Below are 46,181 nucleotides of genomic sequence, written 5' to 3'. Positions count from 1 at the left end.
GTGTCAGTCACCTTTTATGTCGACTGGCACGACCCCTTCGCGAGCAAGCCCGCTCCCACAGGTTTTGTGGCTCAAACGGCGGCAGGGCGCAGGGAGTAGGTTTTCAACTGATCGGCGAAGTCGCGCAGGGATTGAATCCCGCTGGCTTCGGCTTCGTGTACCCAGTCCTTGATGGCCGCCAGCATGTCGTGGCCATTTGAGCTGGTCTTGACCCAGATCTGCTGCAGGGCCAGGCGTTTCTCGTAAATTACCTTCAACGCCTGACTGTGCTCGAGCATGTTCTGGATGCGTACATGGTGTTTGTCATCCAGCAGGCTGGTCTCTCGCGAAAGCAGGCGTTTGGCCCGGTGGAACTGGTGACGTACCGAGTGATCGACCTTTTCCAGCTCTTGCTTGACCAGCGGGCCGATCACCAATTTGCGGTACTGGGCCATGATCTGGAAGCGGTTGTTGAGGATCGCCATGGCGGTGTCCATGTCCAGGTTGCCCTTGCCTTCGACGCGATGGGCAATCGGCGCAACCCGTTGAACCTTGGCCAGGCGCAGGAAGCTGAAGACTTTGATCCACGCCCAGCCCAGGTCGAATTCCCACTTCTTCACCGACAGTTTTGCCGAATTAGGGTAGGTGTGATGGTTGTTATGCAGTTCTTCGCCGCCAATCAGGATGCCCCACGGCACCAGGTTGGTCGCCGCATCGCGGCATTCGAAGTTGCGGTAGCCGATGGCATGGCCCAGGCCATTGACCACGCCGGCGGCCCACACCGGGATCCACATCATCTGGATGGCCCAGATGGTGATGCCGATGGTGCCGAACAGCAGCAGGTCGATAACGGCCATGATCGCCACACCCAGCAGCGGGAAGCGGCTGTAGAGGTTGCGCTCGATCCAGTCTTCGGGGCAGTTCTTGCCGTAGATGCGCAGCGTCTCGGGATTTTCCGCTTCGGCGCGGTACAGCTCGGCGCCTTTGCGCAGCACCGTGGACAGCCCTTTGATGACCGGGCTGTGCGGATCATCGACGGTTTCGCATTTGGCGTGATGCTTGCGGTGGATGGCCGTCCACTCGCGGGTGTTCTGCGCCGTGGTCAGCCACAGCCAGAAACGGAAGAAATGCTTGAGGCCCCCATTCAGCTCCAGGGAGCGGTGGGCCGAGTAACGATGCAGATAGACCGTAACGGCGATGATCGTGACGTGGGTCATCAGCAGGGTGACTGCTACCAGTGACCAGGCTGACAAGCCAAGTAAACCTTCGTACCACATAGGCTGTAGGGCCCTCGATAAAGAAAAAACAGCCGTTGCATTATCACTAAGCCCACACAGAAAACCAGTCGCCCTTTCAGATAAGAGTGGCTGGATGTGTCTTTAAACTATAATTCCAACCTTTTCGTATGGACATGGATTGCCGGATGCCTGCCACCTATCGTGATGCCTTGCGTGCAGCGCTGCTCTATCTGTTGCTTTCTGTGGTTTGGCTGCAGATCAGTGGCTATTTATTAAACAGTTTCTTCGATAGCTCCGCCGAGCGACTGCGATGGCAACTGATCAACGGTTACGTTTGGGTGCTGTTCAGCGCCGGATTGATCTTCATTGCCCGGGCGCGGCTGCTGCGGTGTCTGGGTATCGGCGCCAAACTGCGTGAGCGCGATGCCGACCGCATGCGCTTGCGACAGGCGACGGCAGTGTTCGACTGCACCCGCGAAGGGGTGCTGGTCACCAATCGGGAAGGCGCAATCGTTCATGTGAACCGGGCCTTTATGGAGATCACCGGTTATGACGGTGAGGAGGTGCTGGGGGAGCGGCCCAATATGTTCAAGTCGGGGCGCCATCCCGCGCAATTCTATCAAGCGATGTTCGCCACGCTTGCAAGCGCCGGGGAGTGGAGCGGGGAAATCTGGAACCGGCGCAAAAGCGGCGAAATTTATCCGCAATGGCAGACAATCCGCCTGATTCATGACGACGACGGCCAGCCGAGCCAGTATGTGGCGGTGTTTTCCGATATCAGTGCAATCAAGAACTCCGAACACGAGTTGATGCACCTGGCGCACCACGACCCGCTGACCGACCTGCCGAACCGTCTGCTGTTCAGCGACCGCGCCGAACAGGCCCTGGCCTCGGCGCAGGTGCACAAGCGTGGTTGCGCGCTGCTGATGATCGATCTCGATCACTTCAAGATGATCAACGATAGCCTCGGGCATACCGTTGGCGATCAGTTGCTCAAGGCTGTAGCCGGGCGCCTGAAAGGTATGTTCGATCCCGGCATTACCCTGGCTCGGCTGGGTGGCGACGAGTTTGCCGTGCTGGCCGAATGCTGTCCGCAGTTGGTCCAGGCGGCTGCGCTGGCGCAACGGATCATCAACGGACTGAAAGAGCCGTTTGCTATCGATGGACATCAGCTGTTCATCAACACCAGCATTGGCATCAGCCTGTTCCCCAGCGATGCCTTGAGCGTTGAACAATTGTTGCGCAACGCCGATTCGGCATTATTCAAGGCCAAAAGCACCGGTCGCAATGACTACGCGCTCTACACCGAAGAATTGACCGCCCATGCCCAACAACGCGTCGAGATCGCCTTCGAATTGCGCCGCGCCCTGGACCAGCAAGAGCTGCAGGTTTATTACCAGCCGGTTCACGACCTCAAGACCAGCCGCCTGGTGGGTGTCGAGGCGCTGGTGCGTTGGCAGCACCCGCAGCGGGGGCTGGTGTCACCGGCGGAATTCATTCCTGTCGCCGAACGAACCGGTCTGATCGCCGAAATCGATGCATGGGTCATGGCGCAGGCGTGCCGGCAGATGTGTCAGTGGCAGCAGGATGGCGTGGTGCTGTCGTTTGTGGCGGTCAACATTTCTTCGCGCCTGTTTGCCCATCGCGAGTTATATCAGCAGGTGGCGCAGGTGCTGCACGAAACCGGGCTGGAACCGGCCTGTCTGGAACTGGAAGTGACCGAAAGCGCGGTGATGGATGATCCGGAGGTCGCGCTGGAGCAGATGCATCGCCTGCGCGAGTTGGGGGTGCGCCTGGCCATCGACGACTTCGGCACGGGTTACTCATCGCTGTTGCGGCTCAAGCGCCTGCCGGTGCAAAAACTGAAGATCGACCAAGGCTTCGTCGCCGGATTGCCGTGGGACGAGGATGATGCGGCGATCTCGCGGGTGATCATCGCTCTGGCCCAAAGCATGGGCATGCAGGTTCATGCCGAAGGGATCGAGCAGGTCGAACAGGCGGCTTTCCTCCTCGAGCAGGGCTGTGATCTGGGCCAGGGCTACTGGTTCGGGCGGCCGGTGCCGGCAGGGCAGTTGAACTGGGCTCATGCGCCGGTGATCGCGTAGGAGCGAGCTTGCTCGCGATGAACTTCAACGATGACAAGGGCTGCCTGAATGAACGCGGTGCCTCCTGCCACCATCGCGAGCAAGCTCGCTCCTACAGGGGGTTTGCGTACGTTTGAAAGGTGCAATCCCTCGCAAAGCCTTGTCTTGTCAGATAATGTTTTCTGGTTATATAAACATTCTTAAATAGTCTTTTTAAGAATATCAAGACCTCACTAGTATTGCTCCCAAGCCGCAAGCAGTGCCGACACTGCGAGGCAATCTCTCAGTTGAAGGAGCAGCAATATGAGCGCATCCCTGCGTAGTGTCGACGGTCAAGACGAAGCCACCATTCTGCGTGAAATCCAGAGCGCCCTGCGCGATCTGCGTTTTGGTGCCGTGGAAATCACTGTGCACAACGCGCAGGTGGTGCAGATCGAACGCAAAGAAAAATTCCGCTTGCAGCAGCCGGGCAACAAGCCGGGCTGAGGCGAATCAGGCACCGCGATTTCCGATATCCCATAAGAAAAAGCCAACAAACCAAGAATTCCAGGAGCTTTCACCATGTCGTCGATTCGTCATTTCGCTTTGGCCGCCCTGGCCAGCGCCCTTTTTGCCGGTTCCGCAGTTGCCAAGGACTACGAACTGCTCAACGTGTCGTACGACCCGACCCGCGAGCTGTATCAGGACTACAACGCCGAATTCGTGAAGTTCTGGCAAAAGGAACATGCCGGCGACACCGTGAAAATCCAGCAATCCCATGGTGGCTCGGGCAAGCAAGGCCGAGCGGTGATCGATGGCCTGCGTGCCGACGTCGTGACCCTGGCCCTGGCCGGTGACATCGACGAAATCGCCAAGCTCGGCAAGACCCTGCCGGCTGACTGGCAAAAGCGCCTGCCGGACGCAAGCACGCCATATACCTCGACCATCGTGTTCCTGGTGCGCAAGGGCAACCCTAAAGGCATCAAGGATTGGGGTGACCTGATCAAGAATGACGTTTCGGTGATCACGCCGAACCCGAAAACCTCCGGCGGTGCGCGCTGGAACTTCCTCGCGGCCTGGGCCTATGGCCTCAAAGCCAATGGCGGCGACGAAGCCAAGGCCAAGGAATACGTGCAAACCCTGTTCAAGCACGTGCCCGTGCTGGACACCGGCGCCCGCGGCTCGACCATTACCTTCGTCAACAACGGCCAGGGCGACGTGTTGCTGGCCTGGGAAAACGAAGCCTTCCTGGCCCTGAAAGAAGAGGGCGGCGCCGACAAGTTCGACATCGTCGTGCCTTCGCTGTCGATCCTTGCCGAGCCACCAGTGGCGGTGGTCGACAAGAATGCCGAGAAAAAGGGCAACGAGCAGATCGCCGAAGCCTACCTCAAGCACCTGTACAGCCCGGCCGGCCAGGAAATCGCGGCGAAGAATTTCTATCGCCCGCGTGACAAGGACGTGGCCGCCAAGTACGCCCAGCAGTTCCCGAAGCTGGAGCTGGTGAGCATCGACAAGGACTTCGGTGGCTGGAAAGCCGCACAACCGAAATTCTTCAATGACGGCGGGGTGTTCGACCAGATCTACCAGGCGCAATAACCTCGCTTAAGCTACATAACATGTGGGAGCGGGCTTGCTCGCGAAGGCGGTGTGTCAGACGACATCATTGTTGACTGATGCTCCCTCTTCGCGAGCAAGCCCGCTCCCACAAGGATGGGTTTAGTTGATCGCTTTTTAACCAAGGACTTTTATGTCGCGTCGTATCTCCCCCGTCATACCCGGCTTCGGGCTGACGCTGGGCTACACCTTGGTGTACCTCAGCCTGATTGTGCTCATACCACTGGCGGCGATGTTCGTGCATGCCGCTCAACTCACCTGGGATCAGTTCTGGGCAATCATCTCGGCGCCACGGGTGCTGGCGGCGCTGAAGCTCAGCTTCGGCACCGCCCTGTGTGCCGCAATCATCAACGGCATCATCGGCACGCTGCTGGCCTGGGTATTAGTGCGCTATACCTTCCCTGGACGAAAAGTGATCGATGCAATGATCGACCTGCCGTTCGCATTGCCCACGGCAGTGGCCGGTATTGCGCTGACGGCGTTGTACACCCCTACCGGTCTGGTCGGTCAGTTTGCAGCGGATTTGGGTTTCAAGATCGCCTACACCCCCCTGGGCATCACCCTTGCCCTCACTTTTGTGACACTTCCATTCGTAGTACGTACCGTACAGCCAGTATTGGCGGACATACCTCGTGAAGTCGAAGAAGCGGCGGCGTGCCTGGGTGCAAAACCATTGCAGGTTTTCCGCCATATCCTGCTGCCGGCACTGCTTCCGGCATGGCTGACCGGTTTCGCGCTGGCCTTTGCCCGCGGGGTCGGCGAGTATGGTTCGGTGATTTTCATCGCCGGCAACATGCCGATGAAAACCGAGATTCTGCCGCTGCTGATCATGGTCAAACTCGACCAATACGATTACACCGGCGCTACCTCCATTGGTGTACTGATGCTGGTGGTTTCCTTCGTCCTGTTGCTGCTGATCAACTTGTTGCAGCGACGCATCGAAACCCCATAAGGAGGCGCACCCATGTCCCAATCGTCTATTGCTGCCGCTTCCTCGAACGCTGCCCGTCGTGGCAGTGCGACTTCGCGGCGAATCCTGATCGGCCTTGGCTGGCTGATTTTTGCCCTGTTCCTGTTGCTGCCGCTGTTCATCGTGGTGTCCCAGGGCCTGAAGCTCGGTCTTGGTGCGTTCTTCACCGCGATCTTTGAGCCGGACGCGTTGTCGGCACTGAAACTCACGGTCATCGCCGTACTGATTTCGGTGCCGCTGAACCTGGTGTTCGGCGTCAGCGCCGCCTGGTGCGTGAGCAAGTACTCGTTCCGCGGCAAGAGCATGCTGGTGACGCTGATCGACCTGCCGTTTTCGGTGTCGCCGGTGATCGCCGGTCTGGTCTATGTGTTGATGTTCGGCGCCCAGGGCCTGTTTGGCCCATGGCTGCAGGACCACGACATCCAGATCGTCTTCGCCCTGCCGGGCATCGTGTTGGCGACGATTTTCGTCACCGTGCCGTTCGTGGCCCGTGAACTGATCCCGCTGATGCAGGAACAGGGCACTCAGGAAGAGGAGGCCGCGCGTCTGCTCGGCGCCAACGGCTGGCAGATGTTCTGGCACGTCACCGTACCCAACATCAAATGGGGCCTGATTTATGGCGTGGTGTTGTGCACCGCCCGGGCCATGGGTGAGTTCGGTGCAGTGTCGGTGGTTTCCGGGCACATTCGCGGGGTGACCAACACCCTGCCGTTGCACGTCGAGATCCTCTACAACGAATACAACCACGTGGCCGCGTTCGCCGTGGCGAGCCTGTTGCTGATCCTGGCGCTCTTCATCCTGCTGCTCAAGCAGTGGAGCGAAAACCGTATTAACCGCCTGCGCGCCAGCGCCGCGGAGGAATAATTCATGTCGATCGAAGTGCGTAACGTCAGCAAGAATTTCAACGCGTTCAAGGCGCTGGACAACATCAGCCTGGACATCCAGAGCGGCGAACTCGTCGCGTTGCTCGGCCCGTCGGGCTGCGGCAAGACCACGCTGCTGCGGATCATTGCCGGCCTGGAAACCCCGGACAAGGGCAACATCGTGTTCCACGGTGAAGACGTTTCCGGCCACGACGTGCGTGATCGCAACGTCGGTTTCGTGTTCCAGCACTACGCCCTGTTCCGCCACATGACGGTGTTCGACAACGTCGCGTTCGGCCTGCGCATGAAGCCGAAAAACCAGCGCCCGAGCGAAAGCCAGATCGCAACCAAGGTTCACGAGCTGCTGAACATGGTGCAACTGGACTGGTTGTCGGATCGCTACCCGGAGCAACTCTCCGGCGGCCAGCGTCAGCGCATTGCCTTGGCCCGGGCGCTGGCGGTGGAGCCGAAAGTGCTGCTGCTCGACGAACCTTTCGGCGCTCTCGACGCCAAGGTTCGCAAGGAGCTGCGCCGCTGGTTGGCGCGTCTGCACGAAGACATCAACCTGACCTCGGTGTTCGTGACCCACGACCAGGAAGAAGCGATGGAAGTCGCCGACCGTATCGTGGTGATGAACAAGGGTGTGATCGAGCAGATCGGCTCACCGGGTGACGTCTACGAAAACCCGGCCAGCGATTTCGTCTATCACTTCCTTGGTGATTCGAACCGCCTGCACCTGGGTGAAGACAACCACGTGCTGTTCCGCCCGCACGAAGTGTCGCTGTCGCGCCATGAACTGGAAGATCACCACGCGGCCGAAGTGCGCGATATTCGTCCGCTGGGCGCGACAACGCGGGTGACGCTGAAGGTCGAAGGGCAGAGCGATCTGATCGAGGCCGAAGTGGTCAAGGATCACGACAGCCTGATCGGGTTGGCGAAGGGTGAGACGCTGTTCTTCAAGCCGAAGGTCTGGCAGAAAGTCGCCAACATCTAAGGCAAAAGCTTCGCGAGCAAGCTCGCTCCCACACTGATTTGCGTCGTTCACAAATCCAGTGTGGGAGCGGGCTTGCCCGCGAATGCGATCTAGACAGCTGCACGCTTCGGATTGAGGCGCACCCCACCCACCCGCGCCTCGATCTGCTCTTTGAGCTCATGCCGCATCCCCAGCATGAACGCCAGCTCCGCCACCACGAACAACGGCCCGACAATCAACCCGGTCACGTCATCGACAAAAGCCGGTTTGCGCCCTTCGTAGTGATGGCCGACAAACTGGATCGCCCAACCGATCACGAACATCGCCACGCCGCTGCCCAGCCAGACCAGCGTGTTTTGCTCTGCCAGCGCATGACCGGCCCACACGCACAGCCCGAGCAACAGGGTCATCAACACGCCCAGGCGCAATTCCAGGCGCAGGTAAAACCACGCCGATGCCAGCGACACAAGCACCGCCGGTGACAGCCACACGCCACCCAGCGACCACTGCGGCCGGGACAGCAATACCGCGACGGCGACCACGATCAGCGGAATACCGATAAAGTGCGATGCAATATTGCGCGGATCACGGTGGTAGGCGGCGTATTGACTGAGGTGGTCGACGAGGCTTCTCATTGTTGTTCTCCTGTGGGGGTGATTGATCATGCCCCGGGGCCACTTCCCGCTCTGTCAGCCAGGCGACAATCTCTAGGAGTTTTCATGGATATGCAGGTCTGGCGCCCACGCCTGATGAGCGGTCAGTGGTTCAGCCATTTGCCTGTTTCCCTACAGGATAGCCTGCTGTCGGTGGCCAGGCTGCGGCGCCTGTCGCCGGGCCAGCGGCTGTTCAAGCGCGGCGATCCGCCCTGCGGCCTGTACGCGGTGCTTGAAGGCGCAGTACGCGTCGGTGCTGTGAGCGAGCAGGGCAAGGAAGCCTTGCTGAGCCTGGTGGAACCGCCACACTGGTTCGGCGAGATCTGCCTGTTCGATGGCCAGCCACGCACCCACGATGCCTACGCCGTGGGCCAGTGCACACTGCTGCACATTCCCCAGAACACCTTGCTGGTGTTGCTCGACGAGCATCCGCAGCACTGGCGGCAACTGGCGTTGTTGATGAGCCAGAAGCTGCGCATGACCTTCATCAACCTCGAACAATTGAGCCTGTTGCCGGCCCCGGCACGGCTGGCACACCGCTTGCTGATGATCGCCGAAGGCTATGGCGAGACCACCCCGCCGCGGCGCGTCCTGCAACTGCCCCAGGAACAGCTTGCCGCCATGTTGTCGCTGTCGCGCCAGACCACCAACCAGATCCTCAAAGAGTTGCAGGGGCAGGGGATCATCGGGCTGAGTTACGGCGAAATCGAAATCCTCGATGCCGAGCGGTTGCGGACACTGGCCACGATCTGACGGCGAACACCGAACCATTGTGGGAGCGGGCTTGCTCGCGAAGGCGTCAGCTCAGGTATATCAATTTCAACTGATACACCGCTTTCGCGAGCAAGCCCGCTCCCACAGTGGATCTGTGTAAATCACAAGATTGTGGTCACCGATAAAAAAACAGCGGGAGCGGGCTTGCCCGCGATGGGGCCAGACCAGCCAACTCACCTTCCGAATCAATCAGCGCAACCCATCCCGAAACTGCCCCGGCGTCATCCCGGTCCAGCGCTTGAACGCGCGACTGAAGCTGCTGGTATCGGCAAACCCGAGCAGATAGCTGATTTCGCTCAGCGACACCTGCGGGTCCCGCAGGTGCAGCAGCGCGAGGTTTTCGCGGCTTTCGTTGAGCAGCGTATCGAACCGGCAGCCCTCATCCGCCAGGTGCCGCTGCAGGCTGCGCAGGCTCAGGTGCAGGGCCTTGGCGATGTGTTCGGCGCTGGGTTCGCCTTCAGGCAGTTGTTCTTCAATGGCGTCGCGGACCTTGCGCTCCCACGTCAGCGGCTTGAGTTGCGCCAGGGTGCGCTTGAGCACGGTTTCGTTGTGTTCGGCCAGTTCCGGGTTGGCATCGTCCAGGTGGCTGTCGAAGTCGACGAGGGCGAATTCCAGCCGGTCTTCGTCGGCACCGAAGTGCACCGGCGAGCGAAAGACTTTATGCCATTGGTGCGCGTCTGCCGGCTCCGGGCGGCGCAGGTAAGTCTCCAGCGGTGCGTATTCACGGCCCAGGCGATTGCGGCAGGTGCGCACGTAAATCGCCATGAACGCATCGATGGCTTCGAAGGCCGGGGCGGGATTGCCAGCGGGGATTTTCAGACGGAAACGGTAGCGATCCTCGGCGCGAGTCAGTTCCAGCTCCAGGGCATCGCTGACCACCTGGTGATAGCGCACGATACGCTCGAACACTTCCCGCAGGCTGCCGCTGGCCACCAGCGCATAACCCAGCGCATGGAAGGTGGTCGGGCTGACGAAACGCGAAACCCGCAAACCGATCGCCGGGTCGCCGCTGGCCTGCACCGCCAGATTCCACAGGTGTGTGGTGCCCGACAGGGGATAACGCGCGTTCGGGTCGTCCATCAGTTGCGGGTCGAGCCCCGATTGCTGGCACAGGGCGGTGCTGTCAATGCCCAGGGCATCGAGCTGCTTGCGCAGGGCGCGGGTCCAGCTGGCGAGGGAGGTCGGTTCAGTCATGCTGATTGGCGCTTCCAGTCAACAGGTTGGCGTTCACGGCTACCGCATTGCGAGGTTCCGCAAGGCAGGATGCAACCATCAATAACCAGAGGATGGAAGCATGGACCGTACTTCTGCAAGCCCCCAACGACTGAATGCAGCCCAACGTTCAGCCCATATCCGTGAAGTGGTGCTGGCCAGAGGTGTCGAATTGCGTGAGAAATACCCGGTTCTCAAGCATCAGGACGCTCTCGGCGCAGGCATTCTGACCTTCGCCATCGCCGGTATGGTCGGTTCGGCGGCGCTCTACATGAGCGGGCACATGGCCTGGTGGGCGTGCCTGTTGCTCAATGCTTTTTTCGCCTCGCTGACCCATGAGCTGGAACACGACCTGATCCACAGCATGTACTTCCGCAAGCAGAAAGTGCCGCACAACCTGATGATGGGATTGGTGTGGCTGGCGCGGCCGAGCACCATCAATCCCTGGATTCGCCGCCATCTGCACCTCAATCACCACAAGGTGTCGGGCTCTGAGACCGACACGGAAGAGCGCGCCATCACCAATGGCGAACCCTGGGGTTTTGCGCGGCTGTTGATGATCGGCGACAACATCATGTCCTCGGTCATCCGCATGTTGCGGGCCAAGACCTGGGCAATGAAGTTCAGCATCATTAAGCGCACGCTGAAGGTCTATGCACCGCTGGCGCTGATGCATTGGGGCGCGTGGTACGTCTTTCTCGGCTTCCACGCAGCGAACGGCGTTGCGTACCTGATGGGCGCACCGATCGAGTGGTCGGCGACGACGTTGTCGGTGATGCAGGTGATCGACATCGCGGCCGTCGTGATCATCGGCCCGAACGTGTTGCGCACCTTCTGCCTGCACTTCATCAGCTCGAACATGCATTACTACGGTGACGTGGAGCCGGGCAACGTGATGCAGCAATGCCAGGTACTCAATGCCCCTTGGCTGTGGCCGCTGCAGGCGTTCTGCTTCAACTTCGGCAGCAGCCACGGGATCCATCACTTTGTGGTGAAGGAACCTTTCTACATCCGCCAGTTGACCGTGCCGGTGGGGCACAAGGTGATGCGCGAGATGGGTGTGCGGTTCAATGACTTCGGTACGTTTGCGCGGGCTAACCGGTTTGAGCGCAGGGAAAAGGGGCGTACGGCTCAGGCTTAAGGGTTGTCTGTAAGGGCCTCTTCGCGGGCAAGCCCGCTCCCACAAGGGATCTCGGGTGTTCACAAGTAATGTGTTCACTGAAGATCAAATGTGGGAGCGGGCTTGCTCGCGATAGCGGTGCATCAGGCAACATCAATCCGGCTGAAACGGCGACTCACTCAATATCACCCCAGTCTCATCCACATACCGCTGCCAATGCTCGATCAAGGCACTGAGCCGCTGCGGCTGGGTCGACGCCAGGTCATGAATCTCCCCAGGATCACTGCCCAGGTCATACAGCTGCCAGGTCGCCGGCCCCACCGGTCCCGGGATGTACACCGCCTTCCATTGCCCCTGGCGAATCGCCCGTCGACCGAACAATTCCCATCCGGTCACGGTGTGGTCGTCATGCACGTGCGCCGTCTCGCCCGACAGGAACCCCAGCCACGACTTCCCGCGAACGTCTGCCACGGGTTTGCCGTGCCATTGCTTGCCCGGATGGCGCACACCGGCCAAGTCCAGAATGGTCGGCGTGATGTCCATCACTGTGCCAAACCCGTGGCTGATCTGGCCCTTGAGCGGCAGCTGCGGGTAATGCACCAGCGCTGGCACGCGAATCCCGCCTTCGGTGGTGAAGGCCTTGAACAGTCGCGACGGCGCGGTCGCCACTTGCGCCCAGTTCGGCCCGTACCAGACGTAGGAGTTGGCGCGGCCGATGTTGTCCAGGCTGTTGTCGTAATGCTGGTTGAGATAAGTCAGCAACTGCGGGCCGAATTTCGGAAAGGCCTCCAGCAACGCCCCTTCGGCGCCGTTATCGGACATGAACAGGATGAAGGTGTTGTCCAGTTGTCCCTGCTGGCGCAAGTAATCGACGACACGCCCGATGTTCCAGTCCATGCGTTCGACCATTGCCGCATAAACTTCCATGGCTCGCGCAGAAATCTGCCGCTGTTCATCACTCAACGCATCCCACTGTGCGCTCAGCTGGATCAGGGGATGCGGCTCGACATCGGCCTCGATCAATCCCAGCTTCTTGAGTTTTTCCAGGCGTTCCAGCCGCAGCACTTCAGGGCCGGCGTCATAGCGCCCGCGGTATTTTTCCACCACCTCGGCCGGCGCCTGCAACGGCCAGTGCGGTGCGGAAAAGGGCAGGTAGGCGAAGAACGGCCGGGTCTGGTCGCGCTCCTTGAGGTATTGCAGCAGCTTGTCGCCGAAGGCGTCGGAGGAATAAAAATCCTTCGGCAGTTCGTCGATGAACCGGTCGTCTTCGATATACAGCGCTGGTGTGGACTTCAGCAGCCGTGGCGTCGTTTCATCGTAGGTCGGCTCGAAGCCGTAATGGTTGGCCGCACCGGGCAACAGCGAAAACGAACGCTCGAAACCCCGGGCGTGGGGTGCCCGTTCTGCGGTCAGGCCCAGGTGCCATTTGCCGCTCATCAACGTCTGGTAACCCGCCTCGCGCAGCAGCTCGGGCAGGGCGACCACGCGGTCGTTCAAGTGCCCTTCGTAGCCTGGTTTACCGATCAGGTCCGGGGTCAAGGCTTCGGCCATGGTGCCGATGCCGGCGATGTGGTGATCGGTGCCGGTGAGCAGCATCGAACGGGTCGGCGAGCAGGTCGGCGCGGTGTGGAAATCGGTCAGGCGCAAGCCATTGTTGGCCAGGGCATCGAGGTTTGGTGTATTGATTTCGCCGCCAAAGGCGCCGAGGTCGGAAAAGCCCAGGTCATCGGCCAGGATCACTAAAAAATTGGGACGTTGCGGCATCAAAAATTTCCTTTTTCAGTAGGCAATGAAGGACAGCGGCAGATCGCGGACCTGCACCGGCACGGGAGGCTGGTAGTGACCGTCGCTGGTGAGTTCGTGAAGCAGTTCTTCGCGCAATTGGTGGAAGTCGAAACTGCTGCGCTGGCGTGGATGGGGCAGGGCAATGTCGACCACTTGCTTGATCCGCCCCGGACGCGGCTCCATCACCACCACGCGGTCGGCGAGGAAGATCGCTTCCTCGACATCGTGGGTGACCAGCACCGTGGTGATTTTTGCCCGCGCGCGGATCGCCAGCAGTTCGTCCTGCATCTGCTGGCGGGTCAGCGCATCGAGGGCGCCGAAGGGCTCGTCCAGCAGCAGAATCCGCGGGCTGGCCACCAGGCCTCGGGCGATGGCCACGCGCTGCGCCATGCCGCCGGAGAGCTGGTGCGGATAGGCACGGGCGAAGTCGCCCAGGCCCACCAGTTCGATGAAGTCATGGATACGCTGGTGCTTTTGCGCGGCGCTCAATGGCTCGTTGACCAGGCCCAGGCCGATGTTGTCGGCCACGCTCAGCCACGGGAACAAACGGTGTTCCTGAAAGACGATGCCGCGCTCGCCACCGATGCCGGTGACGGCTTTGCCGTCGACGCTTATCTGCCCGCGAAATTGCCTGTCGAGGCCCACCAGCAGCCGCAGTAAAGTGGATTTTCCGCAACCGCTGGAGCCGACGATGGCGACGAACTCGCCCTCGGCGATGTCCAGGTTGAATTCGCGAATGGCCTCCAGTTCGAAGCCATCGACGTCGAAGGTCTTACCCACGTGATTGAAGCTGACAATCGGTGCGTTCATGCGTGTCTCCAGCGAGTGGCGCGGATTTCCAGGCGTTGGCCAATGAGGTTGAGCAAGGCGCCGGTCAGGCCCACCAGCAACATGCCGGCCATGATCAGGTCCATGCGCAGCAGTTGCTGGGCGCCGATCATCTGGCTGCCGATGCCGCCGTTGGACGGCATGAAATATTCGGCGCCGATGGTGCCGAGCCAGGCGTAGATCAGGCTCAGGCGAAGCCCTGCGAATATTCCCGGCGCCGCCCCCGGCAACACCAACCGACGCAGGCGCTGGGGCAGGTTCAGGCGCAGCACTTGGGCCGCCTCATTGAGTTGTGGCGAGAGATTGGCGACGCTGCGTTGGGTGGCGATGAACAGCGGAAAAAACGCGGCGAGGGCGACGAACACCCACTTGGCCAATTCCCCCAGGCCGAACCACGCGGTGAGCAGCGGCACCCAGGCGAAAATGGCGATCTGGCGGAGGGCGGCAAGGGTCGGGCCGAGCACGCGTTCACCGGTGCGCGACAGTCCCAGCAGCAGGCCCAGAGCAAAGCCGAGCCCGCCACCGAGCAGCAGCCCACCAAGGGTTCGGCCCAGACTCAGGGCCATGCCGCTAATCAGCGTGCCGTCGAGCAGGCCATGCCAGGTGGTGTGCAGGACGGCCAGCGGGCTGACCAGAATGTTCGGGTCAATCCACTGTTGATCCGTGCTCAGTTGCCACAACGCCAGCAGCGCCAGTGGCAGCAGCCACGGTTGCAGGCGTTGCCAGCCTTGATAACGCGGCCCGCGACGGATTTCGGCGGTGGCGGGGTGCGGCCAGTGCACCAGCGTCCTGTCCAACAGACCGATGCCACGATCCATCGCCACACCGATCAAGCCGATCACCACAATGCACACGAAGACGATGTCGAGCATGAACAACTGGCGTGCCCAGACCATCAGGTAGCCGATGCCTTCGCTGGACGCGAGCAGTTCAACAGCGAGCAGCGAGGTCCATCCGGCGGCCAGCGCAAGGCGCACACCGGCCATGAAGGCCGGCAGCGCGGCGGGCAGCACCAGGCGGCGGATCAACAGGTGCCCGGGCAGGCGCAACACGGCGGCGGCTTCGCGCAGCCTGGGTTGCGCGTCGCGCACGCCGACCAGTGTGTGCAGGGTCACCGGCACCACGATCGCCTTGATCAGCACCACCAGCTTCAGCCCTTCACCGATGCCGAAAAACACCATGAACAAGGGAATCCAGGCCAGGGTCGGGACTTGCGCCAACCCGGCGAAGGTGGGAAATACCAGGCGCTCCAGTCGACGACTGAAACCCAGCGCAGCACCCAAAACTGCACCAGCGCTGATCCCGGCCAGCAGCCCCCAGAACAAGCGTTGCAGGCTGATCCACAAATGGCTCCACAGCTCGCCTTGGGACAATTCAACGGCGCTGCTCCAGACCAGGGTCGGTGCCGGCAGGATCTGCTCGCTCATCCAGTGGTTGCGGCTGGCGAGCCACCAGAGGGTGAAAAGAGCGGTGGGTAACAACCACGGCAACAAGTGTTGGCCCAGGCTCGGCCATGTTCGCTTGTGTTCAAGCGATGGCGCGGCCAGTGGCAGGCTGAGCAGGGAAACACGGGCCATGAGAGACCTCCGTTGTCTTCCTGTGGGAGCGGGCTTGCTCGCGAAAGCAGTGTGTCAGGCAACAATGGGGTGACTGACACGCCCTCTTCGTCGGAACGCCGCCCGGAGCAAGCCCGCTCCCACAGGGTTTGATGTGTATTCGAAATTGATCTATAAAAATTATAAATAATTCTATTTAGAGATAAGCAAGGCCATTTAAGGCTTGGGAGCGCGCACGCATCCAATGCATTCGAAGAATATTTTCAATGCTGCCAAGGCATACCCGGCGGAGAGGTCCGCCGCTGTTGATATAGATCCATATGATCTAAAAATGTGAATTTATAGTATTTAAATGTTGGTTCTGATTCGGCCTACTTTCGGCTCATCAACGCCCGTTGCCCCAAGGAGCCGTACCCATGAACCTTCCCTTCAAACGTGTCATCAGCCTGTTCGCCGCACCGGCCCTGGCGGGTCTGCTGGCCTTCACGGCCAACGCCGGTGAGCTCAAGGAAATCCGCATCGCCGTGCCGGACCTGAGTGCCGGTACGCAGCACAGCGGTGGCGGTGTAGTGGATGTGTTGCGCGATCAACAGATCTTTGAAAAGGCCTTTGCCGATCAAGGCATCAAGATTCAGTGGAGCTTCTTCAAGGGCGCAGGCCCGGTGATCAACGAGGCGTTCGCCAACGGTCAGGTGGACCTGGCCTACCTTGGTGACCTGGCAGCCATCATCGGCAAGTCCAATGGTCTGGATACGCGATTGCTCAGCGCCTCGGCGCGCGGGGTCAAGCACTACCTCGGCGTGGTACCGGGTTCGGGGATCAAGACCCTGCAAGACCTCAAAGGCAAACGCGTGGCGATCTTCCGTGGCACGGCCAGCCAGTTGTCCTTCGATGCGGCGCTGGCCAGTCAGGGGTTGAGCGAGAAGGATGTGAAAGTCATCAACCTCGACTTCAACGCGGCGGTGGCGGCGCTGGCGGCGAAACAGATCGATGCCTCGTGGGGTGGTTCCGGGCTTACCGCATTACAGGCCAAGGGACTGGCCGAGCTGCCTTTGACCACCAAGGACCTGGGCGGCGCCGGCAGTGTGCAGGCCGTGTTGGTGGGGACCGGGAAGTTCGTCGACGAGCACCCCGAGGCGGTCGCCACACTGCTCAAGGCTCAACAGCAAGCGGTGGCGTGGTTAACCCAAGATAGCAACAAGGACGCTTACGTTCAGTTGGTGTCGGGGTTGGCGAGTTACCCGCCGGTGATTCTCAGCCAGGATCTGAAGGATCAGAAATTGAGCGAGGTATTCCCGTCGACACTCGATCCGGTGTTCCTTGGCAAATTGCAGGATGCGGTGGACCTGGCATCGCAGCAGAAGCTGATTCGCAAGTCGTTCAAGGTAAGCGATTGGGTGGCGCCGGAGTTGGCTGCGGCAAAACTTTGAATTTTCAGTGAGCTCACTGGCGCCATCGCGAGCAAGCTCGCTCCCACACTGGATTTTTGTCGTACACAAATTTTGTGCCCGATAGAGATCCCCTGTGGGAGCGAGCTTGCTCGCGATAGGGCCATCAAACCGCAACGCTGATCTGCTGCCTGTCCACCGCCACCAACGTCTCGATCATCGCCCGCGCCGCCGGCGACAACCGGAACCCGGTGCGACTGACAATCCCGCACCGCGCATTCATGCTCTCGATGTTCTGCGGCAAATTACGCCAGTGCAGCAGCACCAGCGAACCCTGGGCAATGTCCTCGATGAACGCCTCTTGCGTGCCCACGCCGATGGCGTTGGATTGCAGCACCACCTTCACCAGCGCCGGAAAATGTTCGGTCTCGAGGGTCGGCGAAAAATCCACCCGCCCACTGAGGTTCGCCAACAGTTTGCGAATGCCTGGCGGGATCTTCGTGGTCGCCAGCGGGTAATCGAACATGTCGTTGGTCGACAGGCTCTCCTTGGCCAGCAGCGGATGCCCCGGACGGCAGAAAAACACACCGCGTTTGGGCGTCAGCGCCTGGGTCTGGAAGTTCGGGTCGGACTCGAAATGGCGGATGTCGGCGATGAAGAATTCGATCTCCTCACGGCTCAGGGCGCGGCTGAGTTTTTCCCAGTTATCCACTTCGAAGCAGGTGCGCACTTTCGGGTGTGCATTGATGAATTGCGCCACCGCATCCGGCACCAGTTTTACCGCCGGCGCCGGGCCGCAACCGAAGCGCAGTTCACCGGCATCGAGCTTGGTCATCTGCGTCACTTGCGAGCTGAGCAGCGCCGCACCCTGCACCAGGCTGCGGGCATGTTGCAGCACCACCAGGCCTTCGGGGGTGGGGCGCAAATCCTTGTTGCCACGGTCCACCAGGACGCAGCCGAACTCGTGCTCCAACCCCTGAATGCTGCGGCTGAAGGCCGGTTGGGTAATGCCCATGGCCTCGGCCGCGCGCACGAAACTGCGGTGTTCGTCGAGGGCGATGAAGTAACGCAACTGGCGAAGATCCATATGCTTTTCCGGCATCCTAAAAATAGCTCGAAGGCATTTGCGACGAGGGTTGACTGAGGTTTTAAATGCAACCTCTTATTCCGTCAACGAAGCATGTTGATATCTATTAGATCTAAATAGAATATAGATAGAGCAGTGTTTCGCGGCCGGTTCAACCGCAAGCAGTCTGATGAGGGTCTACCCATGAGCAATGCCGCTTTCGCAGTACAACCCGCTGTTCACGCGCTTGAAATCCACCCGGTGGCCGGTCGCATCGGTGCCGAAATCCGTGGCGTACAGCTTTCCGGCGAGCTGGATGCCGCCACCGTTGAAGCCATTCAACAGGCGCTGCTGCAATACAAGGTGATCTTCTTCCGCGAGCAGACCCAACTCGACGATCAGCGCCAGGAGGCGTTTGCCCACCTGCTCGGCGAGCCGGTGGCGCACCCGACCGTGCCGGTACGTGAAGGCACGCGTTTTCTGCTGGAACTGGACGGTGCCGAGGGCCAGCGTGCGAGCTCCTGGCACACCGACGTGACCTTCGTCGAGGCCTACCCCAAAGCCTCGATCCTGCGCTCGGTGGTGGCCCCGGCTTTCGGTGGCGACACCCTGTGGGCCAACACCGCCACCGCCTACAACGGGTTGTCGCAGGAGCTGCGTGAGCTGGCCGACAAACTGGTCGCCGTGCACAGCAACGAATACGACTACGCCGGCACCCGGCCGGACGTTTCGGCGGAGAAGCTGGAGCGTTATCGCAAGGTCTTCACCTCGACGGTTTACGAGACCGAACACCCGGTGGTGCGCGTGCACCCGATCAGCGGCGAGAAGAGCCTGTTGCTGGGGCATTTCGTCAAACGCATCAAGGGCTATTCCCAGGCCGATTCGGCGCACCTGTTCGGGTTGCTGCAAAGCCATGTGATCCGCCAGGAAAACATCGTGCGCTGGCGCTGGAAGGCCGGTGACGTGGCGATCTGGGACAACCGCTCCACCCAGCATTATGCGGTGGATGACTACGGGACCCAGGACCGGATCGTGCGCCGTGTGACGCTCAAGGGCGAAGTGCCGGTGGGTGTGAACGGGCAGGTCAGCCAGACGGTGAAAGGGCCGGATATCGACGGCGTCTGAGCCGACGCCTTCGCGGGCAAGCCCGCTCCCACAGGGGATCTCCAGTGTTCACACGGTCAGTGTGGGAGCGGGCTTGCCCGCGAAGGCGGCCTGGCAAGCAACAAAGAACTTTTTTTGATCGGGAACCCCGCCTTATGAGTCCGTTGCACTTTGCTCAAACCTCCTCACCCCAACGGCTCAAACGCCTGCCCCTGGCCCTGCTACTGGCAGGCAGTGCCAGCTGGACCCAAGGCTATGCGGCCGAAAGCGCCACCCCTGAAACCATCCCGGCAAAAACCGCCACGGCCGACAATGCCCAACTGGCAACCGTGACGGTCACGACTCGCCGCCGCGAAGAAAGCTCGCAAGACGTACCCACCCCGATGAGCGTAGTCAGCGGCCAGACCCTGGAAGCCCAGCGGGTCTATCGCATCCAGGATTTGCAGCAACTGGTGCCCAGCGTCAACGTCGCCTACATGCATGCGCGCCAGTCCAGCGTGTCGATTCGTGGCTTGGGCAACAATCCGGCCAGCGATGGCCTGGAAGGCAGTGTCGGCCTGTACCTCGATAACGTATACCTCGGCCGGCCAGGCATGGCTGTATTCGACCTGATGGACATCGAGCAGCTCGAAGTGCTGCGCGGTCCGCAAGGCACCTTGTTCGGCAAGAACACCACCGCCGGCGTGATCAACATCAGCACCCGCGCGCCGACCTTCACCCCGGAACGCAGCATCGAGTCTTCGGTGGGCGAGGATGGCTACTTCCAGACCAAGGGCACGATTTCCGGCCCGCTGAATGACCAGCTCGCCGGGCGCTTTTCTGCGTATCGCACCCGCAGCGACGGCGATATCAAGAACGAATTCGACGGCCACGATTTGAACGGCGGCTCGCGCGATGGCTTCCGTGGCCAGTTGCTGTTCAAGCCGAACGAATCGTTCAACCTGCGCTGGATCGGCGACTACAACGAAGAAGATTCCAGCGCCGGCACCCGCGTGTTGTTCAACACCGGGCCGACCATCAATGGCACCAACCTATACCAGACCCGGGCCAATGCCGCGGGCGCGACACTGGTCGACGGCACCCACCGCAAGGTCAACCTGAACAACGACCAGCATGTCACCGTGCATCAGGGCGGCACATCGGTGGAGGCCAACTGGACGCTGCCGAGCGACTTCACCCTGACGTCCATCAGCGCCTATCGGTGGTGGAATTTCACCCCGCGCAATGATGACGGCCTGAACGCAACCGTCTTCTACAACGCCGGGGTTTCGGTGGAGGACAAGCAGTACTCCCAGGAGTTTCGCCTGGCGTCGCCTACCGGCGGGTTCTTCGATTACGTGCTCGGCGCCTATTACTTCGGCTCCGACCTGGACAACAAATCCTTCACCTTTTACGGGCCGCAAGCAGATATCTGGAGTGGCACGCCCACCGGTGCGCTGAACAACATCGACAGTGTCGGCAACGGTCATATCGAAACCAACAGCTTCGCGCTGTTCGCACAGGGCACCTGGCACCTGACCGAACGCCTGGATTTCACTGCCGGCCTGCGCGGCACCTATGAAGAGAAGAACGCCTGGGTGACCCGCAATGCACCCGCCGGTGGTGCCGCAGTCACCGGCGCGGCGGCCGCGGCACGACGTGCTCGTGCGGGCGCCTACGATTCCGGCGATCTGAACCAGTACAGCGCCAGTCCTTCGGGCCTGTTGAACCTCAGCTACCACCTCACCGACGACCTGCTCACCTACGCCACGTTGTCCCACGGCGAAAAATCCGGTGGGGTCAACCTGGCCGTCGGTATGGCACCGGTGGCCGGTGCCGACTCGCTGCTGATCGGCACCGAGCGCGCCAACAACGCCGAACTCGGCTTCAAGAGCACCCTGTGGGACCGTCGCCTGCAACTCAACGCCAACCTGTTCTGGACCCAGGTCAACGGCTACCAGACCAACGCCTACGACGACGTCAATCGCGTGCAGTACCTGACCAACGCCGGTTCCGTGCGCTCCCGTGGCGTGGAGTTCGAAAGCACCCTGATCCCGCTACGCGGCCTGACGCTGAACATCAACGGTTCGTACAACGACGTCAGCTACCTCTCCTACAAGGATGCACCGTGCCCGCCGGAAGTCAGCCTGGCGCCGGGTGCTCCGGCGTCTTGCGACCTCAGTGGCCATCAAGTGGTCGGCGCCTCGAAATGGATCGGCAACGCCAACGGCGAATACAAGTGGAACCTGAGTAATGGCTTCGAGGAGTACGTCACCGCCAGCTATGCGTTCCGCTCCAAAGCGGTGGGCACGGTGGAAGACTCCGACTTCGGGCAGATCCCGAGTTATGCGGTGGTCAACCTGTCAACCGGACTGCGCGGTGACTTCAACCAGGGGCAGTGGGACGTTTCGTTGTGGCTGAAAAACGCCTTCGACAAAACCTACTACACGACGCTGTGGACGGCCGCCAATGGTGGTTATGAAGGCCTGCTCGGTACGCCCCGCACGTTGGGTGTGACCGGCCGATACGACTTCTGACGGCGAAAACGCATGCTTCGAATGAATACTTTCAATGCCCGAAAAGCATCGGATTTTATCCACTACGCCGGAGCCCTTGAACGACGGGCTCTGGCGGTGGGTTGAGGGTTTTATTTATTCGTTTTGAGTCTAAATATAAGTTTAAACATTACTTTAAGAGCTAAGCGTTCAAGCCAATGATTGCTCTACCGGGGCGTCGTCGGGGGATGTTCAGCACGACGTTCCGGTTATCCGCAAAGAGACCGCAGGGAGTTAAACAATGGGCAATGTCCAGATCGCCACCGGTGCACATGAGGTGCTTTGGCGCCAGGCACCCGGTGGCGAATTGGTCGACCTCGGCCGACCGCACCGGGTGCCCTTGGGGCAGTTGCGTTTGCAGCGAGCCCCCAAAGGCGTCCTTCGCCGGCGTGAAGCAATTGTGTTGGGCGTGCTGGCGTTGCTGGTGCATGGCGCGGTGATCTATTGGGTCAATCAGCAACCGACCCCGGTACTGCCGATCGTGCCGCCAGAAGTCCCGCCCATGACTATCGAGTTCTCCCGTCCGGCGCCCGCGGTGGTCGAGCCGCCGCCACCGCAACCTGTGCAACCCGTGATTGAGCCGCCACCGCCTGTGGAGGATGAACTGGCGGTGAAGCCGCCTCCACCGAAGCCGGTTCCCAAGCCCAAACCGGTCGCCAAACCGCTACCGAAACCGGCGCCAAAAGCCGTTGAGCAGCCACCGGCGCCAGCGAAGCCGGCAGCACCTGTCGCGGCCCCGGCGCCACCTGCACCACCGGCTCCTGCGCCCGTAACACCGGCCTCCGCCACCGCCGGCTACTTGAAAAACCCGGCGCCGGAATACCCGTCGCTGGCCCAGCGTCGCGGCTGGGAAGGCACGGTGTTGTTGCGCGTGCATGTGTTGGCCAGCGGCAAGCCCGGCGAGATTCAGATCCAGAAAAGCAGCGGTCGCGATGCACTGGACGACGCCGCGCTGAATGCGGTGAAACGCTGGAGTTTCGTGCCGGCCAAGCAAGGTGATGTCGCCCGGGATGGCTGGGTCAACGTGCCCATCGATTTCAAGATTCATTAAACAGAAACCAATTTCGCGCGAAACGTTTACACGAGGAATACATCATGACGTTACTGGCCTCTCCACTTGAATCCATCGAAAGCGCGGTGATCTGGCTGCTGGTGGTTTTTTCCGTCGCGACCTGGGGCCTGGCATTGCTCAAGGGCGTGCAGTTCGGTCGGCTGAAGGCACAGGATCGAAAGTTTCATCAGCAGTTCTGGGCCGCTTCGAGTCTCGACTCGGCGGCCGAACTGAGCGAAACCCGGCCCGGCGCGGCCGCCCGGGTGGCGCAGGCCGGTTATGCGGCCATCCAGGTGGGCGAGACGCCACAGGCGGCGGACTTGAGCCAGGCGATCAACCATCAGGATCGTCTGGAGCGAGCCTTGCGCCAGCAGATCGTGCGCGAGCGCCGGTCGCTGGAAACCGGGTTGGCCGTGCTCGCCAGTATTGGCAGTACCTCGCCGTTCATTGGCTTGTTCGGCACGGTGTGGGGAATCATGGAAGCGTTGAAAGGCATCAGCGCGGCAGGCTCGGCAAGCCTTGAAACGGTCGCCGGACCGATTGGCGCGGCACTGGTCGCCACGGGTGTGGGGATCGCCGTCGCGGTGCCGGCGGTGCTGGTTTACAACTACTTTTTGCGGCGCTTGAAACTGACGGCGGCGGACCTGGATGACTTCGCCCACGACTTCTACAGCCTGGCGCAGAAGAGTTCGTTCCGCGTGCTGATCCACCCGACGGCGCACAAGGTGGCAGCCCAGGGCAACGCGCAGAAAGTGAAGGAGGCGTCCTGATATGGCCTTCTCCACGCAAGACACTGACGAGGTGCTCAGCGAGATCAACGTGACACCGCTGGTGGATGTGATGCTGGTGTTGCTGGTGGTGTTCATCGTCACCGCACCGCTGCTGACCAACGCCATTCCGATCAACCTGCCCAAGACCGAGGCGGTGGCGCCGGTGGAGCAGAAGGATCCGTTGGTGGTGAGCATCGACGGTGCCGGCAAACTGTTCATCAACAAGGACGAGATACAGCCGGACTTGCTGGAGTTCAACCTCAAGTCGGCGAAGGCCAAAGACCCCGAGGTGCGCGTGCAGTTGCAGGCGGACGATGGTGTGAATTACGGCGAGGTGGCGCGGGCCATGGCATCGATTGAACGGGCAGGGATTACCAAGCTGTCGGTGATTACTGCGCGTTAACAGGTTTTCGTTTTCCGGGGCCGTCTCCTTGGCAGGGTGCGGCCCTTTTTTTGGACTGGATTTGATCCCTGTGGGAGCGGGCTTGCTCGCGAATGCGGAGTGTCAGTCTACAAGGATGTTGGATTTGATGGCCCCTTCGCGAGCAAGCCCGCTCCCACAGGTTATGTGTTTTATATTCTATATGGGTCTTAATAAATAGCTTCTTATTCCTTAACGAATATAACTCTCCTCCCTATACTCGACCGGGAACAGACACGCAGCAGGAGAGCTCCCCCATGCGCAACGAATCAATTCGCTACCTGATTGTGCCGGGCTGGCAAGGATCGCCAGAAGATCATTGGCAAAGCCACTGGCAGAACAGCCTGCCGAACAGCGCACGGGTGGAGCAGGCCGACTGGCTGACGCCGCGCCGTGAAGACTGGGTCGCGGCGCTGGCTGAGGCGATTGCCGCCGACAGCACGCCGGTCATCCTGATCGCCCACAGCCTGGGTTGCATCACCGTCGCCCATTGGGCGGCCACCGCGCCTGTGCAGTTCCTGCGTCAGGTGCGCGGTGCCCTGCTGGTCGCACCGGCGGATGTCGAGCGCCCGGCCTGTGCACCGGCCTTGCGCAACTTCGCGCCGATCCCGACGGATCTGCTGCCGTTCCCCAGCCAGGTTGTCAGCTCCGACAACGACAGCGCCGTCAGTGCGCCGCGAGCCCTGGAGCTGGCGCGCAACTGGGGGGCCGAGGCGGGGATTCTGGCGGGGGCGGGGCATATCAACGTGAAGTCCGGTCATCAGCGTTGGGAGCAGGGTTTTGCCTATCTCTATCGCCTGCAAAACCGCATGGAACACCACGCCCTGCGCCGCGCTTGAACACTTTCTTTATTTAACGCCCCCGTCTCCCGGCGGTTTTGGGCGGGAGTCTGCCATGAGCTTTGAAACCTTCGGTCAGCCGCTGCTGACCTTTCCCGACGCCGAAAAAAGTCCCCTGAGCATCCGCGCCAAGGCGCTGGTATTTGTCGATCCGCGTTCGCGGCAATTACGTGAAGACCTTGAGCAACTGGCCACGCGTTCAGTCTCGGTGCTGATCCGTGGCGAAACCGGCACCGGCAAGGAGTTGCTGGCCCGTCATATCCACCGCGCCAGTGATCGCGGCGGGTTGTTCGTGTCGGTCAACTGCGGCGCCATCAGCCCGACCTACGCTGACGCCGAGCTGTTCGGTTATGCGGCGGGCAGCTACAGCGGTTCGGCGAGCAGTCGTGCCGGCTGGTTCGGTTCGGCCAACGGCGGCACGCTGTACCTGGACGAAATCGGTGACCTGCCGCTGCCGATCCAGATCAAGCTGCTCGCCGCCCTGGAGAACCACGAGGTCACCCGCGTCGGCGCTCAGCAGCCGAGCCCGGTGGATGTGCGGCTGGTGGCGGCCACCAGCATCGACCTGGCCCAGGCGGTGGCCGCCGGAAAATTCCATGAACGGCTCTATCACTACCTCAGCGAAGGCCCGCTAGAACTGCCGGCGCTGCGCGAGCGTACGGGGGACATTCTGCCGCTGGCCGAATACTTCCTCGGCATCTACAGCCAGCGTCTCGACCTGCCGGTGCCGCTGATCAGCGAAGCCGCGCAGCTTGTGCTGGAACGCCACAGTTGGCCGGGCAATACCCGTGAGCTGGAAAACGTCATTCACTTTGCGCTGCTGGTGAGTACGGGCGACGAGATTTTGCCGGAGCATTTGAATTTGCCTGATCCGCTGGCGCAGATCGACAGTCAGATTAAGCAGATTTTCGACAATGGATCAGCCGCCGAAAAAGACGCCTTGAAACAACTGCTCGCAAACGCCGGATTTCTGTAGGAGCGAGCTTGCTCGCGAGAAACCCACAGACGCCGTTGGGTATCAGGTTTGGCGCGTTTTCGTTCACGACCATCGTCGGAACGCCGCCCGGAGCAAGCTCGCTCCTACAGTTGTATGAACAAAATGGAATATGAAGCTGAATAAACGTTATTGTTCGGGAATAAAAAATCCCGGTATTGTCCGCTTCACGCCAGCGATAGCACTTCACTGGCACTCTCATCTTCAAGCCGTCGCCACAAGCGACTGTGATTTTCGATAAGGACACTGCATGAAAAAGGTTCTGTTGTTCACCGCACTGGCGGCTGCCCTGACCGCGGGCCTGGCCCAGGCTGGCGAGAAACTGGTGGTTGCCGCGACCCCGGTTCCACACGCCGAGATTCTCGAGCTGATCAAGCCAACCCTCGCCAAAGAAGGCGTGGACCTGGAAATCAAAGTCTTCACCGACTACGTTCAGCCGAACGTGCAGGTCGACCAGAAGCGTCTGGACGCCAACTACTTCCAGACCCTGCCGTACCTCAAGAGCTTCAACGAAGGCAAAGGCACTCACCTGGAAACCGTGATCGGTGTTCACGTCGAACCGTTTGGCGGCTACTCGAAGAAAGTCAAAACCCTGGCTGAGCTCAAAGACGGCGCGACCATTGCCATTCCGAACGAAGGCAGCAACAGCGGCCGTGCCCTGATCCTGCTGCAGAAGGCTGGCCTGATCGAGTTGAAAGACCCGAAAAACGCCTTGGCCACCCCGAAAGACATCGCCAAGAACCCGCACAACTTCAAGTTCAAGGAGCTTGAGTCGGCCATGCTGCCGCGTGTGCTGGATCAGGTCGACCTGGACATGATCAACACCAACTACGCGCTGGAAGCGGGTCTGAACCCGGCTAAAGACGCGCTGGTGATCGAAGGTGCCGACTCGCCTTACGTGAACTTCCTGGTGGCCCGTCCAGACAACAAGGACAGCGTTGCCATCCAGAAACTGGCCAAGGCCCTGACCAGCCCGGAAGTGAAAGCCTTCATCGAGAAGAAGTACAGCGGCGCGGTGTTGCCAGCGTTCTGATTCGCGAAGCAAACCCCTTCAAGGTTTCAAACGCCGACGGCTGATTTAGCGTCGGCGTTTTTTTACGACTGAAGATCAAAAGATCGCAGCCTAAACGGCAGCTCCTACATTGGAATGCGTTTCCCTGTAGGAGCTGCCGAAGGCTGCGATCTTTTTTGGATCAGGCCGGCCTGGCCTTCAACGCCCTGCGCAACGCCATCAATAATTTCAGAATGTCCTGTGGATCCAGCCGTTGCGGCGTTTTTACGTCTGCCATGTTCTCGTCCTTGTGAGGTGTTGGCTGGGAGTCTGGCCAAAAGTGGTTCGTCCTTGGAGCTGTGTTTCGAAAAAAAGATCCTTCCTACGGTACAAGGGAAAATAGACGTCTTCCCTTATCCCGGCAAATCACGCGCCGTTCAATCCGGCCAATACCATGCCGGCTCATCCAGCATGCGCTGGCCCACGATCCCGGTCTGGCCAAGATTTTTCTCCAGCACGATGCAGTTGCAGTCCGGGTCCTCCTGCAACGCCGAAATCAAGCGCCGGGCATGAGACACCACCCACACCTGGCACTGCGCCGAGGCACGGATGATCAAGCGTGCCAGCGCCGGCAACAGGTCCGGATGCAGGCTGGTTTCCGGTTCGTTCAGCACCATCAGTGTCGGCGGCCGTGGCGTCAGCAGCGCCGCGACCAGCAGCAGGTAACGCAAGGTACCGTCCGACAGTTCGGCGGCTGACAGCGGCCGCAACAAACCTTCCTGAAAGAACTCGATGGCGAAGCGTCCACCGGGCAGGGGTTCGATGTTCAGTCGTGCGCCGGGGAAGGCGTCGCTGATCGCCGCCCGCAAGGCGTCGGGATCGCCGATTTCGATGATCGTCTGCAAGGCCGCCGCCAGGTCGCGCCCGTCGTGATGCAGCACCGGTGTGCGAGTGCCCAGTTGCGGCTGACGCGCCGGGGCGTCGGCATCGCTGCGAAAATGATCGTAAAAGCGCCAGCGGCGGATGAACTCGCGCATCTCCAGCACTTCCGGTGAACCGCGCAGGCTGCCGACCTGATCGAACAGGCTGTCGAACGTCGGCGTGTACTGCGCCAGCACATCCCACGTGCGCTCGGTGCGGGCGCGGATCATCGGGCCGTCACGATCGACCAGCAGACTGGCCGGGCGGTAGAACGCGCCTGCCCACAGGCATTCGCGCTTGATCTGCGGGTCGAGGCTGAAATAGGACGGGATCGGCGAGCTGTGCCCTGGCAGCATGAAGTGACCATTGGAATCGGGAAGGCCGAGGCTGATCGAGTAGCCGAAATCCTCTCCCGCAAACCCCAGGCGCAGGCGTTTGACGCCTTGGCGCACGGTGGGCTCGATGGCGACTTCGCCAGTGCGCATGCGCCGGGAGAGGGTTTCCGGGCCGGCCCAGAAGGTCGAATCCAGCCCGCCTTCACGGGCCAGGGCATTGACCACGCCGCCGTGGGCGGTTTCCGCCAGCAGGCGCAGCGCACGGTACAGGTTGGATTTGCCGCTGCCGTTGGGGCCGGTGATCAGATTCAGTCGGCCCAGCGGGATCACCAGTTTGTTGATCGAGCGGTAGTTGGCTACCGCGAGCGTGTTGAGCATGTGGGGTCCTGTGGCGGGGTCGAGCGACGCCCATTGTCCGCTACGGGCAGGTGCCTGGGGCAAGTGTTCTGGACGTAAGGCAGGGTGGATTTTTTCTTCATAAGACGCTCGTGCAAGGTTGCTGTCCTGTTCTAAGCTCTCTGTCGTGCTGGACATGAAAAAGGCCAAGGAGTTTGCATGGTGGTTCCCGGATTCAAAGTAGTCATGGCCTTGAGCGTCGTCACCCTGCTGACGGCCTGCGACCAGAAAAAACCCGTACAGGAATACCTGCCACGGGTGTTCGTGCAAGTCGTCAAGCCGACGGACTACGCGGCCCCGGTTACCCTCACCGGTGATATTCAGGCGCGGATACAGACGGAGCTGTCTTTCCGTGTGGGTGGCAAGATCATCCAGCGTTCGGTTGACGTCGGCGATCGAGTGACCGCCAAGCAAGTGCTGGCCCGGCTCGACCCCAAGGACTTGCAGAGCAACGTCGACTCGGCCCAGGCACAAGTGGCCGCCGAACAGGCGCGGGTGAAGCAGAACGCGGCGGCATTCGTACGCCAGCAAAAACTCCTGCCCAAGGGTTATACCAGCCAGAGTGAATATGACTCGGCCCAGGCCGCCTTGAACAGCAGCCAGAGCGCCTTGAGCGCTGCCCAGGCGCAGTTGGCCAATGCCAAGGATCAGTTGAGCTATACGGCGCTGATCGCCGATGCGCCGGGGATCATTACCGAGCGCCAGGCGGAGGTCGGCCAGGTGGTTCAGGCGACGATGCCGATCTTCAGCCTGGCCCGTGACGGCGACCGCGATGCGGTGTTCAACGTTTATGAATCCCTGCTGGCCGAGAAGCCGAGCGATGACACCATTGTCCTGAGCCTGCTCGACAACCCGGCGATCAAAACCACCGGCACCGTGCGCGAAATCACCCCGGCGGTGTCGGCGCAATCCGGTACCGTGCAGGTCAAGATCGGCCTCAACAGTCTGCCCGACGGCATGCAATTGGGCTCGGTGGTGAGTGCCACGGCCAAGGGGTCGGGAAAGTCGGTCATCGAATTGCCTTGGTCGGCGCTGACCAAAAACATCAGTGAACCCGCTGTCTGGATTGTCGACGACAAGGGCAAGGCCCAGTTGCATTCGGTCACAGTCGGCCGCTACCTGACCGGCAAGGTCATCATCAGCGGCGGGTTGAAAGACGGCGACAAAGTCATCATCGCGGGCGGCCAACTCTTGCACCCTGACATGGACGTCGAGATTGCCGAAGACACTTACAAGGATCTGACGTGGGGAGCCAAGCCATGAAGCCTTTATGGGCGTTGTCCATCGGGCTGGTGCTGAGCGCCTGTTCCGAAAGCGAACCACCGCCGGCACCGGTACGACCGGTGTTGTCGATCAAGGTCCAGACCTTGAACGAAGAGGACCTGGGCCGCTTCGCCGGCAGCATCCAGGCGCGTTATGAAAGCAATACCGGCTTCCGCGTGGGCGGGCGGATCGCCAGCCGTAACGTCGATGTTGGCACCGAGGTGGAAAAGGGGACGCTGCTCGCCACCCTCGATCCTTCCGATCAGCAGAACCAATTGCGTTCGGCCCAGGGCGACCTGGCGAAAATCCAGGCGCAGCTGATCAATGCCAAGGCCAGTGCCCAGCGTCAACAAGCCCTGTTCGATCGCGGGGTCGGCGCGCAAGCGCAACTCGACGCGGCCAACACGGACCTGAAAACCACCCAGGCCTCCCTCGATCAGGCCCGGGCGGCCGTCAGCCAGAGCAAAGACCAATTGGGCTACACCGAACTGCGCGCCGACCATAAAGCCGTGGTCACCGCATGGAGCGCCGAGGCCGGGCAAGTGGTGACGGCGGGTCAGCAAGTGGTAACCCTGGCGCAACCGGACATCAAGGAAGCGGTGATCGACCTGCCCGATACCCTCGTTGATCAGTTGCCCAGCGATGTGGTGTTTCAGGTCGCAGCACAACTGGATCCGAGCATTAACACCACCGCGATCATCCGTGAAATCGAACCCCAGGCTCAAAGCGCGACACGCACCCGTCGTGCCCGCCTGACCCTGGCCGAAACGCCACAGGGCTTCCGCTTGGGCACGGCCATCAGCGTCACCCTGAGCTCGGCGGTCAAGCCGCGCATCGAGTTGCCTGTCACCGCGCTGCAGGAGGTCGATGGCAAGCCGCGCATCTGGGTGATCGATGCACAGAGTAAAACCGTCTCCCCCCGTGACATCACTGTGATCAGCCGCACCGACAGCACCGTGGTGCTGGCCGGCGGCGTGAAGAGCGGCGAGCGGGTGGTCAGTGCCGGTGTCAACAGCCTCAAACCGGGGCAGCCAGTGAAAATCGACGAGGACAGTCAATGAAAGGGCCTTTCAACCTCTCGGAATGGGCCCTCAAGCATCAGTCGTTCATCTGGTATCTGATGTTCGTCGCGTTGCTGATGGGTGTGTTCTCGTATTTCAACCTGGGGCGCGAAGAAGACCCGTCGTTCACCATCAAAACCATGGTGATCCAGAGCAAATGGCCGGGGGCGACCCAGGAGGAAACCCTCAAGCAGATCACCGACCGGATCGAGAAAAAGCTCGAAGAGCTCGACTCCCTCGACTACGTGAAAAGCTACACGCGCCCCGGCGAATCGACGGTGTACGTGTACCTGCGCGACACCACCAGTGCCAAGGACATCCCGGAAATCTGGTACCAGGTGCGCAAAAAGATCAACGACATCAAATACCAGTTCCCGCAAGGCATACAGGGGCCGTCGTTCAACGACGAGTTCGGTGACGTCTTCGGGTCGATCTACGCCTTCACCGCCGACGGCCTGACCCAGCGTCAGTTGCGCGACTACGTGGAACAGGCGCGCATGGAGATTCGCGGTGTGCCGGGGCTGGGCAAGATCGAAATGGTCGGCCAGCAGGACGAAGTGCTGTACCTGAACTTCTCCACGCGCAAACTCGCCGCGCTGGGCATCGATGAGCGTCAGGTGGTGCAGAGCCTGCAATCCCAGAACGCGGTGACCCCGGCGGGTGTCATCGAGGCCGGGCCGGAGCGGATTTCGGTGCGCACGTCAGGGAAGTTCGCTTCGGAGAAAGACCTGGCCGAGGTCAACCTCAAGCTCAACGACCGCTACTATCGCCTGGCCGATATTGCCGAAATCCGCCGCGGCTACGTCGATCCGGCCTCGCCGGAATTCCGCTTCAACGGCAAACCGGCCATCGGCCTGGCGATTGCCATGCAGAAGGGTGGCAACGTCCAGGCGTTCGGCAAGGCCTTGCACGCCCGTATTGACGAGTTGACCGCCGACCTGCCGGTGGGCGTCGGCATTTACAACGTGTCCGACCAGGCCGTGGTGGTCGAGGAGGCCGTCGGCGGCTTTACCAGCGCGCTGTTCGAGGCGGTGGTGATCGTGCTGCTGGTCAGCTTCGTCAGCCTTGGCGTGCGCGCCGGGCTGGTGGTGGCCTGCTCGATCCCGCTGGTGCTGGCGATGGTGTTCGTGTTCATGGAGTACAGCGGCATCACCATGCAGCGGATTTCCCTCGGTGCACTGATCATCGCCCTCGGCCTGCTGGTGGACGATGCGATGATCACCGTGGAGATGATGGTCACGCGGCTGGAATTGGGCGAGACCAAGGAGCAGGCGGCAACCTTCGCCTACACCTCCACGGCGTTCCCGATGCTCACCGGTACGCTGGTGACGGTGGCGGGCTTCGTGCCGATCGGCTTGAACGCCAGCTCGGCCGGTGAATATACCTACACCCTGTTTGCGGTGATTGCCTGTGCGATGCTGGTGTCGTGGGTGGTGGCGGTTCTGTTTGCGCCGGTGATCGGCGTGCACATTCTCAGCACCAAGGTGAAACCCCATGAAGGCGAACCCGGGCGCATCGGCAAGGCGTTCAACGGTGGGCTGCTGTGGTGCATGCGCAATCGCTGGTGGGCCATCGGCATTACGGTGCTGTGTTTTGTGCTGGCGCTGTTTTGCATGCGCTTTGTGCAGAACCAGTTCTTCCCGTCTTCGGACCGCCCTGAAATCCTGGTGGACCTGAACCTGCCGCAAAACGCCTCGATCGATGAAACCCGCCGGGCCGTCGATCGTCTCGAGGCCACGCTCAAGGACGATCCGGACATCGAGCGCTGGAGCACCTACATCGGGCAGGGCGCGATCCGCTTCTATCTGCCACTGGACCAGCAACTGCAGAACCCCTTCTACGCGCAGTTGGTGATCGTCAGCAAAGGCCACACCCGTGAGGCCATGATGCACAAGCTTCGCGAGCGCTTGCGCAACGACTTCGTCGGCATCGGCAGTTATGTCCAGGCACTGGAAATGGGCCCGCCGGTAGGGCGTCCGATCCAGTACCGGATCAGCGGCAAGGACATCGACCAGGTGCGCCGACATGCCATCGACCTGGCCACTGAGCTGGACAAGAACCCGCATGTGGGCGAGATCATCTACGACTGGAACGAACCGGGCAAAGTGCTGCGCATCGACATCGCCCAGGACAAGGCGCGGCAGTTGGGGCTGTCTTCCGAGGATGTGGCCAACCTGATGAACGGCATCGTCAGCGGCCAGTCGGTGACCCAGGTCGATGACGACATTTACCTGATCAACGTGGTCGGTCGTGCGGTGGATTCCGAGCGCGGAACGCCGGAAACCCTGCAGAACCTGCAAATCGTCACGCCGAACGGCACGTCGATTCCGCTGCTGGCGTTCGCCACGGTGCGCTACGAACTGGAGCAACCGCTGGTGTGGCGTCGCGATCGCCTGCCGACCATCACCATCAAGGCGGCGATCCGCGACGAGATCCAGCCGACGGACCTGGTGAAAATCCTCAAGCCGTCCATCGACGCGTTCGCTGCCAAACTGCCGGCGGGCTACAAGGTCGCCACCGGTGGTACGGTGGAGGAAAGCGGCAAGGCCCAGGGCCCGATTGCCAAGGTTGTGCCGCTGATGCTGTTCCTGATGGCGACCTTCCTGATGATCCAGCTGCACAGCGTGCAGAAGCTGTTCCTGGTGGCCAGCGTCGCGCCGCTGGGGCTGATCGGCGTGGTGATCGCGCTGGTGCCGACGGGTACGCCCATGGGCTTCGTGGCGATCCTCGGGATCCTCGCGTTGATCGGTATCATCATCCGTAACTCGGTGATCCTGGTGACCCAGATCGAGGAGTACGAGCAGAAGGGTTATGCGCCGTGGGATGCGGTGGTGCAGGCCACCGAGCATCGGCGTCGTCCGATCCTGTTGACCGCGGCGGCGGCGAGCATGGGGATGATCCCGATTGCCCGGGAAGTGTTCTGGGGGCCGATGGCCTACGCGATGATCGGCGGGATCGTCATCGCCACCTTGCTGACGCTGCTGTTTTTGCCGGCGCTGTATGTGGCCTGGTACAAGATTCGCGAGCCGAAGAAAGAGGTGCAGTAAAGGCGAGCGCTGCGCGCTCTATTCGCGGGCAAGCCCGCTCCCACAGTTGACCGAGTTGTTCAGCAACACTCGATTCCCTGTGGGAGCGGGCTTGCCCGCGAAAGCGCCAGAACAGACACCTCAGGCTAAAGCGCTTACACCTTACGCCAGACACTCGCCAACCAAGGCTGCTGCTCCCGCGGCAGCCCGGCCGGCCGGTAGTAATGCTCCAACTCGACAAAACCCGCCTCGATCAGCAACTGCTGCCAGGCCGCCAGGTCGTGATACGACCCATAACGCGGCCCGTTCCAGCCTTCCTGATTCTCGCCACGAGGATTGGAACTGAACAACACTCCACCCGGTTTCAGCGTTCCCCACAACTGCTTCAACACCCGTGGCAACTCCTGACGCGGAACATGAAACAGCACCGCATTGGCAAAGATCCCGTCGAAACGCTCGGCCGGCAGATCAAGCTTCAGGAAGTCCTGTTGCCACACCTCGCAACCGCTGTCGTCCCGGGCCATCTGCGCGAATTTTTCCGAACCGTCGAGGCCGACGGCTGTGTGGCCCATGCGGGTGAACGTCTGCAAATCACGACCCGGTCCGCAGCCAAAATCGAGAATGTCGAAAGGCGCATCGCCCTGAATATGCCGCAACAGGGCATCGATGTTCTGGCTGACGTCGTGATCGCGCGTGCCTTCACGGAAGTCTTCGGCCACTGCGTTGTAATGGCCCAGGGTGGTGGCGGTGATCTGTTCGAGGTCGTCGGGCGTCTGTTTCATCGTCGGGCTGCGCGGGCAATTGAGATTTGGCCAATATACGCCATCAAGTTGGGGGCTGCTTCGCAGCCATTCGCGAGCAAGCCCGCTCCCACACTTAACCGCGTCGAACAAATGGTTTGTGTTCGCCAGAGACCAAGTGTGGGAGCGGGCTTGCTCGCGAAAGCTGCATCACTGACAACGGATTACTAAAGCCTGGCTCAGCTTTTTTTCATCCCCAAACACTCAATGGAGTGATCCACCATCGCCTTGGCAATCTCCAGCAAATGCCAGATCGAATACACCATCGCCCGGTCGGCACCCTTGAGCTGTTCGCCACACTGATACGCCGTGACCGACGCACAGCGCAGCAGATCGGCGACATAGAGTTGGGTGTCCTCGAAGCTCACATCCTTGCTGACGTTGTAGAAGCGCATTTCATCAGGTGGTGCGGGTTGCTTGCCGGTGAGGTGGAAATCGATGGCGCGGTAGAGCGCTGAGCGATCCCTGAGCGGGTCTTCGGTGGAGGTTTCTGGGGGTGGATCTGGAACGGATTTTTCCATGAGTGTTACTCCTATTGCTGCATGGGAGCCATCACTTATCGCCTACTAAACGATTGGGTGGCGGCTGTACGCAGGTTAGTAGGCCGGTCAATAGGAAAACCGGTGCACCCGAAGGTGCCCCACGCACAGCCACCATATTCTGCATGCGGCAAAATTTGCCGGACATGAGCATGGAATTGCTATGCGCCTATTGTTCCGGGCTACTAAACCCGATCACTGATGAGCAGTGACGGACCGAGACTAGCCACCGGATTTGGCAGGCGCAAGCGAGCGAAATGATCTAGGAAATGTCCTGCAAAGGAAAGGGAACGGGCCTTCGGAAGCGCTGATTTTTTGTACGAAATATCGCCAGGGTCGCCACTCGTGTAGGAGCGAGCTTGCTCGCGAAAGACCTGAGGGCGCCGTGGGGAATCAGGTTTCCCGCGTTATCGTTGACCTCCATCGCGAGCAAGCTCGCTCCTACAGGGCTACCGCTTGTTGAGGCCCCGAGCCAACCGATCCCCGCCCAACTGAATCACCGCCACCAACGCCACCAGCAGCACAATCACCGTCAGCATGATCTGGCTATCAAACCGCTGATACCCATACCGATAGGCAATATCCCCCAACCCGCCCGCGCCAATCGCCCCAGCCATGGCCGAGGAGTTGATCATCGTCACCAGGGTGATGGTGAACCCGCCGACAATCCCCGGCAGTGCTTCCGGCAACAACACATGCCAGACGATGTGCCAGCGCCGGCAGCCCATGGCTTGCGCCGCTTCGATCAACCCATGATCGACCTCGCGCAAACTGACCTCGGCAATGCGCGCAAAGAACGGCGTGGCCGCGATGGTCAACGGCACCACGGCCGCCCAAACGCCATACGTGGTGCCGACGATGAGCCGGGTGAATGGAATCAGCGCCACCATCAAAATCAGGAAAGGAACCGAGCGAAACAGGTTCACGAACGCGCCCAGTGCACGGTTCAGCGCCGGTGCTTCGTAGATGCCGCCCTTGGAGCTGGTGACCAGGATCACCGCCAGCGGAATGCCTGCCAACAGCGCGATCAGCGACGACACGCCGACCATCAGGAACGTGTCGATAAAACCCTGCAGCAAGCGATCAAACCACATAACCCAGCACCTCCACCTGTTGCGCCCATTGGCTGGCGCGTTGACGCAATTCTTCGGCACCGAGGGGTGAGCCCGTCACCGCCAACAGCAGTTGCCCGAGGGCATGGCCCTGGATCCGTTCCACGCCGCCTTGCAGCAATCGCACGCGGCCACCGAGGGCGCTGAACAGTGCCGCCAGGTCTGGCTCGTCGCGTTGGTTGCCGGTGAACTGCAAGCGCAGGACCACGGCGGCATCCGGGGCGTTCGATTGCGGCAGCAAACGGCTTTGCAGCTCTTGCGGCAATGCGTGTTGCAACGGCGCCAGCAACGTCTTGCTGACCTCATGTTGCGGATTGCCGAAGACTTCCCACACCGGCCCTTGCTCGACGATCCGCCCGTGTTCGAGGACGACTACGCGATCACAGATCTCGCGGATCACCGCCATTTCGTGGGTGATCAGCACAATGGTCAGGCCCAGGCGTTGATTGATCTCGCGCAGCAGGCCGAGGATCGATTGCGTGGTCTCCGGGTCCAGTGCCGAGGTGGCTTCGTCGCACAGCAGGATTTTCGGGTCATGTACCAGCGCCCGGGCAATGCCCACGCGCTGTTTCTGCCCGCCGGACAACTGCGCCGGGTAAGCCTTGTGTTTGGCTTGTAGACCCACCAGTTCCAGCAATTCACGGACCTTTTGCTCGCGTTGTTCCTTGGGCACGCCGGCGACTTTCAGCGGCAACTCGACGTTCTGCCAAACGGTCTTGGCCGACATCAGGTTGAAGTGCTGGAAGATCATGCCGATGCGCCGACGCAGCGCCACCAGGCGGTCTTCGTCGAATTCGCCGATGTCGACCTGATCGATCAGTACCCGACCGCTGCTCGGTTGCTCCAGGCGATTGATGGTGCGAATCAGCGACGACTTGCCAGCGCCGCTGCGGCCGATGATGCCGAACACTTCGCCGCGCTGGATCGCCAGGTCGATGCCGTGCAACGCGGCCACCGGGCCTTGCTGGCCGTTGTAGGTTTTGCCCAGGCCGATGAAGCGCACGTGGGCATGGTTGAGTTCGGGATGCAGCTCGGTGCGCTCTGCGCTTTGCGGCTCTGGAATCTCCAGTCGCCGTTGGATGGCAGCGGTCATGCTCAGCTTTCCCAGCCGGCTTGATAGAGCTTGCCGTGAGCTTTATCCAGTGCGGCGCGCACCGCGGGTGAGTGCTGGTAGATGTCGACGAACTTGATCAGGCGCGGGTCGGTTTTGCTCTTCGGCTGGATCACGAACTGAATCACGTATTCCTTGTGATCGAGGCCGTCGAACAGCAGCGCGGAGCCCGCATCGAAGGTTTTCGACAAGCGAATGTAGGCCGGGTAGCCCTGCACCAGATCGGCATCGTCATAGGCGCGTACCAGTTGCACGGCTTCGACCTGGAGGATCTTGATTTTTTTCGGGTTGGCGATGATGTCTTCTTCGGTGGCCTTGTAGCCGACACCGGGCTTGAGGGTGATCAGGCCGGCCTTGGCCAGCAGTTGCAAGCCTCGACCGCTGTTGATCGGGTCGTTGGCGATGGCCACGCTGGCGCCTTGCGGCAGTTCGTCAAAATTTTTGTACTTCTTCGAGTAGAGGCCGACGTTGTTGATGATCCCGGGCGCGAACGGCACGAGGTCGAAACCCGAGGCGGCCTTGGCGTTTTCCAGGAACGGGATGTGCTGGAAGTAGTTCACGTCGATGTCGCCGGCGGCGAGGCTGACGTTTGGTGCGATCCAGTCGCTGAACTCCACCAGTTCGACTTTCAGGCCTTGTCTGGAGGCCTCTTCGACAGCCGCTTCAAGGGGAATGGCGAAGGCAGCGGTGGTGCCGATTTTCAGCGGCGCGTCGGCGGCGAAAACTGCAGAGCTGAACAGGCCGAGGGCCAGGGCCAGTGCTTTGACTGGGTGAGAGAGGTAGTGCTTTTTCATGATGAGTTATCCAGTCAGTGCATAAGGTTTGTGTTGTTTGGTCGGGCCTCTTCGCGAGCAAGCCCGCTCCCACATTTGGAATGCATTCCCCTGTGGGAGCGGGCTTGCTCGCGAAGCTTTTAGCGGCGGTAAGTCGAGCCCGTATGTTGCTCAGGCAGATGCGCCTCCTGCTGAAACAGCTTTTCGCGCAAGGTCCCATCGTCATAAGCCGTCTTGTACGACCCCCGCCGCTGCAACTCGGGAATCACCAGCTCAATGAAATCCTCATAGCTTTCCGGTGTGACGATGCGGGTCAGGTTGAAGCCATCCAGCCCGGTTTCGGCGATCCACGATTCCAGCTCATCCGCCACTTGCTGCGGTGAGCCGACCACGGTGATGTAGCGACCGCCGAGGGCGTGTTGTTCGAGCAATTTGCGCCGGGTCCAGTCGTTGTTTTGCAGGTGCTTGGTGGCGGACTGGATCGCGTTGCTCTTCACGTACTGGATCGGCTCGTCGATTTCATAGTGGGAAAAATCGATCCCGGTGGACGCCGAGAAATGCGCCACGCCGGCCTCGGCACTGGCGTAGCTCAGGTACTCGGCGTGCTTGGCCCAGGCCAGTTCTTCGGTGGCGCCGACGATCACGTTCAGGCCCATGAACACCTTGATGTCCTCGGGATTGCGCCCGGCTTCGACGGCGCTGGCACGGACCTTGTCCACCTGAGCCTTGGTCGATGGCTTGTTCTGGCCGCTGATGAACACGCACTCGGCATGTCGCCCGGCGAACAGCAAGCCGCGATCCGAACTGCCGGCCTGGAACAGCACCGGTGTGCGTTGCGGCGAGGGTTCGCAGAGGTGATAGCCTTCGACCTGATAGAACTCGCCCTTGTGCTCGACCTTGTGCACTTTCTCAGGCTGCGCATAGATCCGCTGCTGTGGATCGTTCAGCACCGCGCCGTTTTCCCAGCTGCCTTCCAGGAGTTTGTAGAGCACCTCCAGGTACTCGTCGGCCTGGTCATAACGACGGTCATGCTCGACCTGTTCGCGCAGGCCCATGGCCTTGGCGGCGCTGTCGAGGTAGCCGGTGACGATGTTCCAGCCGACCCGGCCACGGCTGAGGTGATCCAGCGTCGACAGGCGTCGGGCGAACAGGTACGGCGCTTCGTAGGTGAGGTTGGCGGTCAGGCCGAAACCGAGGTTTTTCGTCACCGCGGCCATGGCCGACACCAGCAACAGCGGGTCGTTGACCGGCAGCTGGATCGACTCTTTCAACGGCACGTCCACCGAATTCTGGTAGACGTCGTAGACCCCGACGATGTCGGCGATGAACAGGCCGTCGAACAGCCCGCGCTCAAGCAATTGCGCCAGTTCGGTCCAGTATTCGATCGTGTTGTAGCGGGTGGACGTGTCGCGCGGGTGCGTCCACAAACCGTGGTTGATGTGCCCGATGCAGTTCATGTTGAAGGCATTGAGCAGGATCTTCTTTTTAGCCATTCAGATGGTCCCCCGCAGTGGCGGGTTTTCATCGTTGAGGTAGTAGTTGCCCACGGCGTGGTACTTCCAGCGCACCGGGTCGTGCAGGGTGTGCACCCGGGCGTTGCGCCAGTGGCGGTCGAGACCGTGTTCGATCAAGGTCGCCTGGCTGCCGGCCAGTTCGAACAGCGTGCTGCCGGCGGCCAGGGAGATTTCGGTGCTCAGGGCGCGGGCTTCGGCGACGGCAATCGATGCGGCTGCGACGGTTTTTGCATTTGTATCGGCCTGGGCTTTGTCGAGGTATTCGCCGGCACGCTCCAGCAGTGCCTCGGCGGCGTGCAGACGAATGCTCAGGCGGCCGAAACTCTTGAGGGTCAGTGGATCGTCCGTGGCTTTTTCGTGCGTGGCGTCGATCCACGGCCGGGTTTTGCTGCGCACGAAGTGCAGCGCATCCTCATATGCAGCGCGGGCGATGCCGGTGTCGATGGCGGCATGGAGAATCTGCGCCAGCGGGCCGACCGGGGTCGGGCGTTCGAAGGCGCTTTGAAAGGGGATGACATCTTCGGCCGCGACGTAGACATCTTCGAACACCACCGAACCGCTGCCGGTGGTGCGCTGGCCGAAGCCGCTCCAGTCATCGATCACTGTCAGGCCTTTACTGTTGCGCGGGACGAACGCCAGATGCTGTACGCCGTTTTCATCCACCACTGAGGTGGGAATGCGCTGGGCATAAATCGCACCGGTGGCGTAGAACTTGCGGCCATTGATGCGATAGCCGCTGCCATCGCGGGTCAGGCTGGTGAGGCGATCGTGGGCGGTTTTGGTGCCGAGTTCGGCGAGGGCATTGCCGAAGCGCTGGCCGGCCAGCACTTCGGCATAAAGTCGTTTTTTCTGCTCATGGCTGCCGTTCACGCGCAGCACTTCGAGGGCATAAAAATGGTTCTGCGGAATTTGCCCCAGCGAGCCGTCGGCCTGGGCGATCAGGGCGATGACCTTGGCCAGGGTGACGTTGGAAACACCGGCGCCGCCATATTCCTTTGGCACGCTGATGCCCCACAGGCCCGAGCGGGAAAACACCTCCAGTTCGGGGTGTGGCAAACGGCGTTCACGGTCGCGTGTGGCGCTGTCACGTTTGAAATCTTCGGCCAGATCGCTGGCGACAATCAGGGCTTGCTCATCGCTGGTGATGACCGCGACGTGTTGAGAAATGCTCATGTGCTTCTCCAGATGTCTGGTCGTTAAATCCAGGAATGACGATTAGGCCGCGTGCCGTTGAGGCGATAGGCGCCGATGGCGTGATACTTCCAGCGCACCGGATCGTGCAGGGTGTGCACCCGGGCATTGCGCCAGTGGCGGTCGAGGTTGAATTCGGCGAGGGTGGCGCGGCTGCCGGCCAGTTCGAGCAGCTTTTCGCTGGCCTGCAACGAAATCTCGGTGGTCAGCACTTTGGCTTCGGCCACGGCAATCGAGGCGCGGGCGGCGGACTCGGAGGTGAGCGGTGCGGCGCTGACTTCATCGAGCACCTGCCCGGCCTTGCGCAGCAGCGCTTCGGCGGCGTGCAGTTCGATTTTCAGTTTGCCGATATCGGCGATCACATACAGGTCATCGCTGGCCCGCTCGACCTTGGCGTCGATCCACGGCCGGGCGCGGGTTTTCACGAAGTCGATGGCGTCGTCGATGGCGCCCCGGGCGATACCGGCGTCGATGGCCGCCTGAATCAGTTGGGAGACGGCGCCCTGGATGTTCGGCGTGTCGTTGATCCGCCAGTTATCCACCACCAGTTCGGGATCGACCTGCACGTTGTTGAGCAAAATCGTGCCGCTGGCGGTGGTGCGCTGACCAAAGCCGGACCAGTCATCGACGATGCGCAATCCCGGCGTGCCGCGACGGATGAACGCCAGCACTTGTTTGCCGTCGCCGTTCAATGCCTTGACCGCGACCCAATGGGCGAACAGCGCACCGGTGGAATAGAACTTCTGGCCGTTGAGGACGCCGTCGGCGGTGAGGCGCGCCTTCAGTTCCAGGGTGTTTTTGGTGCCGCGTTCCGGCCCGGCATTGCCGATGCGCCAGCCATCCAGGACGCTTTTGAACAGTTGCCTTTTCTGCGCTTCGGTGGCGCTGCCGAGGATCAGGTTAAGAATGCCGAACTGGTTTTGCGGGATCTGCCCAAGCGCCGGGTCGGCGGCGGAAATGATCGCGAAGACCTCGGCCAGGGTGACGAACGAAACCTGCGGGCCACCGTACTCGCGGGGGATGGAAATGCTGCCCAGGCCGCTGCGGGTGAACAGTTCGATTTCAGACCATGGGAGCTTGCGCAACTGGTCACGTTTGGCCGCTTGCAGGCGCGCAACGTGCGCCAGTTCCTGGGCCGCCTTGATGGCTTGGGCGTCGTTGCGCAAGATTTGTGCGGGCAACAACAACGGGGCGATGTCCAGGTCACTCTGGACGATTGCATCTGCCAGACTGGACATCAGTGCCACTCCTTGGCTGCTCGCAATGCCCTGGCGATCTGCACTGGGGTGATTGTGTTCCGGACCATACCTACCTCACATCTCATGGAAGCGCCGCTTGTGGCCGCGCATGAAAACAAGAATGTCCGGTGGTCCGGTTCATATACCCTAAACGTGTATAAATATTTTATGAACTAACTTTTAGGAATATTGATAGAAGGGTGTTCTGTGGGGGGCGCAATCCCTGTGGCGAGGGGGCTTGCCCCCGTTCGGCCGCGCAGCGGCCGCAAAGCCTGCTTACGCGATGTCCTGATGGAGCGAAGTTGCATATTTTGGGACGCTTCGCGTCCAACGGGGGCAAGCCCCCTCGCCACAACAACACTATGGGCACAGTCACTGCCGCCGCTGTCTGCAGGGTTCAGCGGCCTTGAGGTGCTGTTTCTTCGGGACTTTCAGATAAGGATTGGCGCAACCGATCTTCAGCGTGCGGGCCGGTGCCCAGCGGGAGTTGTTGCCCACCCTGTCGAGAATGCAGTACGTCACTTCCAGCCGCAGATCTTCGCCGGCTTCGAGGATGATGGCCGGCGGTATCCAGACCTGGATCGGCTGGCCTACATCGGCGGACTTGAGCGGTGGCAGATCCAGGCGCACATCGCCCCAACGCAGGGTGATCTCGTCGTCGACGGCCATGTTCAGGTACGGCTCGATGGTCAAGGGAACACCGCGTTTGACCTGGCTCGGATTGACCCCCTGACGGCAAATCGCCTCGGGAATGCTCACCGGTGCCAGGCACTGGTTTTCATCGCCGCACAGCGCCGAGGGTTGGCCGCCTGGACAGTCGAGTTTGATCTGCACGTTTTGGCTGGCCGATACCGCCGGGCCCCGGCCAATCTGCATGACCCGGTAGTGAATGCGCGAGGTACCGTTGGCGACAAAACTCTCAGGCACTCGCAACTGCACCGGTCGGCCGACATCGCTGGCCGTCAGCACGCGGGAGGCCACGTAGCAGTTGTCCCAGAACAGTTCGATCAGGTCTCCTGCGTCCATGGCGGGGTAGGGCGCCACATCGATCAGCAGGTGCGCCGCGCAGGTGACGTTGATGCCGGCCTTGTTGGATTGCGCCAGGGTCGGGGCTGCAAGCCCGGATTTGTTCGAGGTGCTATTCATGAAGTCTCCTTGAAGTCTTGCAACGAAGTCCGTTTCTGGAATATCAAAACCAATAATCGAACAGAAAAACCATTCATTATTTTGATTGGAAATAATGATTTAAATGAGATTGGAATTGCTGGTTGGAGACTAGATAAGAGTCAGAGAGATCAGGTGTCAATAAGAATTGTTAGTTATGGGTGGTGTGTGATGCTATTCAGAAAGTTCCTACGGCTCCAAGTAAGTAAACCATGTCTGTGCGTCGAATTTTTCTGCTGAAAGCGCGGAAATATGGGCGAATTGGTGCAGGTCGTGGGCGCCGTCTTACGACAGAGGATCTGGTTGAATTGGCATGGCTTAATTGCCGTGATGCATATATTTGTACCGTGCACGCGTACAGGATATGCATGTTAAGTAGATGAGTTTTATTTGATATTAATGGGGTGTGTGTCGAGGGGTGTCACTTCCATCCATGGAAGTTTACCGTTGTTGCGCAGGGTTATTAGTTGTGAGCGTTATTCAGGAACTTGCTCAGGAATTGCCGAGTTCGCTCTTCTTTCGGATTGGCAAACAACGCCTTCGCTTCGCCTTGTTCGACGATCACGCCCTTGTCGAAAAACACCACACGGTTGGCCACGTCCCGGGCAAAACCCATCTCGTGGGTGACGATCACCATGGTGCGTTTCTCTTCGGCCAGGCCACGGATGGTCGCCAATACCTCGCCCACCAGTTCCGGGTCGAGGGCCGAGGTCGGCTCATCGAACAGGATCACTTCGGGCTCCATTGCCAGCGCCCGGGCAATCGCCACGCGCTGTTGCTGGCCACCGGAGAGGCGACGCGGGTAAGCGTCCTCCTTGCCCGCCAGACCGACCTTGGCCAAGAGTTTTTTACCCAGGGCTACAGCATCGGCGTGCGGGGTCTTCTTGACCACGATCGGGCCTTCGATGACGTTTTCCAGGGCGGTGCGATGGGGGAACAGGTTGAAGTTCTGGAACACGAAGCCCACGTGCTGGCGCAAACGTCGCACCAGGCTCTGCTGCTGGTTCAGGGGACGGCTGGTATCGATCTCGATATCGCCGACCTTGATCCGGCCGCTGGTGGGTTCTTCCAGAAAATTCAGGCAGCGCAGGAAGGTGGTCTTGCCCGAACCGCTAGGGCCGATGATCGCGACCACCTCGCCTTCCTTGACCTCAAGATCGATGCCATTGAGCACGACTTGACCCTTGAACTGCTTTGTCAGTTTTTCCACGACAATCATTGGGTCAGGACTCCTGGTCGTGCCGATTGACCCGCGCTTCCAACTGGTTCTGCAGGTGCGACAGCACCGTGGCCAGGACCCAGTAGATCAGTGCGGCGGCAAGATACATGGTGAAGATTTCGAAGGTACGGGCGGTGATCAGTTGGGCCTGACGGAACAGCTCCGGCACCTGGATGGTAGCGGCCAGCGCCGTGTCCTTGACCAGCGAAATGAAGCTGTTGCCCAGCGGCGGCAATGCGGTGCGCATGGCCTGCGGCAGGATGGCCCGGCGCAGGGTTTGCGCGCGGGTCATGCCGATACTGGCAGCGGCTTCCCACTGGCCGCGCTCGATGGAGCTGATCGCGGCACGCAGGATTTCGCAGGCGTAGGCGGCCATGTTCAGCGAGAAGCCGATCAGGGCCGCTGGCAGCGGATCAAGTTCCAGACCCAATTGCGGCAAGCCGTAATAGATCACGAACAGTTGCACCAGCAACGGCGTGCCGCGAAAGAACGACACGTAGATGCGGGCGATCCAGCTCACCAGTTTGAAGCGCGACAGGCGCATCAGCGCCAGGCCGAACCCCATCACCAGGCCGAAGAACATCCCGCCCAGGCTGAGGATGACCGTGTAGTACGCGCCCTTGAGCAGAAAGGGCACGGAGTCCAGTGCGAGTTGGAAAGCTTCTTCCATTATTGAGTGACGTCAGCGTTGAAGTATTTTTCCGAGAGCTTTTTCAGGGTGCCATCGGCGCGCAGCTTGTCGATCGCCTTGTTCACCGCGGCCAGCAGTTCAGGCTCGCCTTTGCGCAGGGCAATGCCGGCTTCCTGACGGGAGAACGCGTCACCGGCGGCGGTGGTGTCCTTGGCCTTCTTGGCGTATTCCAGCGCGGCCAGGCGGTCGATCAGAATGGCGTCGATACGGCCGACACGCAGGTCCTGGAACTTGGTCGGATCATCTTCATAGGTGCGGATGTCAGCGGTCGGCACATTGGTTTTCACCCACTCTTCGTAGTTGGTGCCCAAGCCTACACCGACTTTCTTGCCACCCAGGTCGGCAGCGGTCTTGATGTTCAGCTCGGCGGCCTTCTTGGTCAGCACCAGCGCCTGGATACCGGAAACAGTGTACGGCTCGGAGAAGTCATACTTCTTCTTGCGCTCTTCGGAGATGGTCACCTGGTTGATCACGGCGTCCAGACGCTTGGATTCCAGGGCCGCGAGGATGCCGTCCCATTTGGTCGGTTGCAGTTTGACCTTGACGCCCAGCTCTTTGGCCAGGGCTTCGGAGAACTCGACTTCGAAGCCGGTCAGTTTGCCGTCGGCATCGACGAAACTGAACGGTGGATAAGTGCCTTCCAGGCCAACGTTGATCACGCCGGCGTCTTTGATTTTTTGCAGTTGCTCACCGGCAACGGCTTGGCCAATCAGGCCGGCGCTCAGTGCCAGGCCCAGCGAGCCCACCAGCAGATTGCGACGTAGTGCGGAAAAATTCATGACAAGCCCCTGTGTTTTCTTATGGAAGACGCTTTAGGAAAGTTGGCAAATTCGGGAATTCAGCGACAGCGCTATCCTGCCTTAAAGCAGCGTATGCGTCTCTCGGGAAATTCGCCTGTAGCATGACTATATGATGGCGTTTTTAGATTGGAAAATAATAGTTATTCTTCTGGTTATTCCATTTTTGAATAACTTGCGTTTTTTACTGTAGGAGCGAGCTTGCTCGCGATGGTCGTCAACGATAACGCGGGCAACCTGACAC

General features: G+C 60.6%; 40 protein-coding genes. 20 read left to right on the top strand and 20 right to left on the bottom strand.

The genetic code is table 11. The features are described from left to right. Window positions 1-71: 71 nt before the first annotated feature. The gene (gene desA / locus AC3WN7_RS24730; protein WP_095964474.1) at window positions 72-1,256 is read right to left on the bottom strand and encodes a delta-9 fatty acid desaturase DesA; all 1,185 of its coding nucleotides are present in this window, start codon (window positions 1,254-1,256) and stop codon (window positions 72-74) included. Window positions 1,257-1,402: 146 nt separating this feature from the next. On the opposite strand from desA, the gene dibA reads away from it, so the two are divergent. The 6 genes from dibA (at window position 1,403) to AC3WN7_RS24700 (ending at window position 7,721) form a co-directional block, all read left to right on the top strand. Further along, window positions 1,403-3,322: a phosphodiesterase DibA gene (gene dibA / locus AC3WN7_RS24725; protein ID WP_102675382.1), complete on the top strand. Its 1,920-nt coding sequence runs from the start codon at window positions 1,403-1,405 to the stop codon at window positions 3,320-3,322. 282 nt (window positions 3,323-3,604) lie between these two features. Beyond that, window positions 3,605-3,787 (top strand): sulfur starvation response protein OscA, encoded by a 183-nt coding sequence (gene oscA, locus AC3WN7_RS24720; RefSeq protein ID WP_007975618.1) that lies wholly within the window; start codon window positions 3,605-3,607, stop codon window positions 3,785-3,787. A 75-nt stretch (window positions 3,788-3,862) separates the two neighbouring features. Continuing rightward, a complete protein-coding gene (locus tag AC3WN7_RS24715; RefSeq protein WP_095964476.1) occupies window positions 3,863-4,876 on the top strand; it encodes a sulfate ABC transporter substrate-binding protein in 1,014 nt (337 codons plus the stop codon). Between the two features lie 151 nt (window positions 4,877-5,027). Continuing rightward, entirely contained in the window at window positions 5,028-5,846 is an 819-nt protein-coding gene (gene cysT, locus AC3WN7_RS24710; protein WP_007972956.1) for a sulfate ABC transporter permease subunit CysT, read from the top strand. A 12-nt stretch (window positions 5,847-5,858) separates the two neighbouring features. Further along, complete coding sequence (gene cysW / locus AC3WN7_RS24705; protein ID WP_007972954.1) at window positions 5,859-6,728, top strand: sulfate ABC transporter permease subunit CysW; 870 nt, start codon at window positions 5,859-5,861, stop codon at window positions 6,726-6,728. A 3-nt stretch (window positions 6,729-6,731) separates the two neighbouring features. After that, window positions 6,732-7,721, top strand: coding sequence for a sulfate/molybdate ABC transporter ATP-binding protein (locus AC3WN7_RS24700; protein WP_015092978.1), 990 nt, complete (start codon window positions 6,732-6,734; stop codon window positions 7,719-7,721). A gap of 89 nt (window positions 7,722-7,810) precedes the next feature. On the opposite strand, the gene AC3WN7_RS24695 is transcribed toward AC3WN7_RS24700, so the two are convergent. Beyond that, window positions 7,811-8,335, bottom strand: coding sequence for an Mpo1 family 2-hydroxy fatty acid dioxygenase (locus AC3WN7_RS24695; protein ID WP_102675381.1), 525 nt, complete (start codon window positions 8,333-8,335; stop codon window positions 7,811-7,813). A gap of 84 nt (window positions 8,336-8,419) precedes the next feature. Here AC3WN7_RS24695 and AC3WN7_RS24690 point away from each other — a divergent pair, with 84 nt between their 5' ends. Next, window positions 8,420-9,106: a Crp/Fnr family transcriptional regulator gene (locus tag AC3WN7_RS24690; RefSeq protein WP_095964478.1), complete on the top strand. Its 687-nt coding sequence runs from the start codon at window positions 8,420-8,422 to the stop codon at window positions 9,104-9,106. A gap of 210 nt (window positions 9,107-9,316) precedes the next feature. Here the strand turns inward: AC3WN7_RS24690 and AC3WN7_RS24685 are convergent, their stop codons facing one another. Continuing rightward, window positions 9,317-10,321: an AraC family transcriptional regulator gene (locus tag AC3WN7_RS24685; RefSeq protein ID WP_102675380.1), complete on the bottom strand. Its 1,005-nt coding sequence runs from the start codon at window positions 10,319-10,321 to the stop codon at window positions 9,317-9,319. A 100-nt stretch (window positions 10,322-10,421) separates the two neighbouring features. Here AC3WN7_RS24685 and AC3WN7_RS24680 point away from each other — a divergent pair, with 100 nt between their 5' ends. Then, window positions 10,422-11,480 (top strand): fatty acid desaturase, encoded by a 1,059-nt coding sequence (locus AC3WN7_RS24680; protein WP_102675379.1) that lies wholly within the window; start codon window positions 10,422-10,424, stop codon window positions 11,478-11,480. Window positions 11,481-11,612: 132 nt separating this feature from the next. Here the strand turns inward: AC3WN7_RS24680 and AC3WN7_RS24675 are convergent, their stop codons facing one another. Genes AC3WN7_RS24675 through AC3WN7_RS24665 form a run of 3 tightly spaced genes read right to left on the bottom strand, consistent with a single transcriptional unit; the run spans window position 11,613 to window position 15,649 of the window. Continuing rightward, window positions 11,613-13,223, bottom strand: coding sequence for an arylsulfatase (locus tag AC3WN7_RS24675; protein WP_102675378.1), 1,611 nt, complete (start codon window positions 13,221-13,223; stop codon window positions 11,613-11,615). 15 nt (window positions 13,224-13,238) lie between these two features. Beyond that, window positions 13,239-14,054, bottom strand: a complete 816-nt coding sequence (locus AC3WN7_RS24670; protein ID WP_102675377.1) for an ABC transporter ATP-binding protein — start codon at window positions 14,052-14,054, stop codon at window positions 13,239-13,241. Next, window positions 14,051-15,649 carry an ABC transporter permease gene (locus AC3WN7_RS24665; protein WP_095964483.1) on the bottom strand — a complete coding sequence of 533 codons (1,599 nt, stop codon included), beginning with the start codon at window positions 15,647-15,649 and terminating at the stop codon, window positions 14,051-14,053. Before AC3WN7_RS24665 ends, AC3WN7_RS24670 begins: the two co-directional genes overlap by 4 nt. A 395-nt stretch (window positions 15,650-16,044) precedes the next feature. Between AC3WN7_RS24665 and AC3WN7_RS24660 the strand changes: the two genes are divergently transcribed. Then, window positions 16,045-17,058, top strand: coding sequence for an ABC transporter substrate-binding protein (locus AC3WN7_RS24660; protein WP_095964484.1), 1,014 nt, complete (start codon window positions 16,045-16,047; stop codon window positions 17,056-17,058). Window positions 17,059-17,182: 124 nt separating this feature from the next. Here AC3WN7_RS24660 and AC3WN7_RS24655 read toward each other — a convergent pair whose 3' ends face one another. Further along, the gene (locus AC3WN7_RS24655) at window positions 17,183-18,103 is read right to left on the bottom strand and encodes a LysR family transcriptional regulator (protein WP_102675376.1); all 921 of its coding nucleotides are present in this window, start codon (window positions 18,101-18,103) and stop codon (window positions 17,183-17,185) included. A gap of 183 nt (window positions 18,104-18,286) precedes the next feature. Between AC3WN7_RS24655 and AC3WN7_RS24650 the strand changes: the two genes are divergently transcribed. From AC3WN7_RS24650 to AC3WN7_RS24615, 8 genes are all read left to right on the top strand, one after another. Next, on the top strand, window positions 18,287-19,207 hold the full coding sequence (locus AC3WN7_RS24650; RefSeq protein ID WP_102675375.1) for a TauD/TfdA dioxygenase family protein: 921 nt from the start codon (window positions 18,287-18,289) through the stop codon (window positions 19,205-19,207). A 134-nt stretch (window positions 19,208-19,341) separates the two neighbouring features. Further along, window positions 19,342-21,702, top strand: coding sequence for a TonB-dependent receptor (locus AC3WN7_RS24645; RefSeq protein WP_102675374.1), 2,361 nt, complete (start codon window positions 19,342-19,344; stop codon window positions 21,700-21,702). A gap of 259 nt (window positions 21,703-21,961) precedes the next feature. Then, complete coding sequence (locus AC3WN7_RS24640; RefSeq protein WP_095964488.1) at window positions 21,962-22,771, top strand: energy transducer TonB; 810 nt, start codon at window positions 21,962-21,964, stop codon at window positions 22,769-22,771. Between the two features lie 44 nt (window positions 22,772-22,815). Beyond that, window positions 22,816-23,541, top strand: coding sequence for a MotA/TolQ/ExbB proton channel family protein (locus tag AC3WN7_RS24635; protein ID WP_007972931.1), 726 nt, complete (start codon window positions 22,816-22,818; stop codon window positions 23,539-23,541). Window position 23,542: 1 nt separating this feature from the next. After that, window positions 23,543-23,944: an ExbD/TolR family protein gene (locus AC3WN7_RS24630; RefSeq protein ID WP_007972930.1), complete on the top strand. Its 402-nt coding sequence runs from the start codon at window positions 23,543-23,545 to the stop codon at window positions 23,942-23,944. Between the two features lie 275 nt (window positions 23,945-24,219). After that, the gene (locus tag AC3WN7_RS24625; RefSeq protein ID WP_007972928.1) at window positions 24,220-24,801 is read left to right on the top strand and encodes an alpha/beta hydrolase; all 582 of its coding nucleotides are present in this window, start codon (window positions 24,220-24,222) and stop codon (window positions 24,799-24,801) included. A 55-nt stretch (window positions 24,802-24,856) separates the two neighbouring features. Further along, entirely contained in the window at window positions 24,857-25,777 is a 921-nt protein-coding gene (locus AC3WN7_RS24620) for a sigma 54-interacting transcriptional regulator (RefSeq protein WP_095964489.1), read from the top strand. 268 nt (window positions 25,778-26,045) lie between these two features. Beyond that, on the top strand, window positions 26,046-26,828 hold the full coding sequence (locus AC3WN7_RS24615) for a MetQ/NlpA family ABC transporter substrate-binding protein (protein WP_007972924.1): 783 nt from the start codon (window positions 26,046-26,048) through the stop codon (window positions 26,826-26,828). A 395-nt stretch (window positions 26,829-27,223) separates the two neighbouring features. Here AC3WN7_RS24615 and AC3WN7_RS24610 read toward each other — a convergent pair whose 3' ends face one another. Beyond that, a complete protein-coding gene (locus AC3WN7_RS24610; RefSeq protein WP_095964490.1) occupies window positions 27,224-28,420 on the bottom strand; it encodes an AAA family ATPase in 1,197 nt (398 codons plus the stop codon). Between the two features lie 177 nt (window positions 28,421-28,597). On the opposite strand from AC3WN7_RS24610, the gene AC3WN7_RS24605 reads away from it, so the two are divergent. The 3 genes from AC3WN7_RS24605 to AC3WN7_RS24595 are packed head-to-tail and all read left to right on the top strand — an operon-like array spanning window position 28,598 to window position 33,809. Next, window positions 28,598-29,701, top strand: a complete 1,104-nt coding sequence (locus AC3WN7_RS24605; RefSeq protein WP_095964491.1) for an efflux RND transporter periplasmic adaptor subunit — start codon at window positions 28,598-28,600, stop codon at window positions 29,699-29,701. Next, window positions 29,698-30,762 (top strand): efflux RND transporter periplasmic adaptor subunit, encoded by a 1,065-nt coding sequence (locus tag AC3WN7_RS24600; RefSeq protein ID WP_095964492.1) that lies wholly within the window; start codon window positions 29,698-29,700, stop codon window positions 30,760-30,762. The genes AC3WN7_RS24605 and AC3WN7_RS24600 overlap by 4 nt, the downstream gene beginning before the upstream one ends. Next, on the top strand, window positions 30,759-33,809 hold the full coding sequence (locus AC3WN7_RS24595; RefSeq protein ID WP_102675373.1) for an efflux RND transporter permease subunit: 3,051 nt from the start codon (window positions 30,759-30,761) through the stop codon (window positions 33,807-33,809). Before AC3WN7_RS24600 ends, AC3WN7_RS24595 begins: the two co-directional genes overlap by 4 nt. 134 nt (window positions 33,810-33,943) lie before the next feature. Here the strand turns inward: AC3WN7_RS24595 and AC3WN7_RS24590 are convergent, their stop codons facing one another. The 12 genes from AC3WN7_RS24590 to tcyJ form a co-directional block, all read right to left on the bottom strand. After that, a complete protein-coding gene (locus AC3WN7_RS24590) occupies window positions 33,944-34,570 on the bottom strand; it encodes a class I SAM-dependent methyltransferase (RefSeq protein WP_095964494.1) in 627 nt (208 codons plus the stop codon). 197 nt (window positions 34,571-34,767) lie between these two features. After that, window positions 34,768-35,109: a DUF6124 family protein gene (locus AC3WN7_RS24585; RefSeq protein ID WP_102675372.1), complete on the bottom strand. Its 342-nt coding sequence runs from the start codon at window positions 35,107-35,109 to the stop codon at window positions 34,768-34,770. Between the two features lie 467 nt (window positions 35,110-35,576). Next, window positions 35,577-36,221: a methionine ABC transporter permease gene (locus tag AC3WN7_RS24580; RefSeq protein WP_007972909.1), complete on the bottom strand. Its 645-nt coding sequence runs from the start codon at window positions 36,219-36,221 to the stop codon at window positions 35,577-35,579. Then, window positions 36,211-37,332, bottom strand: a complete 1,122-nt coding sequence (locus AC3WN7_RS24575; RefSeq protein ID WP_102675371.1) for a methionine ABC transporter ATP-binding protein — start codon at window positions 37,330-37,332, stop codon at window positions 36,211-36,213. Before AC3WN7_RS24575 ends, AC3WN7_RS24580 begins: the two co-directional genes overlap by 11 nt. Before the next feature lie 2 nt (window positions 37,333-37,334). Then, window positions 37,335-38,144 (bottom strand): MetQ/NlpA family ABC transporter substrate-binding protein, encoded by an 810-nt coding sequence (locus tag AC3WN7_RS24570; protein ID WP_102675370.1) that lies wholly within the window; start codon window positions 38,142-38,144, stop codon window positions 37,335-37,337. A 119-nt stretch (window positions 38,145-38,263) separates the two neighbouring features. Beyond that, window positions 38,264-39,616, bottom strand: coding sequence for an LLM class flavin-dependent oxidoreductase (locus tag AC3WN7_RS24565; RefSeq protein ID WP_102675369.1), 1,353 nt, complete (start codon window positions 39,614-39,616; stop codon window positions 38,264-38,266). After that, window positions 39,617-40,810: an SfnB family sulfur acquisition oxidoreductase gene (locus tag AC3WN7_RS24560; RefSeq protein ID WP_102675368.1), complete on the bottom strand. Its 1,194-nt coding sequence runs from the start codon at window positions 40,808-40,810 to the stop codon at window positions 39,617-39,619. Between the two features lie 23 nt (window positions 40,811-40,833). Further along, a complete protein-coding gene (locus AC3WN7_RS24555; RefSeq protein WP_102675367.1) occupies window positions 40,834-42,066 on the bottom strand; it encodes an SfnB family sulfur acquisition oxidoreductase in 1,233 nt (410 codons plus the stop codon). A 372-nt stretch (window positions 42,067-42,438) separates the two neighbouring features. Then, window positions 42,439-43,212, bottom strand: coding sequence for a hypothetical protein (locus AC3WN7_RS24550; protein WP_095964501.1), 774 nt, complete (start codon window positions 43,210-43,212; stop codon window positions 42,439-42,441). Window positions 43,213-43,693: 481 nt separating this feature from the next. Beyond that, complete coding sequence (tcyN, locus tag AC3WN7_RS24545; RefSeq protein ID WP_007972898.1) at window positions 43,694-44,449, bottom strand: L-cystine ABC transporter ATP-binding protein TcyN; 756 nt, start codon at window positions 44,447-44,449, stop codon at window positions 43,694-43,696. Between the two features lie 4 nt (window positions 44,450-44,453). Continuing rightward, the gene (gene tcyL / locus AC3WN7_RS24540; RefSeq protein WP_007972897.1) at window positions 44,454-45,119 is read right to left on the bottom strand and encodes a cystine ABC transporter permease; all 666 of its coding nucleotides are present in this window, start codon (window positions 45,117-45,119) and stop codon (window positions 44,454-44,456) included. After that, on the bottom strand, window positions 45,119-45,919 hold the full coding sequence (tcyJ, locus tag AC3WN7_RS24535) for a cystine ABC transporter substrate-binding protein (protein WP_095964502.1): 801 nt from the start codon (window positions 45,917-45,919) through the stop codon (window positions 45,119-45,121). Before tcyJ ends, tcyL begins: the two co-directional genes overlap by 1 nt. Between the last annotated feature and the right edge of the window lie 262 nt (window positions 45,920-46,181).

Source organism: Pseudomonas sp. FW305-70 (assembly GCF_058783925.1).
Note: the sequence above shows the minus strand (reverse complement) of the source record. Positions and strands in the feature narration are given on the sequence as shown.

Excerpts from the sequence above, each read along its gene's own strand:
- AC3WN7_RS24595 (WP_102675373.1), top strand. The coding sequence starts at position 30,759 with ATGAAAGGGCCTTTCAACCTCTCGGAATGGGCCCTCAAGCATCAGTCG.
- AC3WN7_RS24640 (WP_095964488.1), top strand. The coding sequence starts at position 21,962 with ATGGGCAATGTCCAGATCGCCACCGGTGCACATGAGGTGCTTTGGCGC.
- cysW (WP_007972954.1), top strand. The coding sequence starts at position 5,859 with ATGTCCCAATCGTCTATTGCTGCCGCTTCCTCGAACGCTGCCCGTCGT.
- AC3WN7_RS24625 (WP_007972928.1), top strand. The coding sequence starts at position 24,220 with ATGCGCAACGAATCAATTCGCTACCTGATTGTGCCGGGCTGGCAAGGA.
- AC3WN7_RS24650 (WP_102675375.1), top strand. The coding sequence starts at position 18,287 with ATGAGCAATGCCGCTTTCGCAGTACAACCCGCTGTTCACGCGCTTGAA.
- AC3WN7_RS24695 (WP_102675381.1), bottom strand. The coding sequence starts at position 8,335 with ATGAGAAGCCTCGTCGACCACCTCAGTCAATACGCCGCCTACCACCGT.
- AC3WN7_RS24675 (WP_102675378.1), bottom strand. The coding sequence starts at position 13,223 with ATGCCGCAACGTCCCAATTTTTTAGTGATCCTGGCCGATGACCTGGGC.
- AC3WN7_RS24680 (WP_102675379.1), top strand. The coding sequence starts at position 10,422 with ATGGACCGTACTTCTGCAAGCCCCCAACGACTGAATGCAGCCCAACGT.
- tcyN (WP_007972898.1), bottom strand. The coding sequence starts at position 44,449 with ATGATTGTCGTGGAAAAACTGACAAAGCAGTTCAAGGGTCAAGTCGTG.
- AC3WN7_RS24645 (WP_102675374.1), top strand. The coding sequence starts at position 19,342 with ATGAGTCCGTTGCACTTTGCTCAAACCTCCTCACCCCAACGGCTCAAA.
- AC3WN7_RS24670 (WP_102675377.1), bottom strand. The coding sequence starts at position 14,054 with ATGAACGCACCGATTGTCAGCTTCAATCACGTGGGTAAGACCTTCGAC.
- AC3WN7_RS24580 (WP_007972909.1), bottom strand. The coding sequence starts at position 36,221 with ATGTGGTTTGATCGCTTGCTGCAGGGTTTTATCGACACGTTCCTGATG.
- AC3WN7_RS24575 (WP_102675371.1), bottom strand. The coding sequence starts at position 37,332 with ATGACCGCTGCCATCCAACGGCGACTGGAGATTCCAGAGCCGCAAAGC.
- cysT (WP_007972956.1), top strand. The coding sequence starts at position 5,028 with ATGTCGCGTCGTATCTCCCCCGTCATACCCGGCTTCGGGCTGACGCTG.
- AC3WN7_RS24655 (WP_102675376.1), bottom strand. The coding sequence starts at position 18,103 with ATGGATCTTCGCCAGTTGCGTTACTTCATCGCCCTCGACGAACACCGC.
- AC3WN7_RS24715 (WP_095964476.1), top strand. The coding sequence starts at position 3,863 with ATGTCGTCGATTCGTCATTTCGCTTTGGCCGCCCTGGCCAGCGCCCTT.
- tcyJ (WP_095964502.1), bottom strand. The coding sequence starts at position 45,919 with ATGAATTTTTCCGCACTACGTCGCAATCTGCTGGTGGGCTCGCTGGGC.
- AC3WN7_RS24560 (WP_102675368.1), bottom strand. The coding sequence starts at position 40,810 with ATGAGCATTTCTCAACACGTCGCGGTCATCACCAGCGATGAGCAAGCC.
- AC3WN7_RS24605 (WP_095964491.1), top strand. The coding sequence starts at position 28,598 with ATGGTGGTTCCCGGATTCAAAGTAGTCATGGCCTTGAGCGTCGTCACC.
- AC3WN7_RS24630 (WP_007972930.1), top strand. The coding sequence starts at position 23,543 with ATGGCCTTCTCCACGCAAGACACTGACGAGGTGCTCAGCGAGATCAAC.
- AC3WN7_RS24550 (WP_095964501.1), bottom strand. The coding sequence starts at position 43,212 with ATGAATAGCACCTCGAACAAATCCGGGCTTGCAGCCCCGACCCTGGCG.
- AC3WN7_RS24585 (WP_102675372.1), bottom strand. The coding sequence starts at position 35,109 with ATGGAAAAATCCGTTCCAGATCCACCCCCAGAAACCTCCACCGAAGAC.
- AC3WN7_RS24555 (WP_102675367.1), bottom strand. The coding sequence starts at position 42,066 with ATGTCCAGTCTGGCAGATGCAATCGTCCAGAGTGACCTGGACATCGCC.
- AC3WN7_RS24615 (WP_007972924.1), top strand. The coding sequence starts at position 26,046 with ATGAAAAAGGTTCTGTTGTTCACCGCACTGGCGGCTGCCCTGACCGCG.
- AC3WN7_RS24565 (WP_102675369.1), bottom strand. The coding sequence starts at position 39,616 with ATGGCTAAAAAGAAGATCCTGCTCAATGCCTTCAACATGAACTGCATC.
- AC3WN7_RS24610 (WP_095964490.1), bottom strand. The coding sequence starts at position 28,420 with ATGCTCAACACGCTCGCGGTAGCCAACTACCGCTCGATCAACAAACTG.
- dibA (WP_102675382.1), top strand. The coding sequence starts at position 1,403 with ATGCCTGCCACCTATCGTGATGCCTTGCGTGCAGCGCTGCTCTATCTG.
- AC3WN7_RS24665 (WP_095964483.1), bottom strand. The coding sequence starts at position 15,649 with ATGGCCCGTGTTTCCCTGCTCAGCCTGCCACTGGCCGCGCCATCGCTT.
- AC3WN7_RS24690 (WP_095964478.1), top strand. The coding sequence starts at position 8,420 with ATGGATATGCAGGTCTGGCGCCCACGCCTGATGAGCGGTCAGTGGTTC.
- AC3WN7_RS24620 (WP_095964489.1), top strand. The coding sequence starts at position 24,857 with ATGAGCTTTGAAACCTTCGGTCAGCCGCTGCTGACCTTTCCCGACGCC.
- AC3WN7_RS24570 (WP_102675370.1), bottom strand. The coding sequence starts at position 38,144 with ATGAAAAAGCACTACCTCTCTCACCCAGTCAAAGCACTGGCCCTGGCC.
- oscA (WP_007975618.1), top strand. The coding sequence starts at position 3,605 with ATGAGCGCATCCCTGCGTAGTGTCGACGGTCAAGACGAAGCCACCATT.
- desA (WP_095964474.1), bottom strand. The coding sequence starts at position 1,256 with ATGTGGTACGAAGGTTTACTTGGCTTGTCAGCCTGGTCACTGGTAGCA.
- AC3WN7_RS24600 (WP_095964492.1), top strand. The coding sequence starts at position 29,698 with ATGAAGCCTTTATGGGCGTTGTCCATCGGGCTGGTGCTGAGCGCCTGT.
- tcyL (WP_007972897.1), bottom strand. The coding sequence starts at position 45,119 with ATGGAAGAAGCTTTCCAACTCGCACTGGACTCCGTGCCCTTTCTGCTC.
- AC3WN7_RS24635 (WP_007972931.1), top strand. The coding sequence starts at position 22,816 with ATGACGTTACTGGCCTCTCCACTTGAATCCATCGAAAGCGCGGTGATC.
- AC3WN7_RS24700 (WP_015092978.1), top strand. The coding sequence starts at position 6,732 with ATGTCGATCGAAGTGCGTAACGTCAGCAAGAATTTCAACGCGTTCAAG.
- AC3WN7_RS24685 (WP_102675380.1), bottom strand. The coding sequence starts at position 10,321 with ATGACTGAACCGACCTCCCTCGCCAGCTGGACCCGCGCCCTGCGCAAG.
- AC3WN7_RS24660 (WP_095964484.1), top strand. The coding sequence starts at position 16,045 with ATGAACCTTCCCTTCAAACGTGTCATCAGCCTGTTCGCCGCACCGGCC.
- AC3WN7_RS24590 (WP_095964494.1), bottom strand. The coding sequence starts at position 34,570 with ATGAAACAGACGCCCGACGACCTCGAACAGATCACCGCCACCACCCTG.